Origin of the sequence: Myceligenerans salitolerans (genome assembly GCF_017349295.1) — a bacterium.
Taxonomy (GTDB): domain Bacteria; phylum Actinomycetota; class Actinomycetes; order Actinomycetales; family Cellulomonadaceae; genus Myceligenerans; species Myceligenerans salitolerans.
In genome coordinates this window covers 115,758-172,384 of the sequence record NZ_JAFMPK010000048.1, presented here as the reverse complement: position 1 = coordinate 172,384, position 56,627 = coordinate 115,758, and the positions used below count along the sequence as shown (strand labels likewise).

At 70.9% G+C, this 56,627-nt stretch carries 51 protein-coding genes, 2 tRNA genes, 1 other RNA gene and 2 pseudogenes (1 of these 56 only partly in view); 29 read left to right on the top strand and 27 right to left on the bottom strand.

Annotated elements, in window-relative coordinates; all coding sequences use genetic code 11:
* A pseudogene (locus tag J0911_RS20915) lies at positions 1-22 on the top strand (hypothetical protein) (its annotated part extends 86 nt beyond the left edge of the window); the annotation flags it as partial.
* A gap of 130 nt (positions 23-152) precedes the next feature.
* Here J0911_RS20915 and J0911_RS18765 read toward each other — a convergent pair.
* From J0911_RS18765 to J0911_RS18750, 4 genes are all read right to left on the bottom strand, one after another.
* Positions 153-1,163, bottom strand: coding sequence for a protein-L-isoaspartate O-methyltransferase family protein (locus J0911_RS18765; protein WP_207277013.1), 1,011 nt, complete (start codon positions 1,161-1,163; stop codon positions 153-155).
* Positions 1,160-1,645: a lasso peptide biosynthesis B2 protein gene (locus tag J0911_RS18760; RefSeq protein WP_207277012.1), complete on the bottom strand. Its 486-nt coding sequence runs from the start codon at positions 1,643-1,645 to the stop codon at positions 1,160-1,162. Before J0911_RS18760 ends, J0911_RS18765 begins: the two co-directional genes overlap by 4 nt.
* Positions 1,646-1,762: 117 nt before the next feature.
* Positions 1,763-2,485 carry an HAD family hydrolase gene (locus tag J0911_RS18755; RefSeq protein ID WP_207277011.1) on the bottom strand — a complete coding sequence of 241 codons (723 nt, stop codon included), beginning with the start codon at positions 2,483-2,485 and terminating at the stop codon, positions 1,763-1,765.
* 130 nt (positions 2,486-2,615) lie between these two features.
* Positions 2,616-2,700, bottom strand: a tRNA-Ser gene (locus J0911_RS18750).
* A 192-nt stretch (positions 2,701-2,892) separates the two neighbouring features.
* Here J0911_RS18750 and ffs point away from each other — a divergent pair.
* Positions 2,893-2,989, top strand: an RNA gene (gene ffs, locus J0911_RS18745) — signal recognition particle sRNA small type.
* A 96-nt stretch (positions 2,990-3,085) separates the two neighbouring features.
* Here ffs and J0911_RS18740 read toward each other — a convergent pair.
* From J0911_RS18740 to J0911_RS18715, 6 genes are all read right to left on the bottom strand, one after another.
* Positions 3,086-3,874, bottom strand: a complete 789-nt coding sequence (locus J0911_RS18740; protein ID WP_207277010.1) for an ABC transporter permease — start codon at positions 3,872-3,874, stop codon at positions 3,086-3,088.
* Complete coding sequence (locus J0911_RS18735) at positions 3,871-4,611, bottom strand: ABC transporter ATP-binding protein (protein ID WP_207277009.1); 741 nt, start codon at positions 4,609-4,611, stop codon at positions 3,871-3,873. The genes J0911_RS18740 and J0911_RS18735 overlap by 4 nt, the downstream gene beginning before the upstream one ends.
* Positions 4,611-4,862 carry a VOC family protein gene (locus tag J0911_RS18730; RefSeq protein WP_207277008.1) on the bottom strand — a complete coding sequence of 84 codons (252 nt, stop codon included), beginning with the start codon at positions 4,860-4,862 and terminating at the stop codon, positions 4,611-4,613. The genes J0911_RS18735 and J0911_RS18730 overlap by 1 nt, the downstream gene beginning before the upstream one ends.
* A 41-nt stretch (positions 4,863-4,903) precedes the next feature.
* The gene (locus J0911_RS18725) at positions 4,904-6,445 is read right to left on the bottom strand and encodes an HNH endonuclease signature motif containing protein (RefSeq protein ID WP_207277007.1); all 1,542 of its coding nucleotides are present in this window, start codon (positions 6,443-6,445) and stop codon (positions 4,904-4,906) included.
* A gap of 254 nt (positions 6,446-6,699) precedes the next feature.
* Positions 6,700-7,197 carry an NUDIX hydrolase gene (locus tag J0911_RS18720; RefSeq protein ID WP_207277006.1) on the bottom strand — a complete coding sequence of 166 codons (498 nt, stop codon included), beginning with the start codon at positions 7,195-7,197 and terminating at the stop codon, positions 6,700-6,702.
* Entirely contained in the window at positions 7,194-10,121 is a 2,928-nt protein-coding gene (locus tag J0911_RS18715) for a DNA polymerase III subunit gamma and tau (protein WP_207277005.1), read from the bottom strand. Before J0911_RS18715 ends, J0911_RS18720 begins: the two co-directional genes overlap by 4 nt.
* A 139-nt stretch (positions 10,122-10,260) precedes the next feature.
* Here J0911_RS18715 and J0911_RS18710 point away from each other — a divergent pair, with 139 nt between their 5' ends.
* From J0911_RS18710 to J0911_RS18700, 3 genes are all read left to right on the top strand, one after another.
* On the top strand, positions 10,261-11,850 hold the full coding sequence (locus tag J0911_RS18710; protein ID WP_307865175.1) for a serine hydrolase domain-containing protein: 1,590 nt from the start codon (positions 10,261-10,263) through the stop codon (positions 11,848-11,850).
* A 154-nt stretch (positions 11,851-12,004) separates the two neighbouring features.
* Positions 12,005-12,928, top strand: a complete 924-nt coding sequence (locus tag J0911_RS18705) for an ABC transporter ATP-binding protein (RefSeq protein WP_207277004.1) — start codon at positions 12,005-12,007, stop codon at positions 12,926-12,928.
* On the top strand, positions 12,925-14,079 hold the full coding sequence (locus J0911_RS18700; RefSeq protein WP_207277003.1) for an ABC transporter permease: 1,155 nt from the start codon (positions 12,925-12,927) through the stop codon (positions 14,077-14,079). Before J0911_RS18705 ends, J0911_RS18700 begins: the two co-directional genes overlap by 4 nt.
* Before the next feature lie 19 nt (positions 14,080-14,098).
* Here J0911_RS18700 and J0911_RS18695 read toward each other — a convergent pair whose 3' ends face one another.
* Together J0911_RS18695 and recR are read right to left on the bottom strand one after the other, a co-directional pair.
* Entirely contained in the window at positions 14,099-14,668 is a 570-nt protein-coding gene (locus J0911_RS18695; protein WP_207277002.1) for a DUF5063 domain-containing protein, read from the bottom strand.
* A 17-nt stretch (positions 14,669-14,685) separates the two neighbouring features.
* Positions 14,686-15,285 carry a recombination mediator RecR gene (gene recR, locus J0911_RS18690; protein WP_307865174.1) on the bottom strand — a complete coding sequence of 200 codons (600 nt, stop codon included), beginning with the start codon at positions 15,283-15,285 and terminating at the stop codon, positions 14,686-14,688.
* Between the two features lie 179 nt (positions 15,286-15,464).
* Between recR and J0911_RS18685 the strand changes: the two genes are divergently transcribed.
* The 12 genes from J0911_RS18685 (at position 15,465) to J0911_RS18630 (ending at position 27,113) form a co-directional block, all read left to right on the top strand.
* The gene (locus tag J0911_RS18685) at positions 15,465-16,247 is read left to right on the top strand and encodes a TSUP family transporter (protein ID WP_372434905.1); all 783 of its coding nucleotides are present in this window, start codon (positions 15,465-15,467) and stop codon (positions 16,245-16,247) included.
* Positions 16,248-16,360: 113 nt separating this feature from the next.
* Complete coding sequence (locus J0911_RS18680) at positions 16,361-17,671, top strand: aspartate kinase (RefSeq protein ID WP_207277000.1); 1,311 nt, start codon at positions 16,361-16,363, stop codon at positions 17,669-17,671.
* Between the two features lie 7 nt (positions 17,672-17,678).
* The gene (locus J0911_RS18675) at positions 17,679-18,785 is read left to right on the top strand and encodes an aspartate-semialdehyde dehydrogenase (protein WP_207276999.1); all 1,107 of its coding nucleotides are present in this window, start codon (positions 17,679-17,681) and stop codon (positions 18,783-18,785) included.
* A 237-nt stretch (positions 18,786-19,022) separates the two neighbouring features.
* Positions 19,023-19,415 carry a GntR family transcriptional regulator gene (locus tag J0911_RS18670; RefSeq protein WP_207276998.1) on the top strand — a complete coding sequence of 131 codons (393 nt, stop codon included), beginning with the start codon at positions 19,023-19,025 and terminating at the stop codon, positions 19,413-19,415.
* Positions 19,412-20,416 (top strand): ATP-binding cassette domain-containing protein, encoded by a 1,005-nt coding sequence (locus J0911_RS18665; RefSeq protein ID WP_207276997.1) that lies wholly within the window; start codon positions 19,412-19,414, stop codon positions 20,414-20,416. Before J0911_RS18670 ends, J0911_RS18665 begins: the two co-directional genes overlap by 4 nt.
* Positions 20,413-21,183 (top strand): hypothetical protein, encoded by a 771-nt coding sequence (locus tag J0911_RS18660; RefSeq protein ID WP_207276996.1) that lies wholly within the window; start codon positions 20,413-20,415, stop codon positions 21,181-21,183. Before J0911_RS18665 ends, J0911_RS18660 begins: the two co-directional genes overlap by 4 nt.
* Before the next feature lie 34 nt (positions 21,184-21,217).
* Positions 21,218-22,231 carry an ABC transporter ATP-binding protein gene (locus tag J0911_RS18655; RefSeq protein WP_207276995.1) on the top strand — a complete coding sequence of 338 codons (1,014 nt, stop codon included), beginning with the start codon at positions 21,218-21,220 and terminating at the stop codon, positions 22,229-22,231.
* Positions 22,228-22,980 carry an ABC transporter permease gene (locus J0911_RS18650; RefSeq protein ID WP_207276994.1) on the top strand — a complete coding sequence of 251 codons (753 nt, stop codon included), beginning with the start codon at positions 22,228-22,230 and terminating at the stop codon, positions 22,978-22,980. The genes J0911_RS18655 and J0911_RS18650 overlap by 4 nt, the downstream gene beginning before the upstream one ends.
* Positions 22,981-23,154: 174 nt before the next feature.
* Entirely contained in the window at positions 23,155-24,081 is a 927-nt protein-coding gene (locus tag J0911_RS18645) for a bile acid:sodium symporter family protein (protein ID WP_207276993.1), read from the top strand.
* A 113-nt stretch (positions 24,082-24,194) separates the two neighbouring features.
* The gene (locus J0911_RS18640; RefSeq protein ID WP_207276992.1) at positions 24,195-24,929 is read left to right on the top strand and encodes a glutamine amidotransferase; all 735 of its coding nucleotides are present in this window, start codon (positions 24,195-24,197) and stop codon (positions 24,927-24,929) included.
* 67 nt (positions 24,930-24,996) lie between these two features.
* The gene (locus J0911_RS18635) at positions 24,997-26,097 is read left to right on the top strand and encodes a heparan-alpha-glucosaminide N-acetyltransferase domain-containing protein (RefSeq protein ID WP_207276991.1); all 1,101 of its coding nucleotides are present in this window, start codon (positions 24,997-24,999) and stop codon (positions 26,095-26,097) included.
* Complete coding sequence (locus J0911_RS18630; RefSeq protein WP_207276990.1) at positions 26,094-27,113, top strand: hypothetical protein; 1,020 nt, start codon at positions 26,094-26,096, stop codon at positions 27,111-27,113. Before J0911_RS18635 ends, J0911_RS18630 begins: the two co-directional genes overlap by 4 nt.
* A gap of 42 nt (positions 27,114-27,155) precedes the next feature.
* On the opposite strand, the gene J0911_RS18625 is transcribed toward J0911_RS18630, so the two are convergent.
* From J0911_RS18625 to sp36, 5 genes are all read right to left on the bottom strand, one after another.
* Positions 27,156-28,304, bottom strand: coding sequence for a 3-deoxy-7-phosphoheptulonate synthase (locus J0911_RS18625; protein ID WP_207276989.1), 1,149 nt, complete (start codon positions 28,302-28,304; stop codon positions 27,156-27,158).
* A 526-nt stretch (positions 28,305-28,830) separates the two neighbouring features.
* A complete protein-coding gene (locus tag J0911_RS18620) occupies positions 28,831-30,066 on the bottom strand; it encodes an NAD(P)/FAD-dependent oxidoreductase (RefSeq protein WP_207276988.1) in 1,236 nt (411 codons plus the stop codon).
* Positions 30,067-30,221: 155 nt separating this feature from the next.
* Positions 30,222-30,295, bottom strand: a tRNA-Pro gene (locus tag J0911_RS18615).
* A 176-nt stretch (positions 30,296-30,471) separates the two neighbouring features.
* Positions 30,472-30,933 carry a RidA family protein gene (locus J0911_RS18610; RefSeq protein WP_207276987.1) on the bottom strand — a complete coding sequence of 154 codons (462 nt, stop codon included), beginning with the start codon at positions 30,931-30,933 and terminating at the stop codon, positions 30,472-30,474.
* Complete coding sequence (gene sp36 / locus J0911_RS18605; RefSeq protein ID WP_207276986.1) at positions 30,930-31,094, bottom strand: Sp36 family protein; 165 nt, start codon at positions 31,092-31,094, stop codon at positions 30,930-30,932. The genes J0911_RS18610 and sp36 overlap by 4 nt, the downstream gene beginning before the upstream one ends.
* Before the next feature lie 108 nt (positions 31,095-31,202).
* On the opposite strand from sp36, the gene J0911_RS18600 reads away from it, so the two are divergent.
* The 3 genes from J0911_RS18600 (at position 31,203) to J0911_RS18590 (ending at position 35,252) form a co-directional block, all read left to right on the top strand.
* Positions 31,203-33,596, top strand: a complete 2,394-nt coding sequence (locus J0911_RS18600) for a transglycosylase domain-containing protein (protein ID WP_207276985.1) — start codon at positions 31,203-31,205, stop codon at positions 33,594-33,596.
* 3 nt (positions 33,597-33,599) lie between these two features.
* Positions 33,600-34,616 carry a metallophosphoesterase gene (locus tag J0911_RS18595; RefSeq protein WP_207276984.1) on the top strand — a complete coding sequence of 339 codons (1,017 nt, stop codon included), beginning with the start codon at positions 33,600-33,602 and terminating at the stop codon, positions 34,614-34,616.
* A gap of 306 nt (positions 34,617-34,922) precedes the next feature.
* A complete protein-coding gene (locus J0911_RS18590) occupies positions 34,923-35,252 on the top strand; it encodes a hypothetical protein (protein ID WP_207276983.1) in 330 nt (109 codons plus the stop codon).
* A gap of 114 nt (positions 35,253-35,366) precedes the next feature.
* Here J0911_RS18590 and J0911_RS18585 read toward each other — a convergent pair whose 3' ends face one another.
* The 4 genes from J0911_RS18585 to J0911_RS18570 form a co-directional block, all read right to left on the bottom strand.
* Positions 35,367-36,044: a Crp/Fnr family transcriptional regulator gene (locus tag J0911_RS18585; RefSeq protein WP_307816059.1), complete on the bottom strand. Its 678-nt coding sequence runs from the start codon at positions 36,042-36,044 to the stop codon at positions 35,367-35,369.
* Between the two features lie 161 nt (positions 36,045-36,205).
* Complete coding sequence (locus J0911_RS18580) at positions 36,206-37,327, bottom strand: bifunctional 2-methylcitrate synthase/citrate synthase (RefSeq protein WP_207276982.1); 1,122 nt, start codon at positions 37,325-37,327, stop codon at positions 36,206-36,208.
* 83 nt (positions 37,328-37,410) lie between these two features.
* Positions 37,411-38,334 carry a methylisocitrate lyase gene (gene prpB / locus J0911_RS18575; protein ID WP_207276981.1) on the bottom strand — a complete coding sequence of 308 codons (924 nt, stop codon included), beginning with the start codon at positions 38,332-38,334 and terminating at the stop codon, positions 37,411-37,413.
* Positions 38,334-39,932 carry an MmgE/PrpD family protein gene (locus tag J0911_RS18570; RefSeq protein WP_207276980.1) on the bottom strand — a complete coding sequence of 533 codons (1,599 nt, stop codon included), beginning with the start codon at positions 39,930-39,932 and terminating at the stop codon, positions 38,334-38,336. Before J0911_RS18570 ends, prpB begins: the two co-directional genes overlap by 1 nt.
* 170 nt (positions 39,933-40,102) lie before the next feature.
* Between J0911_RS18570 and nth the strand changes: the two genes are divergently transcribed.
* Entirely contained in the window at positions 40,103-40,843 is a 741-nt protein-coding gene (gene nth / locus J0911_RS18565; protein ID WP_307865173.1) for an endonuclease III, read from the top strand.
* 48 nt (positions 40,844-40,891) lie between these two features.
* Here nth and J0911_RS18560 read toward each other — a convergent pair whose 3' ends face one another.
* A complete protein-coding gene (locus J0911_RS18560) occupies positions 40,892-41,854 on the bottom strand; it encodes an alpha/beta fold hydrolase (protein WP_307865172.1) in 963 nt (320 codons plus the stop codon).
* 134 nt (positions 41,855-41,988) lie between these two features.
* A complete protein-coding gene (locus J0911_RS18555) occupies positions 41,989-42,843 on the bottom strand; it encodes a winged helix-turn-helix transcriptional regulator (protein WP_242636999.1) in 855 nt (284 codons plus the stop codon).
* Positions 42,844-43,081: 238 nt separating this feature from the next.
* On the opposite strand from J0911_RS18555, the gene J0911_RS18550 reads away from it, so the two are divergent.
* Positions 43,082-43,822, top strand: a complete 741-nt coding sequence (locus tag J0911_RS18550) for a hypothetical protein (RefSeq protein WP_207276978.1) — start codon at positions 43,082-43,084, stop codon at positions 43,820-43,822.
* A 13-nt stretch (positions 43,823-43,835) separates the two neighbouring features.
* Here J0911_RS18550 and J0911_RS18545 read toward each other — a convergent pair whose 3' ends face one another.
* The 3 genes from J0911_RS18545 to J0911_RS18535 all read right to left on the bottom strand — a co-directional run bounded on the left by J0911_RS18545 (position 43,836) and on the right by J0911_RS18535 (position 46,905).
* The gene (locus tag J0911_RS18545) at positions 43,836-44,957 is read right to left on the bottom strand and encodes an FUSC family protein (protein WP_242636998.1); all 1,122 of its coding nucleotides are present in this window, start codon (positions 44,955-44,957) and stop codon (positions 43,836-43,838) included.
* Positions 44,958-45,045: 88 nt separating this feature from the next.
* Entirely contained in the window at positions 45,046-46,206 is a 1,161-nt protein-coding gene (gene ygfZ / locus J0911_RS18540) for a CAF17-like 4Fe-4S cluster assembly/insertion protein YgfZ (protein ID WP_207276977.1), read from the bottom strand.
* A 69-nt stretch (positions 46,207-46,275) separates the two neighbouring features.
* Positions 46,276-46,905 (bottom strand): heme-binding beta-barrel domain-containing protein, encoded by a 630-nt coding sequence (locus J0911_RS18535; protein WP_207276976.1) that lies wholly within the window; start codon positions 46,903-46,905, stop codon positions 46,276-46,278.
* 134 nt (positions 46,906-47,039) lie between these two features.
* Between J0911_RS18535 and J0911_RS18530 the strand changes: the two genes are divergently transcribed.
* From J0911_RS18530 to J0911_RS18500, 7 genes are all read left to right on the top strand, one after another.
* Complete coding sequence (locus tag J0911_RS18530; RefSeq protein ID WP_207276975.1) at positions 47,040-47,411, top strand: DsrE family protein; 372 nt, start codon at positions 47,040-47,042, stop codon at positions 47,409-47,411.
* 92 nt (positions 47,412-47,503) lie between these two features.
* Positions 47,504-47,830 carry a DUF2516 family protein gene (locus J0911_RS18525; protein WP_207276974.1) on the top strand — a complete coding sequence of 109 codons (327 nt, stop codon included), beginning with the start codon at positions 47,504-47,506 and terminating at the stop codon, positions 47,828-47,830.
* Positions 47,824-48,957 carry an asparaginase gene (locus tag J0911_RS18520; RefSeq protein ID WP_242636997.1) on the top strand — a complete coding sequence of 378 codons (1,134 nt, stop codon included), beginning with the start codon at positions 47,824-47,826 and terminating at the stop codon, positions 48,955-48,957. Before J0911_RS18525 ends, J0911_RS18520 begins: the two co-directional genes overlap by 7 nt.
* A 33-nt stretch (positions 48,958-48,990) precedes the next feature.
* On the top strand, positions 48,991-49,416 hold the full coding sequence (dtd, locus tag J0911_RS18515) for a D-aminoacyl-tRNA deacylase (protein ID WP_207276973.1): 426 nt from the start codon (positions 48,991-48,993) through the stop codon (positions 49,414-49,416).
* Between the two features lie 107 nt (positions 49,417-49,523).
* On the top strand, positions 49,524-51,584 hold the full coding sequence (locus J0911_RS18510; protein ID WP_207276972.1) for a helix-turn-helix domain-containing protein: 2,061 nt from the start codon (positions 49,524-49,526) through the stop codon (positions 51,582-51,584).
* A 159-nt stretch (positions 51,585-51,743) separates the two neighbouring features.
* A complete protein-coding gene (locus J0911_RS18505) occupies positions 51,744-54,098 on the top strand; it encodes a glycosyl hydrolase family 18 protein (protein WP_207276971.1) in 2,355 nt (784 codons plus the stop codon).
* Between the two features lie 85 nt (positions 54,099-54,183).
* A complete protein-coding gene (locus J0911_RS18500) occupies positions 54,184-56,040 on the top strand; it encodes a glycosyl hydrolase family 18 protein (RefSeq protein ID WP_278186868.1) in 1,857 nt (618 codons plus the stop codon).
* Between the two features lie 195 nt (positions 56,041-56,235).
* On the opposite strand, the pseudogene J0911_RS20630 reads toward J0911_RS18500, so the two are convergent.
* A pseudogene (locus J0911_RS20630) lies at positions 56,236-56,627 on the bottom strand (glycoside hydrolase family 11 protein); the annotation flags it as partial.

The following is a 56,627-nucleotide window of genomic DNA, read 5'->3' as shown; positions in this document are numbered from 1 at the left end:
CGCCCTCGACCGGCTCGGCTGATTCATCCCTGTCCGGGACGCACCCCGGACAGGGACCCTCGCGGCACGCGCAGCTTACGGTCCAGCGCGGCAAGTCTGCGGAGATCGATCCGACTGTCCCTGAGTTTGGGGAGCACGGGCCGTAGCCTCGTTCAGCCCGTGATGATGCGGACTGCCCATCCGTCGTCGCTGGCTTCGATGGTCCCCGTCACGCCGTTCCAGCCAGGACGTCCGGCGGCTCGCCATTCACCTACCCATGCTTTCAGGACTCCAGAGGCGTCGCCCTCCGTAGTGCTGGTGACGAGTTCCGTCGGTGTGAGGAAGGCGGCGCTGTCGGGAGTCGATGCGCCGATTGCCCTGTACCGGTCCGAGAGCCCTGCGGTGGCGAGGTTTGCCGGCCGGGTCGCGAAGAGCCACGCGGAAAGGTCCTGGAGGGACTCGTCGGCGTGCAGCATGGTGGGCTCGGCGGTGGTGGAGCGGCGGAGCTGGTCGATGCGCTTCTGGGCGTCGTCCGGTGAGCCGTGCAGGTCCACGCTGCTGATCCACCAGGGTTCGGCGTCGTCCGGGGTGTAGAACGCGTCGACGTATCGGATGGGGAGGCCGAAGTTCGTGACGGGTTCAGGGTGCATCTCGATGTAGCTGCCGGGCCGGACCGTGGTGACGGCAGGTGTCCCTCCCGTGACGGTGATGGCGCAGATGGCGTTGGCGGTGGCCAGTGGCGCGATCTTGACCGGGGCGACGATGACGGCGTCGTCGGCGATCTGCTCGGTCCATGGAGCGGGGACAAGGTGTGGTGTGGCCCAGGCGATGACCCGGTCGTACGGAGCACCTGGCGCGTGTCCAGCGTAGCCGTCCCCGCACGTCACGGTCGCGTTGGTGACGCCTGCTCTGGCGAGGCGTTCCTGTGCGCGGGGCACGAGGTCGGCGAAGACCTCGACGGAGTGCACCGATCCTGCAGCGCCGACCAGGCGTGACAGGAGCGCGGTGGTGTAGCCCGAGCCGGTCCCGATCTCCAGGACCCGCTGTCCCGGGGCGATGTCGAGGTCCGTGAGCATCCGCTCGATGGAGGTGACGGCGGAGGACTGCGGGAGTTTCGAACCGTCGGGCTCGGTGACGAAGTGGTCGTAGTCGACGGCGGCGACGGCAGCGGGGACAGAGGTCATCGGGACTCCATACGTGGGGTGGGAGAGATGGTCAGGGTCTTGGCGAGTACGCCGGTGGTGGAGGGTTCGGCGACCGGTCGGCCGTCGACCTCGATCCAGGCGTGGAACTCATAGGGCTGTGTACGGAATCCGTGGCACCAGGTCACGGCACGGCCGGTGAATGCCGCCACCCAGGTGGCGGTCAGGGAGGTTTCCAAGCAGGCGGCGCGCCCGGGCCAGCGGCTCGCAGCACGGCGTGCAGCATGGATGATGGCGTGGGCTTCGTCGCGGGTGGCGGCGCGCGGAGCGTGCTCGTTGAGGTAGCGCGTCGCGCTGAGGATGATCCGCAGCGGAGTGGCCCGCAGCGCGGCGATCGTCAGAAGCATGGTGACGCCGGCCTGCATGTTCAGCAGCCGAGATCCGCGCGTCGCTCGGGGCACGGCCATGGTGACGCTCACGTTGTACAACTCGATCTTCATCTTCGACGACCAGATGCTGATCAACCAGCACATCTACGGCGCGTATGGCTACATCGCGCCGATCCTCCACCTGCAGCGCAAGGCCGGGAACGACATGTTCGACACCTACGCCCAAAGCTTCGAACGTGTCTGGGACGCCGGTTACGCACCATCCGCGGAGACCGGGGGCCGCACGGCGTCCCTCACCGCTGCGAGCACGGCGTCCGCGTCCGAGAGATCCGGCAGCGCCCTGGTCGCGCCCGCATCCGTCAACGACGCTTCGTCGACGCCACCCGTCAGGACCGCGACGACCTGAGCGCCGCCCCGGACCCCGGCCATGACATCGTTCACGGTGTCACCGATCAGCACGGTGTTCGAGACGTCAAAGACGACGCCGTGCTTCTTGGTTGCCCGGGCCTGAGCCACCGAGACGAGGTCAGGACGGTGCGGTGCGTCGAACCCGAAGCCGCCGCAGTCCCAGTCCAGCCCGACGTCCAGGCCGAACGTGCCAAGCTTCACCAGCGCGTTCGCGCGAAGGTTTCCCGTCAGTGCGGACTGTACGAGCCCCGGCTCGGTGGCCAGCTTGTCGATCGCAGCATGCGCACCCGGCAAGGCATGGCCACGCTCCGCGAGCTGGTTTCGACGCTCGGCAAGCGCACGGGTGAGCGCTCCGCGCTGCGCGGCAGCGTCGAAGGCGGCCGGGTCCAGGCCGTGATCCGCGATGAGATCCCCCAGGATCTCGGGATCCGTGCGGCCGCCCGTCCTGGCGCGATGCACCGCGGGGCGTCCGGCGAGGATCTCGAACGCGCCCGCGTACGTCTCCTTGCTCACCCCACCGTTCTCGATCAGGGTGTGGTCCACGTCCCAGAGCACCAGCACGTTCATGCTCCAGACAGTACAGGTGAGCGGCTTCGTGCCGGAATGTGCCCTCGCGGCAAGGGGGTATCACCATTCTGAGAAAGCCGCGCCGTTGCAACGAAAACCCCGGGACCGTGAGGTCCCGGGGCTTCCAGGGCGGAGGATGGGGGATTCGAACCCCCGAGGGCGTGAACCCAACACGCTTTCCAAGCGTGCGCCATAGGCCGCTAGGCGAATCCTCCTCGCGCCCGACAGGCGCGGCCAACCCGGACACGTGAGCGCGTACCGGCAACGGCCTGATGAGGATACCGGACCGAGGGGGCTGCGGCCGAATCGAGACGACCGGATCACGGTGTGACGTACTCGTTCGACCGCGAGAGCGCGGATCCCGCGACACGATTCGGGATTCGGGGACGGCCTCGGTTAGGGTGGGGGCAGACCCCTCGTGCGGCATCACCTCGCCGAACTCCCCCAGGGCCGGAAGGCAGCAAGGGTAAGTGAGCTCTGATGGGTGTGCGGGGGGTCCTTGCTGTCTGCGGAGCCGGGCTCCGGGCCACGCGGGTCCTGGGCGTCGCCGTTCGCTTCTCGTGCGCCGGCGGGAGCGACGCGCCGGTCAGCGGGCAGTGGTCAGAGGTCGTCGAGCCGCCGCCACGCGTGGACGACGGCGATCGCGCCGGCCGGCATGACGGCCGCGGCCAGGAGCAGGTGCGGCAGGCCGACGGCAGCGGCGGCCTCCGGGCCACCCATCTCCGTCCACAGAGACGGTGCCGCATACGGGAACCACGCTCCGCCGCCCAGCGCGGTGACCAGCTGCGTGACCACGACGACGCCGATCAGCACGCCGATCGTGCCGAGCGGGCTCCGGGTGACGGTCGCGACCCAGCCGAACGGGATCGTGAGCCCCGCGGAGAGCAGCCCGGCGACGAGGGCCAGACCGGCACGGCTCCAGGCGCCGTCGTCGAACGGCACGCCCGTGACGGCGCACACGAGTGCCGAGGCGGTGACGGTCAGCCCGACGACGGCGATCACGCAGCCGGTGAGCCATGTGAGATGGACGAGGACCTTGGCGAGTGCCACGCCGGCGCGTGACGTCGCCATCCCCGTGCGCGCCCCGGCCAGGCCGGAGGCGACCTCCTGACCGAAGGTCCACGCCATCGCGAAGCCTCCGGCCATCAGCAGGGCGACGGACATGACCTGTGCGGCGACGAGGACATGGGTCTCGGCGAGCGGGCCGGACGCGTAGGGAGCGAACTTCGCCGTGGTGACCGTCGCCGTGGTCCCGGAGCGGGAGAGTGCCACCGCCCCGATCGCCCCCGCCGGGATCACGAACACCAGCAGGGCCGTGGCGATGCGGACGATCGTGGACCGGAGGCACAGGAGCCACTCGGTCTCCCACGCGGCCGTGAAGTTCGTCATGAGGCACGCTCCGGATCGGGCGTTCGGGTGTCGGCGTCGTGCACCAGCTCGAAGAAGCGCCGCTCCAGGTCCGTGGAGCCCGGTTCGAGCGCACCGACCACACGGCCGCCGTGCACGACGACGATCCGGTCCGCCACTCGCGAGACCTCGTCGAGATGATGGCTGGAGACGAGTATCGCCGCGCCGCTCGCGGCGCTCGCGCGGATGAGGTCACGGACGACGACGACACCGCGGGGGTCGAGGGCGCTGGTGGGTTCGTCGAGCACGATCGCCTCGGGCGAGTGGACGGTGGCGCAGGCGATACCCAGGCGCTGGCGGTTGCCTTGGGAAAGGGCGGCGGACCGGGCGTCTGCCCACGGCTCCAACGCCAGCTGTCCGATGACGGCGGTGGTGGCACCTGCCGCGGTGGCGCGGTCCAGACCGTGGAGCCGGGCCGCCGAGCGGACGTTCTCCGTCACGGTGAGATCCGGATGGGCCAGCGGGGCATCGATGAGGTGGCCGAACCGGCGCGCGTTCCGTCCGGACACGTCATGCGGATCACGGCCGAGGAGGCGTGCCGTGCCGTGGGACGGGCGAAGCCGGCCGGCCAGCACCCGCATCGCCGTTGTCTTGCCTGCGCCGTTGAAGCCGATCATGGCGACGACCTCGCCCGGGTGGACGACGATCGAGAAGTCGTCGAGAGCGCCGCGGGTGCGGAAGGAGTGCGAGACACGGTCCAGTTCGAGGGCGGCGGTCATCAGGCGGCTCCTCCCACGGCCTCTCCCACGGCTGAGCACGGCCGACCGGTCCCCGTGTCGGCGCGGGGGTCGGTGTCGCGGCCGGCGACGATCTTCATCTCGTAGCCGTCCTCGCTCTCGAGATAGGCGGCGTAGTGGTCCCGACCGACGGCGAGCGGATGCCGGTCGGGGAACATCAGCGTCCAACCGCGCTCGGCCGTGGCCAGGCTCGGTATCCAGAGCTCGACCTGATGGAGGCTCCCGCGACTCATGTCCCTCATCCTTGCAGGTACCGGGCAGGTCGGGCGTCACGTCAGAACGGTGGCTCGTCCGGCGCGTCGACGTGGTTGCCGTCGACACCTCGGGTTCGTCGGTCCTTCTCACCGTCGTGGTGACGGTGCTCCGCTTCGTGAGGACCGGCAGCCGGGCCCCGGTCGGTGAGCTCGGCTCCACGATCCGGGAGGGCTGTTCTGGCTCTCAGGAATTCTCGGAAGCTCGTGGGCTCCGGATCGATGCTCGTCGGGCTCTTCGTGTAACGGCGGCCGGTGGGCGCGGTCCAGTAGGTGATCCCGGATGCGGGATCACGATGTACGTGCCAGCCGTACTTCGTTTTGAGCCGGTGGTGGGTGCGACACAGGGCGTGCAGGTTGTCGGCACGCGTCTGCCCGGGCTCGCTCGGATCGGAGGCGCGCTCTCTGTCGTAGGGGTCGATATGGTCCAGGTCGCACCATCGTGCGTCGATCTGACAGCCCGGTCCGCGGCACGTCCCGTCACGCAGGCGTACGGCGTCTGCCAAGGGTTGAGGAGGTCGATAGGCGCGGGTGGAGTAGTCGGTCAGGACACCCGTGACCGGATCGGTCACCAGGCGGTACCAGGTGGAGTCGGGATCGAAGGCGACCCGGGTGGCGGTGCCGACGTCGAGAGGGCCGAACCCGTCCAGCCATGCAGCCCCGCCACGATCGCTGGCCGTATCGGGATGCGGGTCCGCATCATCGCCGCGCAAGGCGGTCAGTGGGACGGTGACGCGCACGACCGGGCGGCTCGGCGTCAACCGTACGACCGGTTCGCGATCGCGTTCGGTGTCATCGTGCGGATCCCGATTCTGAGGTACGAGACGTCCGGTCACGATGGAGGTCAGGACATCCGCCCGGAGCTGGCCCAGTGTGCGCGTGTCGTCCGTGCGGCGTATCTGTTGGGCGAGGTCATCGAGCACTCCCCATACCGCCGCCGAGTCGACCGCGGGCAGAAAGGCGGTCACCGTGCCCATCCCGTCTTCGCACGCATCGTGAAACACCGCTCGGGACTCCGCCGCAGCCTTGCTCTCTTTGCCAGGATCCAGGCTTCGGGCGAGTTTCCGCATCTCGTTCGCGAGCCAGGCGGCTGACCGCTCCGAGGCCGTGGGCAGGAGTTCCTCGATCGCTCCGGCCCGCTGCTGGTCGGTCAGAGAGCGCCCGGCCAGCAGCAAGGCATCGGCGCGCGGCGCGTCGATACGCCCGGCGCTGAGATGGTCGATCACCACTGGGTGCCGTAGACCAGCAGCGGCTCGTACGGTGATCACTCGCGCGGTACGCCGCGTTTCGCGCAACTCGCCAGACACCATTGTCGTCGTCTGCTCGAAACCGGTGAAGCCCCTCGAACGCAGCACCAGTTCTCCGGCAGCACGAGCCTGAACACCGGCAGCCCATCCAGCCAGGCTCGCCGCCGCTCGCACCATGTCTGCTAGGACGTCGTCGGGAAGATCGGCGAGGTGGACGGTAAGAGCATCCAGGACCTGGCCGGTGGCGCTCGGCTCGTCTCGCTGGAGGCCTGCGCGCGATGCCTCGATGAGCTGCGCAATCCGTGAACCGTCCTGCACTGCCGCCTCCCCTGTCCACCTCTTCGTTCTTGTGTTCGATCATACGGAGACCAGAGGGGTTTCGGGCTCCCGGAGACAGATCTGTGCACAACCAAGCTTTTCCACAGCCAAGCCCCCGAATGCCGAGAAGCCGGAGTGCTGGCAGGGCCTCAACCTGCTCGGCTTCGCCCTGATGGAGGCGCGGGCAAGGCTTCGGTCCGACGGCACACCGTCCGCTGTGGCGGTGACCGCTCGCCGTCCGGCCTGACCACTACCTAGACCGCCTCGACCCCGGTCCTGGTGTCGTCATCGAAACTCGCACCGGCCTCCGAGCCGGAACTCGCGTGAGCCTTTCCGGTCTCGCGCTCGTGCCACGCCGTCAGGAGGTCGAGGCTGAGCGGCGCGAGGGGGTGAGGCGTCCTCGGCGCGGCGGGATCGATCCACGCGAGCTCTTCCAGCTCCGCCCGGGCCTGCGGCCGTTCCTGACGTGTCAGGCCGACCACGAAGGCATGCGCATCGACACGGTGGCCCGGCTCGTTGACCGCCGGCGCCCCGAATCGTCCGAGCGGTAGCGCTCGCGTGGGATCGATCACGAGCCCGACCTCCTCCTCGAACTCGCGCAGCAGTGCCGCGAGTGGCTCCTCGCCGGGTTCGATCTTGCCGCCCACCTGCATGTACGACGTCGTGTCACGCTTGCGCACCACGAGGTGGCGGCCGTCGGCGCCGACCACGATCGCGGCGACGATCCGCAGTGTCTCCGCGGGTACGGTCATGCCTGGTCGAGCCTTTCGTCGATGACCGTTCCGCCCAGGATCTTCACGACCAGCGGAACGCCGACGAGCCCGCTGCCCGCGGCTTCGAGGTCCGGGTCGTCGGCCGACAGCTCGTCGTAGGAGGCGCCGATTCCGTTCGGCACGCCGGGCGCTTCACGTGAGCCCGGGACGGCCGCGGGTCCGCGTGCCGCCTGGGCGCGTCGCAACGCCTCCCGTGCGCGCTCCGCACCGGTGAGCCGTCCCGTCGCCGGCTGGGTCGCGTAGACCGTCTCGGGAGCGGGAGCGGGAGCGGGAGCGGCAGGTGGAGTGGGCGCACGGCTTCCGCTGGGCTCGAGATCGTCGTCGTAGTCGGGCGGAGGCTCGGGGATCGGGTCGTCGGCGTGTGCCGCCGGGTTCGCGTCCGTCGTCGCCGTGCGTTCGGCCACGGCGACGGCGGAGGTTCCGCGTGGTCCACCGTCCGTCGATCCGGCGCGCCCACCGTCGGGTGACCCACCGGACGCCATGCTGCCGTTCGCGCCCGGGCCTCCCGACACCGCCATGCCGCCACTCCTGGCTCGCGCCTGGATCTCGGTGGTGTCCCAGACGTCCACCGCGCCGTCGCTTCCGGAACTGCCTTCGTCTCCGGCGTGCTGACTGCCGGCCGGACCTCGGCCGTTGTTCCCGGCGGTGTCCCGTGGTCCGGCCGTCGGGGGTACGGGTCCTGCCCCGGCGTCGGCGGTTCCCGGCCTGCCGCCGGGTACCGGCACGTCCGGCCAGCCGTCGGTCTCGGCGGGCTCGCTCATGGCGGTCGACCCCACTCCGGTGGAAGCCGACCGCGGTGAGCCTTCGGGACCGACATTCGCGCGGCCCGATGGCTGGGAGCGGGCCGCACCGCTTTCTCGGGAACCGTCCGGGGAATCGCTGCCCGGTGCGGGCGTGCCGCCCGGTCCGCCGGAGCCGCTACCCGGTCCCGGCCTGCCGCCTGGCCCTCCCTGGCCCGAGGGCCCGGCGCTTCCGGAGGGCCCGGCACCGTCGGCAGGTCCTGGACCGTCACCGACGATGCCCTCCACCTTCACCTGGATCCCCAGCGTCTGGTAGACGGCGTCCTCCACGGCACTCGTGTGCCGCGGGTTCGCGAACGCCCGGGCGAGACCGTCCGCGCGGAACGCGAGCTTCAGCACGCCACCGTCGAGCGATGCCACCTGCGCGTTCTGGCCGACGAGCGACCAGGTGACCCGGGCTGCCGACAGCGTCTCCAGCACCTCGGGCCAGCGGCGACGCACCTCCTCCGTGGCCATCGGGCCGGCGCCGGTCGTTGCCGTCCCACGTTCGGTCGTCGTGGCCGTAGCCTCCGCCGCCTCCGTCGACCCCGGCTCCGGAACCGGCGCGGGCTCGATCGCGTGGTCCTCCTCGACGGCCTGCTGGGACCGGGCCGCGATGGGCTCGACGCGCCCGGGAACGGCCCCACCCGGCCCGGCAGCAGGCTGCTCGCCCATGCTCTGCTCGTCCGCGTCCTGCCCGGAGGCGCGCCCGTCGGGCCTGGCCTCCACCCGCTTTCCCGTGTCGGACGCGGCAGCGGATGCCGACGGCTCGGTGGATGCCTGGGAAGCGTCGGAGGAGGTGGACGAGCCCGCCGGAGCTCCCTTCTTCGCGCGGTTCGCCTCGATCACCGCTCGAGCGGCCGCGGCGCCCGTCAGGCCCCCACCCACGTCTCCGGCTGGTGCCGGCTCGGTCGGCGCGGCCTCGGTCCCTGGGCCGCCAGTGGTCCGTACCGTGATTCCGCCCCGTTCCAGCCGGTCGATACGTGCGGCGAGGCCGGCCGCGCCGTCGTCGGCTCCGGGGAGCAGCAGGCGCGCGCACAGCAGTTCCAGGTGGAGGCGAGGCGACGTGGCTCCCGTCATCTCGGTCAGTGCCGCGTTGACCAGGTCGGCCGCGCGCGACAACTCTGCCACGCCGAGCCGGCCGGCCTGCGTCCTCATCCGTTCGAGCTGGTCGGCGGGAAGGTCGCGCAGCACCGCGTCCGCCGCGTCACCGGAGACGCCGATGACGATGAGATCGCGCAGCCGTTCGAGTACGTCCTCGACGAACCGCCGCGGCTCGTGGCCCGTGGCGATGATCTGGTCCACGACCCGGAAGATCGACGCGCCGTCCCGGACGGCGAGCGCGTCCACGACATCGTCCAGCAGGGAGGCATGGGTGTATCCGAGCAGGCCGACCGCCAGGTCGTAGCCGACCTCTCCGCCTGAGGCGCCGGCGATGAGCTGGTCCATCACGGACAACGAGTCCCGGACGGACCCGCCGCCCGCTCGTGTCACCAGTGGCAGGACACCGGACCCGATCGTGATGCCCTCGGCGTCGGACAGCTTCTCCAGGTACGGCGACAGGACGTCCGGCGGCACGAGACGGAACGGATAGTGGTGCGTGCGGGACCGGATGGTGCCGATCACCTTGTCCGGCTCGGTGGTCGCGAAGACGAACTTGATGTGCGGCGGAGGCTCCTCGACGATCTTCAGGAGCGCGTTGAAGCCCTGCGGCGTCACCATGTGCGCCTCGTCCAGGATGAAGATCTTGTACCGGTCGCGTGCCGGGGCGAAGGTCGCCCGCTCGCGCAGATCGCGCGCGTCGTCGACACCGTTGTGACTGGCCGCGTCGATCTCGACGACATCGAGCGAGCCCGAGCCGCCACGCGCCAGTTCCGTGCACGACTCGCACTCACCGCAGGGGGTGTCCAACGGCGTCTCGGGAGTGTTGCGGTGGCAGTTGAGGGTGCGCGCGAGGATCCGGGCCGACGTCGTCTTACCGCAGCCGCGCGGCCCGCTGAACAGATAGGCATGGTTGACCCGGCCGCTGCGCAACGCCTGCATGAGGGGTCCCGTCACGTGCTCCTGACCGATCATGTCGGCGAAGGTGTCGGGCCGGTAGCGGCGATACAAGGCGGTGGTCACGCGAGCAACGATAGACGGGGAGGCTGACACTGACGAAGGGGCCGCGAGGCGGTCGGCGCCCCCGCACCATCCGGTGTGCCGTGACCTGCACGGCGGAGGGCGATCCGGCCGCGGATCACCGATCCTCTACCATCGTCGCGTGACGACGACGCGCGATCTGCCCCGCTCCACCCCGGAGGCCGAAGGCCTGGACGCGGCGGCAGTCCGTCGTCTCGTGCAGAACCTCGACGACCTGGACGCCGTCCACAGCTTCATGCTGCTGCGTCACGGCAAGGTGGTGGCGGAGGGCTGGTGGTCCCCGTACGATCCCGAGACGCCGCAGCTCATGTTCTCCGTGAGCAAGAGTTTCACCAGCATCGCCGCCGGCCTGGGATTCGTGGACGGGCTGTTCGACCTCGACGACAAGGTTCTGGACCACTTCCCCGCGGAGGCGCCCGACGCGCCGTCGGACAACCTGCGGGCCATGACGATCCGGCACCTGCTGACCATGAGCACGGGGCATGCCGCCTCGACGATGGAAGCGATCGTGCCCACCAATCTCGGGATGCGGGGCGGCGACTGGGTTCGTCAGATCCTCGCCCTGCCGGTGCCTGAGATGCCCGGCTCGAAGTTCGTCTACAACACGGGTGCCACCTACCTGGCCGGCGTGCTCGTGCAACGCCTCACCGGTCGCCGGCTGCTCGACTACCTGGGTGAGCGTGTGCTCGAACCGCTCGGCTTCCGGGGTGCTACGTGGGAGCAGGATCCGGACGGGCTCGACGTCGGCGGTTACGGGATGCGCGTGCGCACCGAGGACCTCGCCAAGCTTGGACAGTTCTGCCTGCAACGCGGGAACTGGAAGGGTGCGCAACTCGTCCCCGGCGAGTGGATCGAGGCGGCCACGTCCCGCCAGATCCACAGCACCCACGACGACTGGCCGGAGTGGCGGCAGGGCTACGGTTTCCAGTTCTGGCGTTCGCGGTTCGGCGCCTACCGGGCCGACGGCGCCTTCGGCCAGTACGCCATCGTCTGGCCGGAGCACGACGTCGTCCTCGCGATCACCTCCGGCGTCCAGAACCTCCAGTCCGTGCAGGACGCGGTCTGGGGCGCCCTGCTCCCCACGCTCGACCCGGCCGCCGCGGGGAAGGCGGGGAGGCCGCCCGTCACACGGGACACCGCGCCGCCGGATGCGTCCGGGCTCTCGGACGTGGCGGGAAACACCGGCCCGCCCGCGGGTGGTGCGCGGGCGACGGGCGTGCCGGACGGCAGCCGGCGGCCGTCGTCGCGCGTCCTGCCTCCCGACGACGGCGTCACCTGGGACCTGCACCTTCCGCTTCCCGCGGGCGACCACACCGGGCCCACGACGCCGGTGACCGGCCGGACCTACCGCATGAGCCCGAACAGCGGCGGCCTCGAGGCCCTGGAACTGACCCGGGACGACGACGGTCGCCTCGTCCTGTGGGAGGAGATCGGTGGCACGGAGCGGACGCTCACCCTGGGGGACGGCGAGTGGGTGCGGCAACGGGCCGACCTCGCCGACGGGTCGGAGGAACTCGCCTGCGCCGCCGCCTGGACCGCGACCGACACGCTGGTGGTGCGCATGATCGCGGTCGGTACGCCGTTCGCCTGGACGCTCACGCTCCGGTACGACGGCGACGGCGTGGCCGCGTCTCTCGACCAGAACGTGTCGTTCGGCGAGACCCGTCTGCTCGACGCGACCGGCACGGCGGAGCCGGACGCGGCCGCCTGACGGACGAGCGGGAGGGGCCCGGCCGAAGCGGCGGCTCGACGGACGGGCATGCCCGCCCACGGCCCGGCCGGTGCCGGCCACGACTCGGCCACAGTTCTCCCTCTGACGGGAGATTTCGTCGCCGGTGTCTGCCACCACCGCTACGGTCTGCTCCATGTCCCGAGAAAGCGGAGTGACCGCGCACGGCGTACGACGATCCTTCGGGAGTGTCGAAGCGGTGGCCGACGTCGACCTCGTGGCCGCGCCCGGACGCGTGACGGCGTTGATCGGTCCCAACGGATCCGGCAAGACGACCCTTCTGCTGATGCTCGCGGGACTGCTGACCCCCGACGCAGGCACCGTCTCCGTGGCCGGGTTCGATCCGGTCACGCAGACCTACCAGGCCCGTTCGCGCACCGGCTGGATGCCGGACGTGTTCGGTACCTGGGACTCCCTGACGGCCCGCGAGGTGCTGACCACCGTCGCCGCCGCCTACCGGATTCCCGCGGCGGACGGCGAACGACGCGCGGCCGAGCTCCTCGACCTGGTCCACCTGTCCGAACTCGCCGACCAGCCGGCCCATGTGCTCTCACGGGGACAGAAGCAACGCCTGGGCCTTGCGCGTGCCCTCGTGCACGATCCCGAGGTGCTCCTGCTCGACGAGCCGGCATCCGGCCTGGATCCCCGTTCCCGCGTCGACCTGCGGGTACTGGTGCGGCGGCTCGCCGCTGCGGGCAAGACCGTCCTCGTCTCCTCGCACGTGCTCACCGAGCTCGACGAGATGGCCGACGACGCCGTTTTCATCTCGCGCGGCCGCACCGTCGCCTCCGAGACCGTCGAGTCCGCGGGCGAAACCCGTCGATGGCGCATCAGTGCCCTCGACCAGGACGTGCTCGTGGCGCATCTCGACCAGGCCGGCGTCGGCTACGTCGTCGAGCCGGACGGTGGCGCGGGCGTCCTCGTCCCCCTGTCCGACGACACCGAGGCGGCCGCCCTGCTCGGCGATGCCGTGCGTGCCGGGGTCGACGTGGTGAGCCTCGCCCCGGCAGGCGGCGTGCTGGAACAGAAGTACCTGGCGCTCGAGGAGGAACGGCGATGACGGGGACGACGACGGACGCGGGCACGCCCGCGCCGACGGAAACGGCAGCGTCCGCCGGAGCCGAGCGGGCGACCTGGTCCCTCTCCTGGCACGGACTGCGCACGGTCACGCGACTGGAACTGCGACAGCGCGTGCGGTCGACACGGTGGAAGCTGGCGCTCGTGCTGTGGGTGGTGGTGGTCGGCCTGATCACCGGCCTCACCACGTGGGCGCTCACCGTCGAGGCGCGGGACTCTTACCACACCGGAACGGGCGAGCCGCTCGGCGGCATGATCTACAGCATCGTCGTGTTCTTCGTCCTGTTCCTCGGGCTGCTTGTCGCCCCCACGCTGTCCTCCGGAGCGATCAACGGTGACCGGAACGCGGGAACACTCGCGACGCTGCAGGTCACATTGCTGAGCCCGGCGGAGATCGTGCTCGGCAAACTCGCCGCGTCCTGGCTCGCGGCGCTCGCGTTCCTCGTGGCGAGCGTGCCGTTCATCCTGTGGGCACTGCTCGCCGGTGGGGTCACCGCACTCGCTCTCGTGGGCACGCTGTTCATGCTCGCCGTCGTCCTGGGTGTCGTGTGCGCGATCGGCCTCGGGTTCTCGGCCGTGGTCACCAAGCCGTCCGCGGCCGCGGTGCTCACCTATCTGACGATCGGGACGATCACCGTCGTCCTGCCGATCCTGTTCGGTCTGCTCGCTCCGCTGACCACCACGAGCGACACGGTCCGCGTCTGGACGCAGACCTCGTTCGACCAGGAGACGGGCTTCGCCGAGGAGTGCGAGTGGCAGACCCAGGTGCGCGAGGTCTGGCATCACGAGCGCACCTGGTGGATGCTCGCGCCGAACCCGTTCGTCCTCGTGGCGGACGCGCAGCCGCTGACCGCGGACATCGACGAGATGGACGACGTGAATCTGCTCGCCATGCTGCAGTACGGCGTCCGGTACGCGATGACGGACGAGAGCGCGGAACGGAACGAGTGCTGGACCGGGTACGACGGGCCCGATCCGGACGCGCCCGTCGAGGAGACCGTGGTCACCGACCGGATGGCGTGGCCGTGGGGTCTCGGACTTGATCTGCTGCTGGGGGGCGCGGGTGTCGTCGTCGCCGTCCGCCGGCTGCGGATTCCGACGGGCGTCCTCCCGAAGGGCACCCGCGTGGCGTGAGCGGCCGGCCTCCGCGGGTTCAGGCGTGCAGCGCGTCGTACTCGGCCTCGGCGGCGACGTCGTCGTCGACGTCGAGGCGCAGGTGCGCGAGCACCGACTGGAGGACGCGCAGGGCTGAGGCCGCACGCTCGCCCCACACGGAGAAGTAGCTGAACTGCCACCACCACAGGGCCTCGAGCTCGTGCCCGGTGTCGTAGTGCTGGAGCCCCTTCGCCACCGCCTCCGCGACGCACGCGAGGTCACCGGAGAGCGTGGCCGGCCCGACCTCCTCGCCCAGCATCGGGTCGGAGACCTCGAGGTAGTCGTCGAACCCGTCGAGGAGCCGCGACAGCGCATCGCGCAGAGGGTCCATGTCGGTCTCCGGGCCGGCATCGGGTTCGTACCGCTCGGCGGGGACGACGTCGACGATCGCGGCGAGACGCGCCCCGACGGCCAGGAGATCGCTCGTGGCCAGGACGAGAAGCGAGAGCTCGGCGCCCGGGATCGACCCTGACGCGACCCTCGTCATCGTCGACAGGAACGTTCTGGCCTGTGCGGAGGCCTGGTCGGCAACCTCGCGGAGGTCGGAGTCCGCGGCGATCTCGCTCATCGTTGTCACCCCTGTGGTCACGTGCCGACGACCCGCCGGCCCTCGAATGCCCGCCCGAGCGTCACCTCGTCGGCGTACTCCAAGTCTCCACCGACGGGCAGTCCGGACGCCAGCCTCGAGACGGTGATTTCCAGCGAACCGATCAATCGGGAAAGATAGGTCGCCGTCGCCTCGCCCTCGACGTTGGGATCGGTCGCGATGATCACCTCCTGCACCGTGCCGTCCGCGAGCCGTGCCATCAGCTCCTTGATGCGCAGGTCGTCCGGCCCGACGTTGTCGATCGGGTTGATCGCCCCGCCGAGCACGTGGTAGCGCCCGCGGAACTCGCGCGTGCGCTCGATCGCGACGACGTCCTTGGGCTCCTCCACGACGCAGATGACCTCGTCGCCGCGCCGCGGGTCCGCACAGATGCGGCAGCGCTCGCCCTCGGCGACGTTGCCGCACAGCTCGCAGAACTGGACGCGCCGCTTGACCTCGACGAGAGCGTCGACCAGGCGCTCCACCTCGTGATCGTCCGCCGCGAGCAGATGGAACGCGATGCGCTGCGCGCTCTTGGGGCCGACGCCGGGCAGCCGCCCGAGCTCGTCGATCAGGTCCTGAACCACGCCTTCGTACACGCGGGACAGCCTACGCGGGCACTCCGACATCGACGACGGCGGAGACGGCAGGTGCGGCAGCCCGGCGCCGTCGCGCCCACGCACGCCGCGGGATGCCATCGCGGCACGAACGCCGGTGCTTCGCGGTCGTCGCCGGACACCGGCGCTCTCCCGCCCGTGGGCGGGAGAGAATGCGCCTCGTGCCCGAGCTCGATCTCCTCACCATCGTTCTTCTCCTGTGTGCCGCGCTCGCCGCGGGCTGGGTGGACGCCGTCGTCGGCGGGGGAGGTCTCATCCAGCTCCCGGCCCTGCTGCTCGTCCCGGGCATCACCCCGGTCCAGGCGCTCGCGACCAACAAGCTGGGCAGCATCCTGGGCACGGCGACGTCGTCGATCACCTACTACCGGCGGGTGGGGCCCGACCTGCGCACCGCCGGCCCGATGGCGGTCGCGGCCCTGGGCGGTGCGGTCGGCGGGGCGGCCCTCGCCGCGCTGATCCCGGCGGACCTCTTCAAACCGGTGATCCTGCTGGTGCTGGCGGGCGTCCTGGTGTTCACGCTCGCGCGCCCGAAACTGGGTGAGTACGACGACCTGCGCTGGGTGGGTAACGGGCATCGCCGGATCGCGGCAGGGATCGGCCTGCTCATCGGCGGCTACGACGGTCTGCTGGGACCCGGCACTGGGACGTTCCTCGTGATCGCGCTGGTGAGCGTGCTCGGGTACTCGTTCCTGCCGGCGTCGGCCATCGCGAAGATCGTGAACTTCGCGACCAACCTGGGCGCGCTGGTCTTCTTCGTGCCCGCGGGGCACGTGATCTGGACGCTCGGGCTCGGGCTCGGCGTGGCGAACCTCGTGGGGGCCTACATCGGCGCGCGCATGGCGGTGGCGCGCGGGTCGCGGTTCGTCCGCGTGGTCTTCGTCCTCGTCGTTGCTGTTCTGATACTCAGGCTTGGCTGGGACGTGGCCGAGGAGCTGCTGTCCTGAGGAATGGACATCCTGGAGTAGTGTCCGCCTCTCGTCGTACCCTGGCGTGCGCAAGCAGACCGATCCCGGCGGGCCGTTGAAAGAGACGGAGGCCGGCAACAGGAAGCAGGCACATGGCACTTGTCGTGCAGAAATACGGCGGTAGCTCGGTCGCTGACGCGAAGAGCGTCAAGCGGGTCGCGAAGCGTATCGCCGAGGCGAAGCGGGCCGGGAACGACGTCGTGGTCGTCGTCTCCGCGATGGGGGACACCACCGACGACCTCCTGGACCTGGCCGCGCAGATCAGTCCTCTCCCACCCAAGCGCGAGATGGACATCCTCCTCACCGCGGGCGAGCGCATCTCCATGGCGCTGCTCGCGATGGCCACCAACAACCTGGGCATCAAGGCGAAGTCGTTCACCGGCCCCCAGGCCGGTGTGCTGACGGACGCGGCGTACGGGAAGGCGCGGATCGTCGACGTCGTCCCGCACCGTATCCGCAGGACGATCGAGAAGGGCCAGGTCGCGATCGTGGCCGGGTTCCAGGGCGTCAACCAGAAGGAGGACGACGTCACGACGCTGGGACGGGGCGGCTCCGACACCACCGCGGTGGCGCTGGCAGCCGGTCTCGGTGCCGACGTCTGCGAGATCTTCACCGACGTCGACGGCGTGTTCACCGCGGATCCGCGCATCGTGCCGTCGGCCCGGAAGATCCACCGCGTCACCTACGAGGAGATGCTGGAGCTCGCGGCGTCCGGCGCCAAGGTGCTCGCGCTCCGCGCCGTCGAGTACGCACGGCGCTACGGCGTGCCGCTGCACGTGCGCTCGTCGTTCAGCGGCGCTCCCGGCACCCTCGTGTCCGGCACCTACGGAGACCTGATCGACCCGAACGCCCCCGATGGCGATGAGCAGGAGGAAGACGTCATGGAAGACCCGCTGATCTCCGGCGTGGCACACGACCGGTCGGAAGCCAAGATCACGGTCACGGGCGTCCCGGACAAGCCCGGTATGGCCGCGCGCATCTTCGAGGTCGTGGCGGCCTCGGGCTCGAACATCGACATGATCGTGCAGAACGTGTCCGCCGCCTCGACCGGCCGGACGGACATCTCGTTCACCCTTCCCGAGGGCAGTGGTCCGAGCGCGCTCGCCGCGTTGCGTGACGTCAAGGCGGAGGTCGGCTACGAGAGCCTCGAGTTCGACGACCAGATCGGGAAGCTGTCGCTGGTCGGTGCCGGCATGAAGTCGCACCCCGGTGTCTCGGCGCGGCTGTTCGGCGCCGTGCGCGACGCCGGGATCAACATCGAGATGATCTCCACCTCCGAGATCCGCATCTCGATCGTGACGCGGGCGGACAGCCTGGACGACGCCGTGCGCGCGGTGCACACCGCGTTCGGTCTCGACAGCGCCGACGGCGAGGCCGTCGTCTACGCCGGAACGGGACGGTGATCGCGAGATGGCCGTGATTTCCCCGCAGGGTGTGAACATCGCCGTCGTCGGCGCGACCGGGCAGGTGGGCGCCGTGATGCGGCGCCTGCTGGCCGAGCGCGGATTTCCCGTCCGGGAGCTGCGCCTCTTCGCGTCGTCGCGGTCGGCCGGGCAGGAGATCGAGTTCGCCGGTGTGCCGGTGACGGTCGAGGACACGGCGGCGACCGCCACCGGAGACCTCGCCGACATCGACATCGCGCTGTTCTCCGCCGGCGGCGGTACCTCACGCGAGCACGCACCGCGGTTCGCCGAGGCGGGCGCCGTGGTGGTCGACAACTCGTCCGCCTGGCGCCTCGACCCGGAGGTGCCGCTCGTGGTGTCGGAGGTCAACCCGGGAGACGTCAGCCAGGCGGCCAAGGGCATCATCGCCAACCCGAACTGCACCACCATGGCCGCGATGCCGGTGCTCAAGCCGCTGGCCGACGCAGCCGGGCTCGAACGTCTCAAGGTGGCGACATACCAGGCGGTCTCCGGGTCCGGGCTGGCCGGTGTCGCGGAGCTGGCCGGGCAGGCCAGAGCCGCCGTGACGTCCGGTGAACCGGGCATCGAATGCCTGGTGCACGACGGCGGCGCGGTGGAGTTCCCGGACCCGAAGGCGTACGTGGCGCCGATCGCGTTCAACGTGGTCGCGCTGGCCGGCAACCTCGTGGACGACGGCTCCGGCGAGACCGACGAGGAGCAGAAGCTGCGCAACGAGTCCCGCAAGATCCTCGGGCTGCCGGACCTGGCCGTCGCCGGAACGTGCGTGCGCGTTCCCGTCTTCACGGGCCACTCGCTCGCGATCCACGCGGAGTTCAGGGAGCCGATCACGCCGGAGCGGGCGCGGGAGCTGCTCGACGGCGCGCCCGGCGTGGCGCTCGCCGACGTGCCGACGCCGCTCGCCGCAGCGGGTGCGGATCCGTCGTTCGTGGGCCGGATCCGCGTCGACCAGTCCGTGCCGGGCGGACGTGGCCTGGTGCTCTTCGTGTCGAACGACAACCTCCGCAAGGGCGCCGCCCTGAACACCGTGCAGATCGCGGAGCTCGTCGCGCAGGACCTCGCGGAACTGAGCACCCTGGACGCCGCCGAGGCGTAGACCGGCCCGGTCCCCGGGCTCGCACCCGACCCGACGCCGGGGCGGCAGGTTCCACACCGGACCTGCCGCCCCGGCGTTTCGCATGGGCGGGAGCAGCGGCTGGTGCGGCGTCCAGCGGGGGGAGCTTGCGGCAGAACTCAGAAAAGTCCGCCAAAGGGCTTGCGCGCACCCCTCGGTCCATGGTTCATTACTCAGGTAATGAACCCCTGAACCAATGAACCGAAGGGAGGGCAGCCCGTGTTCGACGGCCCGGAACCGATCTATCTCCAGATCGCGCAGATGATCCGCGCGCAGGTGCTCTCCGGTGAGCTCGACGAGGAGGACCAGGTCATGTCCACCACACAGTTCGCCACCACGTTCCGCATCAACCCGGCCACCGCGCAGAAGGCGTTCGGGCAGCTCGTGGAGGAACAGGTGCTGTACAAGCGTCGCGGACTCGGGATGTTCGTCGCGCCCGGCGCCCGGGAGCGCCTGCGGGCCGACCTTCGCGAGCGCTACTTCGACGAGGTGCTGGGGCCCGCACTGGCCCAGGCATCCCTGCTCGGCATCTCGGCCGACGACATCGTCGCCTACGTGGGCGGCCACCGGCCCTCGAACGGCTCGGCCGCGAGGCATGAGGAGGAGTCATGACCGCATTACCACCGTTCGCCGCCCGGTTCCAGGACGTCGAGGTGACCTTCCCTCGCTCCTGGACCGCGGGCGCCAACGGGACGGCGTACCGGGTGCCCGGCAGCACCGCGCTGGACGGCGTCACCTGTGACGTACCGGCCGGCCAGATCACGGGGCTCCTGGGCCGGAACGGCGCGGGCAAGTCCACGATGCTCGGTCTGCTCGCGGCCTTCCGGCGCCCGACCGGCGGCACGGTTCTGACCGGGCCGGACGGGGACCTGCGTGACCCGTGGGAGGACGCCGCGCTCACGTCCGCGATCCTCCTCGTCCAGGAGAGCGGGGACGTGTTCCACGACCAGAAGGTCGCGGCCACTCTCGCCTACTACGCGGACCTCCGGCCCGAATGGGACGCGGGGTACGCCGAGGAGCTGCTCGACCTGTTCGAGGTGCCGCTGCGGACCAAGCCATCGGCGCTGTCCCGCGGCAAGAAGTCGGCGCTCGCGGCCACGCTGGGCCTTGCCGCCCGGGCACCGCTGACCATCTTCGACGAGGTGTATCTCGGCATGGACACGCCCACGCGGTTCGCGTTCTACGACGCGCTGCTGGCCGACTACGCGGAGCATCCGCGCACGATCGTCCTGTCCAGCCACCTCGTGGAGGAGACGGAGCGGCTGTTCGAGCACGTGGTGCTCGTCGACCGCGGACGGGTCGTGTTCGCCGAGCCGGCCGAGGAGCTCCGCAGCCGTGCGAGCTCCCTGACGGGGCCCACGGCCGTGGTCGAGGACCTCGCCGCGGGGCACGAGGTGCTGCACCGCCAACACCTGGGGCCCACCACGCGGATCACCGTGAACGGTGCGCTGTCCGACGACGACGCGCGTGCCGCCGCTGCCGCGGGGGCCACGATCGGTCACGAGGGTCTCGAGAGCCTGTTCGTTCATCTGACACGTACCTCACGGGAGGCCCCGGCCACGAGGGTGCCGGACACGGATCGGGCCCCGGCCCGGAAGGAGGAGCTCCGATGAGCGCTGTCGCAACGGCTCTCGACGAGCGGCGCACCGCCGTGCAACGGCGGGCGGTACGCGCCGTGGACGGGCAGATCGCCGCGGTGCTGCGCACGGTCGGCTTCTGGTACTGGCCGGTCATCGCGCTGGCCGCGGTGGTGATCGCTCTGGTCCAGCAGCGGCTGGGAGCGTTGGACGGCAGTACGGTCCAGTACGTCGTGGGTAGTGCCCGCTGGTTCGCGTTCTCGCTCGGTGTGATCGTCCCGATGGCCGTGATGCGTCCGCACCTGGCCGCCGGCGGCACCCGGCGCGCCCTGGTCCGCGGGGTGGCGCGGGGTGCGGTCCGTGCCGGCGTGGTGTTCGGCCTCGCCGTCGCCGTGCTCTACGCGGCGGAACAGGTCGCGTGGCGCCTGCTCGACCTCGACTGGTACCGCACCCTCGGTCCCGACCGGACCACCGGCGTCGGCGGGTTCCTCGTCAACACGGTGGGGGAGGGCCTGGTGGCTCTGACCTACTTCCTGCTCGGTGCCGCGGTCGCGGGTGGGTTCGCGCGGTTCGGCCCGTGGCTCGGCCTGGTCCTGTGCCTCGGGTTCGGCTTCCCCGCCGTCGTCGCCGACGTCGCGCTCTACACCGGGCCGGCGACCGCGCTGGCCGCGCAGATCCTGGGCATGAGCGGTCCCCTGCCGATGCTGGCGGGCCTGTTCACAGTTCTCGCGGCGGCAGCGGTGACATACATCGCGCTCGGCCTCATCCTGCGTGACCTTCCCGTCAAGCGTCCCAGTTCCTGATGGCACCCCCAGCTCTTCCGAGAGGAGAAACGCCATGACAGCCACCCGTTCCGGCGCCGGGCCCGATGACGGCCCGCCCGTCGTCGACGTACGGAACCTCCGCAAGACCTACCGCGTGAAGGGAGGGCCCGAGAAGGTCGCCGTCGCGGACGTGTCGTTCGAGGTGCGACGCGGTGAGATCTTCGGAATCCTCGGCCCCAACGGGGCCGGCAAGACGACCACCGTGGAGTGTCTCGCCGGCCTGCGACGGGCCGACGGCGGCACGGTCCGCCTGCTCGGCCGTGATCCGCAGGCCGCCCCGGCCTCGGTCCGTGAGGACGTCGGCATCCAGCTCCAGGAAGCGGCACTGCACGACCGCATCACCGTGGGCGAGGCGCTCGACGTGTTCGCGTCGTTCTACGAACGGCGCGCGGACCCGGCCGAGCTCATGGACCTGCTCGACCTCACCGAGCACCGGAACGTGCAGTTCGGGAAGCTTTCCGGTGGCCAGAAGCAGCGACTCTCGATCGCGCTCGCTCTCGTGGGCAAGCCGCAGGTGGCGATCCTCGACGAGCTGACCACCGGCCTCGACCCGGCCGCCCGCCGTGCGACCTGGGAACTCGTGGAACGAGTCCGCGACTCCGGGGTCACGATCCTGCTGGTCACGCATTTCATGGACGAGGCCGAGCGGCTCTGTGACCGGCTCGTCGTGATCGACCGCGGCACCGTCGTCGCGCAGGGCACGCCCACGGAGCTCACCGACGGGCTCCGCCGCGACCGCGGTGTACGACTCCGCTTCGCCGAGGACACCGGCCGGGGGCGCGCGCTCGACCTGCTCACCGCGCTGGCCACGCGGGACGACGACGTGACGGCCGTCGTCTCCGCGGACGGCGAGATCGAGGTGACGGGGACACGCAAGGTGCTGTTCGCCGTCGTGCGCGAACTCGCCGCCGCCGACGTCGTGCCCGACGACGTCCGCACCGTGACCCACAGCCTGGAGGACGTGTTCGTCGACGTCACCGGGCGGCAGTACCGCGCCGACGAGAACGACGAGGAGAACGTGGCATGAACGCCGGACCCCTGCTGACCACCGAGACGAAGGTGTGGCTGCGCGATCCGGCCGCCGTGTTCTTCGCGCTCGTGTTCCCCGTGCTGCTGCTCGTCGGCCTCGGGCTCGTGATCCCGGACTTCCGCAGCCCCATGGAAGAGCCCGGACTGCCGTGGGACTCCGCACCCAACGTGACCATCTGGCTGCCGACCATCCTCGCCCTCGCCGTCGCGACCATCTCGCTGACGACGATGCCCGTACAGTTCGCCACCTTCCGGGAGAAGGGCGTGCTGCGCCGGCTGGCGACCACCCCGATGCCGCCGCGCAACCTCATCGGCGCGCACCTGGTGATCAACGTCGTGGCGCTGCTGGTGGCGGCGGCCGCCGCCGTCGTCGGCGGTATGACGGTGCTCGACATCCCCTTCGCGGTGGACCCCCTCGTGGTGCTGCTCTGCTTCGTGCTCGCCACCACGGCGATGTTCTCGCTCGGGCTGCTCGTCGCCGCGCGTGCCGATCGCGGAAGCGCGGCGTCGGGGATCGGGATGCTGATCTACTTCCCCTCGCTGCTGTTCTCGGGAGTATGGGTGCCGATTCCCGTCATGCCGGACTGGATGGCGCAGATGGCGAAGTACACACCGATCGGCGCGGCCTCGCAGGGCATGCTGGCCGGCTGGTTCGGGGACGACTTCCCGCTGACCCAGGTCCTCGTCATGGTCGCCTGGACCGCCGTGCTGTTCCCGCTCGGGATCAAGCTGTTCCGCTGGACGTGACCTCGAGGTCCGTCGCCCGTCCCGCGCCGCCCGCCCGTCCCGCGCCGCCCGCCCGTGCCGGGCCGCTACGCTGACGGCCGGACGGCTGCCGGCCGGGACGTGGCAGGGCCGGCGACGAGAACGGGTCTCGTCGCCGGCCCGGGCGCAGCCCGACCCCGGGAAAGGGAGAGTGGGATGCGTAGGGTGGCGGAGTTCGCCGGGCGATGGTTCGCCGTGCTCGTGGTCCTCGGAGGAGCCATCGGGCTGCTCGCGCCGACGGCGGTGGCACCCGTGGCACAGCACATCCCGCTCTTCCTCGGGATCATCATGTTCGGCATGGGGCTCACCCTGCGCGGGCGAGACTTCGCCCTCGTCGCGCGACGCCCCTGGGCGGTGCTGATCGGCGTCGTCGCGCAGTTCCTCGTCATGCCGCTCGCCGCCTGGGCCGTCGGCGGGCTGTTCGGGCTCACCGGCATGGCGCTGCTCGGCATGATCCTCGTCGGCGCCGCGCCCGGCGGGACGGCGTCGAACGTGATCGTCCACCTCGGCAAGGGCGACACCGCGCTGTCCGTGACCATGACCGCCGTCTCCACCCTGTTGGCCCCGCTGGTCACGCCGGCCCTCATCCTCTGGCTCGCCGACGAGGCGCTCGACGTCGCGTTCCGGGACCTGTTCGTCTCGATCGTCCAGGTGGTGCTCGTTCCCGTGCTCGCAGGACTGGTGCTGCGAGCCGTCGCGAGCCGCGTCGTGGAGCGACTGCTGCCCTACCTGCCGCTCGTGTCGGTGACCGGCATCGTGGTGGTCGTCGCGGGGATCGTCGCCGCGAACGCCGAGACGGTTCTGGGCACCGGGCTCCTCGTCGCGCTCGCCGTCGTCGTCCACAACCTGTTCGGCCTGGCGCTCGGGTACGGCGCCGCGAAGGTGGCGCGCCTCGACCGGGCCGCGCGGCGGGCCGTGAGCATCGAGGTCGGCATGCAGAACTCCGGCCTCGCGGCCTCGCTCGCCGCCACGCACTTCACGCCCGCGGCCGCGCTACCGGCGGCGTTGTTCTCCGTCTGGCACAACGTGTCGGGATCGGCGCTGGCCTCCTGGTGGGCCAGGCGCAGCGGCGTACGCGGGTAGCCGGCGCCGGAACCGGGCGGGGGGCGTTGGCGGGATCACGCGCCGACGCGAACGCGTGGTCCCGCTTCGCAGTCATGGCGGCGCGGGCCTCCACGACCTTCTAGGCTTCCGACATGAAGCCGTTCCTGCTCCTGGCGACGCGCGCCGAGGACGAGGCCGCCGACGCCGAGTACCAGGCATTCCTGGACCACGGCGGCCTTGCCCCGGAACAACTGCGCCGCGTCAGGATGGAGTCCGGACCACTGGGCGACGTGGATCTCGACGACTACTCCGGCATCATCACCGGGGGAGGCCCGTTCAACTTCTCGGACGCTCCCGTTCTGAAGACCCCCGTCCAGCGGCGCGTCGAGTCCGAGATCTTCGCCCTGCTCGACGAGGCCGTCGAGCGGGACTTCCCGTTCTTCGGGGCCTGCTACGGCATCGGGACCCTCGGCGCGCACCGCGGCGCCGAGATCGACCGGACCTACGGCGAGCCACCCGGCCCGGTCACCGTCGAGCTGCAACCCGCCGCGGCCGACGACCCGCTGCTCGCCGGGATGCCGGAGTCGTTCGCGGCATACGTGGGACACAAGGAGGCAGTGCGCAAGCTGCCCGATGACGCAGTCCTCCTGGCATCCTCCGCCGGCTGCCCCGTCCAGATGTTCCGGGTGAAGCAGAACCTGTACGCGACACAGTTCCACCCGGAACTGGACTTCCCCGGCATCGAGCTGCGCATCCGCGTGTACAAGAGCTACGGCTACTTCCCGGCCGACGAGGCCGAGGCCGTCACCGAACGGTCCCGTGCGGTCGAGGTGACACACCCGATGCGGATCCTGCGCAACTTCGTGGAGTCGTACAGGGCGGGATAGGCCGCTCCCGGGGCGTCGCATCCGGCGTGTAGGATCTCGTCGCGTGTCAAGTTCCCGACGGCGTCTCGTGAGCCTTGACGCCCTGCGGGGAACGATGCTCGTGGCGAGCGTTGTCTCGAACAGCATGGTTCACGTTCCGGAATGGTACGACCACGCGCGCTGGGCCGGTGTCCGCGGCATGGATCTGATCTTCCCCGTGTTCGTGACGATCACTGGCATGGGGCTCGGCTTCGCCTTGCATCGGCGAGTTGCTCCGGGTGCGCTCGCTCGGCGTGCTGCTGTCCTTTTCGCCGTGGGGCTGCTGTACAACGCCGTGACGCAGTGGATGTTCGACCCCGCCTCGTGGCGTATTCCCGGGGTCCTCCAGCTCTATGCGGCGGTCGTCGTAGTGCTGGGCCTGCTGCATCTCTTGACCAGGTCGTGGATGGGATGGGCGGCCGTCACCCTCATTCTGGCCACGGCGCATACCGTTGTACTAGCCGCGACAGCGGTGACCTGCCCCGGCGGCCTGCTCACACCCGCGTGCAATCCCTCCGGCGCGATCGACCAGGCGTTGTTCGGTACGGCACACATGTACCGACAAGGGCTCTGGGGACATGACCCTGAAGGAGCGGTTGCCGTGCTGGGCGCCCTCGTATCGGCGTCGGCCGGCGCGACGGCTGCACATCTGCTTCTCGCGGTGCGGGCGCGAGCCGATGGGACACGGCAATCAGTCGCCGCCTCCGTGGTTCCGTTGCTCTGCGTCGCGGCGGCCTGGGCGGTCACGGCCTGGCTCGCGATCCAGGTTCCGGCATGGGCCACAGGGACGCCCACCTTGGTGATGAAGCGTCTATGGACCGCGCCGTTCGCTCTGATGGTAGCGGCGGGCACGATCATCGTGCTGCTGGGTTGGTACCTTCTCCTGGACCGCATGAACACCGGTCGACTACTACAAGGGAGTACATACCCGCTGCTCGCACTCGGACGCAACAGCTTGCTGGTCTACTTCGGCTCGCACATTCTGATGAGCTTGCTGGTGCGGGAATTCGGCGGAGCACCTTCTCTGATCGACCGGATATGGCCGGTGCTCGGCCGTGAGCCGCAAGCGACGCTGTCTCTTCTCCTCGTGGCCGGGTGGACGGCCTTGGCGGTTGTTCTTCACCGAAAGAGGGTGTATCTGCGCCCATGACCGTTCCGGCAGTTCCTGGCAGGACGCCCAGTCGTCGCAGCGCCCGCCTCCTCGGCTGGATTGTTTTCCTCAGCGTGGTCGCACTCGCCTGCGTCGGTGCGGTCAGGGTCTCCGCCGCTACGGATGTGGCTGCCCAGCGGGTCCTGTACTCCTTGGTGCCGCACCCCGACGACGAGTTCGAGTTCTGGTCGCTCGTCGAGGATGATCCGAAAACTTTCCCGGTCTTCCTCGTGTTGACGCGCGGCGAACAGACCAGCTTCTGTGGCCGCGCGTTCGAGAAGGGCTGGCAGCCGGATCTCGAGCCGAAGCCCTCGGTCAGACCGACGGGAAGATGGACGCAGGAGTGCCGAACGGCTCGCGTCGATGCTCTGCTCCGCTATATGCAGCACATGTCTTCCCAGGATCCCACGATCCCGGGGGATTTTGAGGCGCCCCGGACGGTCGGACCTTTTCCTGACAAGGACGGCGTCACGTGCCGGGTGAGTTCACCGGACCGCTCCGGACAATGCGAGGGCGCCCGGTCCGCCAAGGTATGGGAAGATCGGCAGGATCGTGGCAATGTGGTGTTCTTCGACCTGGGTGATGGGGACCTCACGGCGGACGAGGTGGGCTGGGCTCTTCGAACCGTCCGACGCCATCCCGAAGCATTTGGGATCGACCCGGCGATGCCCGAAGCCGGTGCCGTCGGAGCTTTCGCGAATGAGCACGGCGGCTGCTTCTCGTATCCGCATCCGGACCATGTCGCGGTGCACCGGGCCCTGGCGACGGAATCGTTCGGGTTGCCGTTCCAAGCAGCGGCCACCTGTGCGGATTCAGCAGCCGACACGGTGGTTCGCCGCGCGGTCTCGCGGGAGGCTGCGACGAACGCGTTTGGCGTGGGCCCTGACGATACTCGTACCGGAGCCCACACCGGCTCATACGGCTGGCTGCACGATTCGTACTACCCGCTTGACCCAGAAGGGCAGGACGAACTCTTCACCCGAGTCCAGTGGTTCTGGGTGCGATACACCCCGTAGGCGAGCAGCCGACCGCGCAGCGGCCGGCTGCTGCCTCAAGGGTCACTCGCGGCGCTCGCGGACCGCTTCGGCGAGGGTGTGGAGCAGGCTCTGAGTGGTGCTCCAGTCCATGCACTTGTCGGTGACGGACTTCCCGTAGTCCAGGGTCTCCAGTGGCCCGGGCTTCTGGGCGCCGGCCTCGAGGAACGACTCCAGCATCAGACCGGTGATGCCCGGTTCGCCCGCCGCGAGGCGCGCGGCGATCTCGCGCACGACCTCGGCCTGGCGGACGTGGTCCTTGCCGGAGTTGCCGTGGCTGGCGTCCACGACCAGCCCCGTCTCGACCGCACCGCCGAGACCCGAGGCGCGTGCCACAGCCAGTGCGGCGGCCACGTCCTTCGGCCGGTAGTTCGGCCCGCCGCGCCCGCCGCGCAGGATCACGTGACAGTCCGGGTTGCCGGCCGTCTCGACCGCCGCCGCCCGGCCCTCGGAGTCCGCGCCGAAGAAGGTGTGCTCGTTCGCGGCGGTGACACACCCGTCCACGGCGATCTGCACGTCCCCGTCGGTCGCGTTCTTGAACCCCACGGGCATGGACAACCCCGACGCCAGCTGCCGGTGCACCTGCGACTCCGCGTTCCGCGCCCCGATCGCACCCCACGTGACCGCATCAGCGATGTACTGCGGACTGGTCGGCTCCAGGAACTCGCACGCCGCCGGCACACCCGCGTCCAGCACCCCGAGCAACACCTGCCGCGCCAGCCGCAACCCGTGCTGCACGTCGTGACTGCCGTCCAGGTGCGGATCGTTGATCAGCCCCTTCCACCCCACCGTGGTGCGCGGCTTCTCGAAGTACACCCGCATCACCACCACCAGATCATCCGCCAGTTCTCGCGCCGTCGCGGACAACCGATCCGCGTACTCCAACGCCGCGACCGGGTCATGCACGCTGCACGGCCCCACGATCGCAAGGAGGCGGTCGTCCTCTCCGGTCAGGACGTCGCGCACCTCCCGCCGTGACGTGGCCACCAGATCACCGCGCCGGGTACCCAACGGCATCTGCGCCAGCACCTCACGCGGAGCCGGCAACGGATCAAGGGCACGGACACGCAGGTCGGAGGTGCGGGCCTGCAACTCGGCGGGTGGGGCCGACGCCTTGTCGGGCGACGGGTCGGACGACGGGTCGAGTTCCGGGCGAGTGGTCGGCGTGTTCATCGGATCGATGCTCCTGGAGATCGGTGGGGCTCGGCTGTGCGTGGACAGATGCTGTGTCCAGGCGGGTGCCGCCACCGCCTCGTGATCCGGAGCGGCCCGTCTGGAATGACGAAGGGCCCGGACACGGTCGGTGTCCTAGGCCCTGGTGGCTCCGGGTGGATGTGGTCAGGCGCGAACGCGCCGGGCTCCACCAGGAGCCGACGTAAAGCGCCAATACCAACGGATGTTCACACCGAAGAACGTAGCCCGGGGACGCTCTCGCGTCCAGCGCTGCTCGGTATGTGGTCGGTCACGTCGGTCTCCGTTCCGGGGTGGTGCCCGGCGGTGGCGTGCCCGGCGGTGGCGTGCCCGGCGGTGGCGTGCCCGCGGCCCGTCGCCGGACAGGTCATGCGAAGCCCGCCATCGCGGCGGCGAGCACGTAGAGCGCGGCCAGCGCACAGACGAGGGTCACGGTTCGCCTGCCACTCGGATTCATGGATCCGAATAGTGCCAGACATTACGCCGTGGGCGAAAGGTCGCCTGTGCGTCATGATCCGACGAAGTCCTCCAGTTCGCCGCGCGGGACATCGTGCCCGCCGACGATCAGGTCCTTGATCCGATCCACCTGGTCCCACACGTTCACGGCCATACCGGCCACGACCCGGTCGTCGCGGACCCAGAACGCGACGAGCTCGCGCTTGCGGACCGATCCGGCCACGACGACGGCGTACCCCCTGTCGGCGTCCACCCAGCCGGTGTACTCCATGCCCAGGTCGTACTGGTCGGAGAAGAAGAACGGGAGCTTGTCGTACGGTGCGTCCGCGCCGAGCATCGCTCGGGCGGCGTGGACCCCGCCGTCGTTGGCGGCTGCCCAGTGTTCGACGCGAAGGGGGCGGCCGAAATGCGGCGACGGAACGCTGGCGACGTCGCCGGCGGCAAAGACGTCCTGGTGGGAGGTGCGGAGCGTCCCGTCGACGGCGATCCCACCGCCCTGGGTGCCGGGCCGCAGATCGAGGCCGGCGACCTCGGCGAGCCCGACGTTCGGCGTCGCACCGATGCCGATGACCACGATGTCGGCGTCGACCTCGGTCTCGTCGTCCAGCTCCACCCCGACGACCCGGGACTCGGAGCCGACCAGGCGTGCCACGGAGGTGTCCCGGACCAGGCGAGTGCCGTGCTCCGCATGCACGTCCGCGAAGAGTTGGGCCATCTCGGCGCCGAGCACCGGGGCGAGCGGTGCGCTGTTCCGGCCGAGCACGGTCACGTCGAGGCCCAGTGTGCGGGCCGACGCCGCCACCTCGAGCCCGATCCACCCGTCACCGACGACGGCGACCCGCCCCGCGCCCTCGAGCGAGCAGTCGAGGATCACCCGGGAGAGGCGGTCCGCGTCGTCGAGCGTCCGCAGGTAGTGGACGCCCGACAGGTCCGTGCCGGGCACGTTCAGGGGGCGGGGTGAGGAACCCGTGGCGAGCAGGCACTGCGAGTAGCGGAGGGTGCGGCCGTCGGCGAACGTGAGGACGTGGTCGGCGGCGTCGAGTCCCACGGCGAGCGTGGCCGCGCGGACCTCGACGCCGTGGTTGTCGTACCAGTCGTCCGCCAGCGGGAACACGACGTCGCGGTCGGATTCCGCCCGAAGGAAGTCCTTGCTCAGCGGCGGACGCTCGTACGGGTGGTGCGCCTCGGCGGTGACGACGACGACATCGCCGTCGTATCCCTCGGCGCGGAGTGTCTCGGCCGCACGGGCGCTGGCCAGTCCGCCTCCGACCAGGACGATCGGTTCCATCACGGGCCTCCGGGGTCGCGGGGCAGGAATGCGTCCAGGCTCTCACGGTGTGCGTGGGAACGCGGGGCGGGCGGTTTCCCCGCGTTGCCCGTGCAGGCAACGCGAAAAGGCTCCCTGGCCATGCGTTGCCGCTGGCCAAGGAGCCTTTCGGTGGGTCGGGGTGACAGGATTTGAACCTGCGACCTCCTCGTCCCGAACGAGGCGCGCTACCAAGCTGCGCCACACCCCGGATCGCCTGCCACAACCCTTGGGCTGCGGAAGCCTGCTCAGCATAGCCGACACGAGGCCCGGGCACGAAACCGAAATAGCGGTGAGCCGAGTCACGTACCCTGCACGCCGGCGAGGACCACGCAGGAGCGCTCTGCCGGTGCGTCGCAGCTCGTCGTGGGCGCACCGGACGCCTCGTCAGGCGAGTTCGACGACGATCTCGACCTCGACCGGTGCGTCCAGAGGCAGAACGGCGACGCCGACGGCGGAGCGTGCGTGCGGTTCCCCGAAGACCTCTCCCAGGACGTCGCTGGCGCCGTTGATCACGCCGGGCTGCCCGGTGAACGACGGATCGCTCGCGACGAAGCCGACCACCTTCACGACGCGCGTGACCGTGTCGAGACTGCCCGTGAGCGACCGGACGGCGGCCAGCGCGTTCAGTGCACAGGTCCGCGCCAGGTCCTTGGCCCGTGCGGGGTCGACGAGGTCGTCACCGTCGCCGACCTTGCCGGTCGCCCGGAGGGCGCCCTCGGCCATGGGCAGCTGACCCGAGGTGTACACGTACTGTCCCGAGCGCACGGCCGGGACGTACGACGCGACCGGCGGGACGACGTCGGGCAGTTCGATCCCGAGATCGGCGAGCCGTTGCTCCGCGCTCACTGCTCGCCCGCCGGGCGCTTGAGGTAGGCGACGAGCCCGGTGCCGTCCGGGCCGGGCACGACCTGGACGAGTTCCCAGCCGTCGGAGCCCCACTGGTCGAGGACCGCCTTGGTGTTGTGGATCAGGAGGGGGATCGTCGAGTACTCCCACGTGGTAGCCATGGGGCCGATCGTAGCCCGGCGTCGGCAGGGGCACCGTACACACGACCCGCACACCGCGCGGCCCCCGTACCGCGTGTCATCACAGGCTTTCCTACTACCCTGGACCGCATGTCGTCGGCCCACCCCCTGAGCTCAGAGCAGCGGCGGATCACCCGCAAGATTCCCGCCACGCAGCTGATCGCACTCCTCCTCGCCTTCGTCCTGACCGCCGGCGCGGGCGGCCTCATCGGCGCCGGGATGCTCATCCCCCTGGCCGCGGGGACGGACACCACCGTCGACGCCGGTGTCCGCCTGTTCGACGAGGTGCCGGACGAGCTCGAGCTGACGCCACTGTCCGAGCAGTCGCGAATCTTCGCGAGCGACGGCAAGACCCTGCTGGCCTCCGTCTACGAGCAGAACCGCATCGTGGTGCCGCTGAAGAAGATCTCGAAGCACATGCAGCACGCCGCGATCGCCATCGAGGACGAGCGCTTCTACGAGCACAACGGCGTCGACCCGCAGGGCATCGCCCGTGCGGCGGTCAGCAACGCCTCGGGCGCCGCACAGCAGGGCGCGTCCACGCTCACGCAGCAGTACGTGAAGAACTCCTTGATCGAGGAGGCGCTCAAGGACGACGACCCGTTCGGCATCCTCGACGCCCGGGAGGACTCGATCCAGCGGAAGATCCGCGAGGCCAAGCTCTCGATCGCGATCGAGAAGAAGATGACGAAGAACGAGATCCTCGCCGGCTACCTGAACGTCGCCCAGTTCGGGGTGAGCATCTACGGGGTCCAGGTCGCCGCACAGCGCTACTTCAGCAAGAACGCGGCAGACCTGAACGTCGTGGAGGCGGCGACGATCGCCGGCATCACCAAGGAGCCGAGCCGGTTCGACCCGCTGGAGAACCCCGAGACCAACGAGGAACGCCGGAACCTCGTGCTGAACAAGATGTGGGGGCTCGGGTACATCTCCGACGACGAGTACCGGGAGGCGAAGGACACTCCGATCGAGGACACGCTCAAACCGCGCAAGCTCCAGCTCGGTTGCGAGGAGGCGCCCGCGGGGTCGGCGTTCTTCTGCGACTACGTGATCAAGGAGTTCCTGCTGAGCGAGGAGTTCGGGGAGACCCGCGAGGATCGGTACAACCTGCTCTACCAGGGTGGGCTCGACATCGTGACGACGCTCGACATGAAGAAGCAGAAGGCGGCGCAGGAGACGGTCAACGAGGTCGTGCCGACCAGTGATCCGAGCGGCCTGGACGCGGCGATCACGTCAGTGGAGCCCGGCACGGGCAAGATCCTCAGCATGGCGCAGAACAAGCCGTACGACGCGTCCGACGAACCGGAACCGTTGCACACGGCCCTGAACTTCTCGGCCGACTACCTGCATGGTGGATCGACAGGCTTCCAGCCCGGATCCAACTTCAAGCCCTTCGTGCTCACGGAGTGGCTTCGCTCCGGCCACCGCCTGAACGATGTGCTCCCGGCGACGACTGTCACGTTGCCGCAGGGATCCTTCTCGGCGGGCTGTGAAGGTGCGTCACTGGCCGGTGCCGACTGGCGGGTGCGTAACGCCGAGGATGCGTCGAGCAGCTCGATGACCGTGTCACAGGGCACCTACCAGTCGGTCAACACGGTCTACGCACGGATGTCCCAGCAGATGAACCTCTGCGGCATTCGCAAGTCCGCCTACGACGCCGGCTTCCGCCCGTCGCTGCACGCCAGCATCGACGGTGGGGGCCCGATCAAGGGCGAGGCGAAGGCAAAGGACATCGAGGTCCTGCCGTCCATGACCCTCGGGACGCAGCCCACCACGCCGCTCTACATGGCTTCCGCCTACTCGACGTTCGCCACGGGCGGGACGTACTGCAAGCCGATCGCGATCCTCTCGGCCGAGACCCGCGGTGGTGAGGAGCTCGACGTGCCGTCGGCGGGCTGCAAGCAGACCCTCGAATCGAACGTCGCGAACACCGTGGCCTACGCGATGACCAAGGTGTTCACCGGGAGCCCCTGGGGCACGGGCTGGACCGTCAAGGACAGGTTCGCCGCGACTCGTCCGGTTGCCGGTAAGACGGGAACCACGCAGTCGGGCTACCAGAGCTGGTTCACGGGCTACACGCCGAACCTGTCCACGTCCGTGTGGGTCGGCCAGGCCAAGGGGAACGACGTGCACCAGAACATCCTCGTGAACGGCGGCAAGTACAACCTCGAGAAGCCCGGCCAGCCCTACCCGTGGCTGTACGGAAGCTCCGTCGCACTCCCCGCATGGGACATCTACACCACCGAGGCGATGAAGGACATGCCGATCGAGCAGTTCCCCAGCGCGGATCCGAACCTGATCGGCAAGGCGCCCACCCAGTCTCAGCCGCCGGGCGACGATGACGACGATTCCGGCGACGGTGACTCGGAGGGCGGTGGCGGTGACTCCGGCGGTGACAACGGCGGTGGGAACAACGGCGGCGGGAACGGAAACGGTGGCGGCAACGGCAACGGCAACGGTGGCGGAGCCGAGGGGAACGACTGACCCATGGCCGTACGCACAGCGCTGACGGCGCTCGCGACCGTCGGCGGGGCCGCAGCCGCCGGCCTCGCCTACGCTCACCTGGAGTCGAAGCTGTTCACGGTGCGCCGGTTCACGGTTCCCGTCCTGGCGCCCGGACAGCGGCCGGTCCGGGTACTGCATATCAGCGATCTGCATCTGACGCCCTCACAGCACACCAAGCAGGACTGGGTCCGGTCGCTCGCGGGCCTCGCGCCCGACGTCGTCATCAACACGGGCGACAACTTCGGGCACCTGCGTGCGCTCAGCCCGCTGCTGGACGTGCTCGGGCCGCTCATGGAAGTACCCGGCGCTTTCGTGATGGGCTCGAACGACTACTTCGCGCCCACGTTCAAGAATCCCGCCCGATACCTTCTGCCGGACGCGCGCGACCATCGTGACGACCTCGTACCGCTTCCCACCGAGTCCCTGGCGAAGGCATTCCGCGAGGCCGGCTGGGCGGACCTGACGAACCGCCGCGACGCGATCACGCTCCGTGACGGCCGGGTGCTCGACCTGGTCGGCATGGACGACCCGCACCTGGACCGCGACGTCATGCCGGAGCCGCGCACGGCGACCGGCACCGGGACTGCGGCCGCGCGCTCCCTCCCCGGTGCGAAGCCGGCCGAGGACGTGGCCAGTCGCGTGGACTTCGCTGGTGACGCGCAGGACCCGCTCCTGCGCTTCGGCGTCGTCCACGCCCCGTACCAGCGTGTGCTGAACCAGCTCCGGGCCGACGGTGTCGACATGGTGTTCGCCGGCCACACCCACGGCGGCCAGCTCTGCCTCCCCGGCGTCGGCGCCCTGGTCACGAACTGCGACCTGGACCGCGGCCGGGCCTCCGGCCTGCACGGCTGGCCAGGCCCGCGCCCGGACGAGCCGGATGGCGACGACTCCACGTGGCTCCACGTCTCTGCCGGCGCAGGCACGTCGCCGTACTGGCAGATCCGCTTCGCGTGCCGCCCGGAGGCCACCCTCCTGACCCTCACGGCCAAGGTGAGTTAGCCCGCCGTTCCAGCGCCTACTGTCCCTGGCAACTTCCGGTCGATAGGAAGACTTGGACTCATCAGTTATTCGCGATTATGATTTAGTCCGATTTATCCTGATGGGCAATCCTGCCCCAAGTGCATGGATGCCACCATAGGGAGGTGCATCGATGCCATCTACTACTCGATCGAGAACGATAGTGCGGACGCTCAGCCGTGCATCCGAATGACGCTGGAGCAGACGCATACGCAAGAGCGATCTCATGCGCGCTTGCACTCAGCGACGAGCAGCCGAGCACGGAATGCATACCGGGAGACGGCTGACATGACCACGACCGCACCTTCCGGCCGTCGTCACATCGGGCTCTACGTCTCGGCCTGTGCCATCGGCATCGTTGCCTACCTGGTCGGTCCGTGGATCTGGTACTTCGGCCACCTGCGGCCACTCACACACGACGGACTCGGCGCGCCACTGACCGGACGAGACGTCGCCGTGATCGGTGTGCCCTTTCTCCTCGCCTGGATCGTGCTCCTGTGGGCGTACCGGGCACGCCGATCGGTGGGCGCAAAGGAAGACGGTGCGGCCGGCCTCCTGTTCCTGGGAGGCATCGAGATCGCCGCTCTCCTGTTGTTCGCGATCGCGACCCTTCGGTAGCTGTCGAACGGCATTCGTGTGATCGATTCGCATCATCGGCGCACCGACCCCACGGACGCCGATGGCCCGGACCGTTCAGGTCCGGGCCATCGCGATGTGATCAGGTGGAGAGCCTCAGCGCGCCCGCCGTTCCAGCCGGTCCATGTCCAGCAGCACCACGGCGCGCCCCTCGCGCCGGACCCACCCGCGGGTCGCGAAGTCGGCCAGGGCCTTGTTGACCGTCTCGCGTGAGGCGCCGACCAGCTGGGCGAGCTCCTCCTGCGTGAGGTCGTGGGCCACCCGTACGCCGTCGTCGTTCGGCTCGCCGAAGCGGGTCGAGAGGTCGAGCAGCGCCTTGGCGACGCGGCCGGGCACGTCGGAGAAGACGAGGTCCGCAAGTGTCTCGTTGGTGCGGCGCAGGCGGCGCGCGAGCGCGCCGAGCAGCTGCATGGAGACGGTCGGGTGCTCGCCGATCCACTTCACGAGCGCATCGTGGCGAAGCTCGTAGACCAGCGCGTCGGAGACCGACGACGCCGATGCCGTGCGCGGACCCGGGTCGAAGAGCGACAGCTCACCGAACATCTCGCCCGGGCCCAGGATCGACAGCAGGTTCTCGCGCCCGTCGGCGGAGCGACGGCCGAGCTTGATCTTGCCCGAGGCGATGACGTAGAGCCGGTCTCCGGGCTCGCCTTCCCGGAAGAGAACGTCGCCACGGACCAGGTCCACCGGGACCATCGACTCGAAGAGCGCGCGCGACTCACCGCTCTCCATGTCCGCGAACAGGGGTGCTGAGAGTACGACCTCGTCGTCCACCAGTGATGTCCTCACTTGTCGGGGACCAGGTGCCCGCGCCCGGTGTCACCGGCGCGACGTCCTGAAGTCCGTGTGTTGTTCCAGTACCCAGTGTGCCGCACGATCCGCGAAAACCGTCGATGGAGGCGGGTTCACGGCGGCGTGGCGCGGCACACGGGGGATCAGGGGACCTGGCGCTCGTCCGGTCCGTTGTACTCGCAGACCGGACGGATCAGGGCGTTCGAGGCCCGCTGTTCCATGATGTGCGCGGTCCAGCCGGTGATGCGCGACGCCACGAACAGGGGCGTGAAGATGTTCGTGTCGAAACCCATCAGGTGGTAGGCGGGCCCGGCAGGGTAGTCGAGGTTGGGCTTGATGCCCTTGCGCTCGCCCATCGCCTGCTCGAGCGCGTCGTACAGGTCGAGCACCTCGTGCTTCCCGTAGTGCTCCACCATGTCGCCGAGCACAGCGCGCATGGTGGGCACCCGCGAGTCGCCCTTCTTGTAAACGCGGTGGCCGAAGCCCATGATCTTGCGCTTGGACGCGAGGGCGTCGTCGAGCCATGCGACGGCCCTGTCGGCCGTGCCGATCTCCTCGAACGTCTCCTGCACGGCCTCGTTCGCGCCACCGTGCAGCGGTCCCTTGAGCGCGCCGATCGCACCCGTGACGGCGGAGTGCAGGTCCGCCAGCGTGGAGGTGATGACGCGAGCCGTGAACGTCGAGGCGTTGAACGAGTGCTCCGCGTAGAGCACCATCGACGCCTCGAACGCCTTGACGACGGCGGGGTCGGCCTCCTCGCCGAACGTCATCCACAGGAAGTTCGCCGAGTAGCCCAGGTCCTCACGTGGCGGCACGATCTCCTGTCCCCGCCGCCGGCGCTGGTCCAGCGCCACGACCGACGGCATGACCGCCCACAGCCGCAGCGCCTTGCCGAGCTCCGCGTCGACCGAGGAGTCCTCGGCCTGCGGGTCGTGCGCCCCGAGCAGCGACACCGCGGTGCGGCAGACGTCCATCGGGTGGCACTCGGTGGGCAGCTCCAGGATCGCCGCCTTGACGTTCTCCGGAAGGGCACGCGCAGCACGCTCGGCCTTCGTCTGCTCGTCGAGCTGGGCCGACGTGGGCAGCTCGCCGTGCCAGAGCAGGTACGCGACCTCCTCGAAGCTCACGCGGGCGGCGAGATCCTGGACGGGATACCCGCGGTAGAGCAGCGAGTTGGTCTCGGGGTTGACCTTGGAGATCCCGCTCTGGTCGGCGATGACGCCGGCCAGGCCCTTGCGGATCTCGCCGGTGGGGGTTGCGGTCATGCTGTCACTCCTTCGTGAGGTGCTTCATCGGCCGGGCCTGCCGGGGCCTGGTCGTGGTCCCGGCAAGCCCGCCCGGCGTCTGGTCAGTGCTGGTTGTTCTGCCCCGGCTCGTAGGTGAAGACGGTCGAGTCGAAGTGGTTGTAGCCCGCGTAGTCGACGAGTTCGTAGAGCCGCGCCCGGGTCTGCATGTCGCCGACGACGGCGTCCTGCGTGCCCTCCGCGTTCAGCGTGTCCAGCGTGCGCTCGGCCGCGCCCATCGCCATCCGCAGGAGGGTCACCGGATAGATCACGATCCGGGCGCCGGCGTCGCCGAGCTGCTTCACCGTGAACAGTTCTGACTTGCCGAACTCGGTCATGTTCGCCAGCACCGGCACGTCGAGGGCCGAGGCCACGGCTTCGAACTCCGACAGATCACGCATGGCCTCCGGGAAGATCGCGTCCGCCCCGGCGTCGGCCAGTGCCTTGGCCCGGTCGACAGCGAGCCGGAGCCCGCGGTCGCCGGGCTCGGTACCCCGCACGTCGGTACGTGCCATGACGAGGAAGTCCGGGTCACGACGGCCGTCCACCGCGGCGCGCACGCGACGCACCGCCTCGCCGAGCCCGACGACCTCCTTGCCGTCCAGGTGCCCGCAGCGCTTCGGGTTCACCTGGTCCTCGAGGTGCATTCCGGCGACGCCCGCGTCCTCCATCGTCTGCACGGTGCGGGCGACGTTCATCGGCTCCCCGAACCCGGTGTCCGCGTCGACCAGTGTGGGCAGGTCCGTGACACGGGCGATCTGCCCGGCGCGCCCGGACACCTCGGACAGCGTCGTGAGCCCGATGTCGGGCAGCCCGAGGTCCGCCGACAGGACGGCGCCCGAGACGTACACGCCGTCGAACCCCTTGTCCTCGATCAGGCGTGCGGACAGCGGGTTGAAGGCGCCGGGGAGGCGCAGGACGTCGCCCGAGGCCAGCGCCTCGCGGAAGGCGCGGCGCTTGGCCGCCGGCGTCTCGCGGCTGAAGAGCATCACCGGCCTCCGGCGTTCGTCGCGGTCGCCCGGCCTCCGGCGGCGCCCGCCGCGGCGGGCGTGCCGTCTCGGGGAACCATGTCGAACAGCCCGCGCGGTGCGGGAACCTCGTCCAGCAGGCCGGGGCGCGCGACGATCGTCAGCTCGCGGACCTCGGCCGGGGTGAGCTCCGGCAGACGCTCGGCGAGGTCGAGGAACCGCGCGATCTCCGCCTCCTCCAGGACCCCCTCGGTCAAGGTGCGGAACTTCGCCACGTAGTTCTCCCGGGCGAACGGCCGCGCGCCGAGCGGGTGCGCGTCGGCCACGGCGATCTCGCGGGTCACCGTTTCTCCCGACGCCGTCGTGATCTCCACGCGTCCACCGAACGCCTTCTCGGCCGGGTCGGTGGAGTGGTAGCGGCGCGTCCACTCGGGGTCCTCCGTGGTGGTGACCTTGCGCCACAACTCGACCGTGTCGGGGCGCTGCGCCCGCTGCGGCGCGTACGAGTCGACGTGGTGCCACCCGCCGTCCTGCAGGGCGACCGCGAAGATGTACGGCACGGAGTGGTCGAGCGTCTCACGGGACGCCGTGGGGTCGTACTTCTGCGGGTCGTTCGCGCCCGAGCCGATCACGTAATGGGTGTGGTGGCTCGTGTGCAGGACGATGCTCTCGACGTTCGCCGGGTCGCGCAGGTCGGGCCGCTCGCCGCCGAGCGCGCGGGCCAGGTCGATGACGGCCTGCGCCTGGTACTCGGCCGAGTGTTCCTTGGTGTACGTGTCGAGGATGCCGGTCCGGGGTTCACCCGCACCCGGCAGCACGACGTCGTACGCGGCGTCCGGTCCGTCCAGCAGCCACGCGACCACGCCGTCCTCGCCCTCGTAGATCGGCTCGGGAGAGGTCTGGCCGCGCATGGCGCGGTCGACCGCCTCGACCGCGAGCTTGCCGGCGAACGCGGGCGCGTGTGCCTTCCATGTGGAGATCTGGCCCTTGCGGGACTGCCTGGTGGCCGTCGTGGTGTGCAGCGCCTGCCCGATCGCCTGGAACACCGTCTCGGTGTCCAGGCCGAGCATCGTGCCGATACCGGCGGCAGCGCTCGGGCCCAGGTGCGCGACGTGGTCGATCTTGTGCTTGTGCAGGCTGATCGCCTTGACCAGGTCCACCTGGATCTCGTAGCCGGTGATGATGCCGCGGAGCAGTGCGGCGCCGTCCACGCCCGCATGCTGGGCGACGGCGAGGACCGGCGGGATGTTGTCACCGGGATGGGAGTACTCGGCCGCCAGGAACGTGTCGTGGAAGTCGAGCTCCCGCACGGCCACCCCGTTCGCCCAGGCTGCCCACTCCGGGCTGCAGGTCCGGTCGGCGGGCAGGCCGAACACGGTCGATCCCGGGGTGTACGGGTGTGCCACGGCCTGCGCGCGGGACGCGACACCAGGTCCGCGGACCAGGCTGGCCGCCGCGACCGACGCGTTGTCGATCACGCGGTTCACGACCATGTCGGTGACCTCGGACGCCGGCGCGACAGGGTCGGTCGCGAGCTCGGCGAGCTTCCATGCCAGCTGGTCCTTGCGTTCGAGGCTCTCCGCGCTCTTGTAGACGCGGAGACGATGGGTGTACGGCATTCTGTGCTCTCCCGATCCATTCCCGATACGACGTCGTAGCGAGAACCAGCCTATGCGGTGAGCACGACGCGAAGGTTCCCGGTACCTCGCGAAACTTCCCGCGAAATTCACCGGTGCGGATGGAACCTCCTCGGGCGGCCGTGTCGGTCTCGCTCGATACCCTGGCAGGCGTGACCACGTCGGAGACGGACAGCGGCCCGGAGACCACCCCGACCGGCGAGAGCCGGCTCGCGCTCGTGCGGCGTGCCCGGCGGATCGACCGGGTGCTCGCCGAGACCTACCCGGACGCGCGGGCGGAGCTGGACTTCACCACGCCGCTGGAGCTGCTGGTCGCCACCGTGCTGAGCGCCCAGACCACCGACGTGCGCGTGAACGCCACGACGCCCGCGCTGTTCGCGAGCTACCCGGACGCGGCCGCCTACGCGGCGGCCGACCCGGAGGAGCTGGAGGAGATCCTCCGGCCGCTCGGTTTCTTCCGCGCCAAGACCCGAGCCGTCATCGGGCTCGGCAAGGCCCTCGTGGAGCGGTTCGACGGTGAGGTGCCGGGTCGCCTGCAGGACCTCGTGACCCTCCCGGGAGTGGGCCGTAAGACCGCGAACGTCGTGCTGGGCCATGCGTTCGGCGTTCCGGGAATCACGGTCGACACGCATTTCGGGCGGCTCGCGCGGCGCTTCGGCTTGACCACCGAGCAGGACCCGGTGAAGGTCGAGCACGAGGTCGGGAAGCTCTTCCCCCGAAAGGACTGGACCATGGTCAGCCAGCACCTGGTCTGGCACGGCCGCAGGGTGTGTCATGCGAAGCGACCCGCGTGCGCGGCGTGCCCGGTGGCGCGCTGGTGCCCGTCGTCGGGCATCGGGGAACAGGACCCGGTGACCGCCGCGGCACTGGTCCGCACCTCCGGCCCCAACTGAGTCCGTCGCGCCCGCCGCGCCCGACTCCGCGCCCCCGGACGCGCGACGTCATGCGCCCCAGAGTGTGTGGCGGTCGGCCACGGGCAGGAGCCAGCTCAGCAGGATCTCCGTCACCTCCTGCGGCGCCTCCTCCGAGAGGAAGTGGCCCGTGCCCGGGATGACGTCGTACCTGAGGTCCCGCACCAGGCGCGCCGCGTCGAGGTCCGCGATCTCCGGCCGCACCAGCCCGTCCGAGGCGCCGTGGATCTGGAGCGCGGGAACGGTCAGCGGACGGCGCACCGCCGTACGGAGCCGGCGTCCTGAGGCGCGCGACGCCGAGCGCACCGCCCAGCGCAGCGCTTCCATCGCCGAGTGCGCGGCGAACGGGATCCGCATGACGTCGCGATACCGGGCGACGTCGCCGGGCGCGAACGGCACCGCCGCACCGTGCGCGAGGACGCGCGCGACCAGTTCTCCGCCGGTCAGCGCTCGCTCCGGGAAGGTGGGCAGCTGGTAGAAGGCGAGGTGTCGCAGAGCGGTGGGGGTCAGCGCGGCTCGTCCGGGAACGACCACGCGAGCCGGATGCGGTGCTCCCAGTGCGGCCACCCCGGCGACGACCCTCGGGTGCAGCGCGGCGACGGCCCAGGCCAGCACGCCGCCCGTCCCCTGTCCGACGACGACGGCCCGCTCCCTGCCGAGTGACCGCACCACGCCGGCCACGTCACTCGCCCGCGCGAGGACGTCGTAGCCGCCCGGAGGCTTGTCGGAGGCGCCGGAACCGCGCACGTCCATGGCGGCCACCCGGTAGCCGGCCTCTGCCAGGGCAGGGATCTGATGCCGCCATGCCCACCAGAACTGGGGAAAGCCGTGCAGGAGGAGGACGAGCGGTGCCAGGCGGTCGGCGGGCCCGGCGACCGCCACGTGGAAACGTGACCCGCCCGACGCCACCATCTCGTGCCGCCACGGCCCGTCGGGGAGCGCGACGGCGATGTCGCTCGGGGGTGCGTTCGAGGTCCGGGTCGCCACGGTCACGGTTCGAACCTACGTGGTCGGCGGCTGGTGTGCGGGGTGAACTTCGGGCGGGCCGCCTCGATGTCGAGTGCCAGGTCTCCTGGCAGAACGCACGGACGACGAACCGGCGACCCCGGCCCGCACGCCCTCGTCGTTCAACGAGGGGACCGCGGTGCGGTACGTGACGAGCGCCGTGCACCGGCCGCCCGCTTCGTGTCCGCGGCCACGGAGTCGCCGCCGTGGGACGTGCCGGCCGACCCGGCCGCGTCACCGGCCGGCTTGTCGGTGTCGGCCGCCCCCGGTGCCCCGGCGGGCTCCTCCGGTTCCGCGGCGCGCTCCTTGGGCGGGTCGAAGCGGTAGCCCACGTTGCGGACGGTCCCGATGAGCTGTTCGTGCTCGGGGCCGAGTTTGGCCCGCAGGCGCCGGACGTGGACGTCGACGGTGCGCGTGCCGCCGTAGTAGTCGTAGCCCCAGACCTCCTGCAGCAGCTGGGCACGCGTGAAGACGCGGCCCGGGTGCTGCACCAGGTACTTGAGCAGCTCGAACTCCTTGTAGGTCAGGTCGATCGGGCGTCCGCGCAGTCGAGCGGTGTAGCCGCCCGCGTCGATCGCGAGGTCGCCCGCGGCGATCTCCTGCTGGGACTCCTCGGCGGGGCCACGCGCCGACCGTTCGACGACGAGCCGCAGCCGGGCCTCGACCTCGGCGGGCGAGGCCGATTCCAGCAGGAGGTCGTCGGCCCCCCACTCGTGCGTGACGACGGTGAGGCCACCCTCCGTGAGCACCAGGACGAGCGGCACCGTGAGGCCCGTGGCGTGCAGCAGGCGACAGGTGGTGCGAGCGGCGACGAGGTCTCGGCGCGCGTCGAGCAGGACGACGTCGGCGTCCGGAGCGTCCACGAGAGCGGACGGTTCCATGGGCAGGACTCGGACTCGGTGCGACAGAAGCCCCAGGGCGGGGAGCACGTCAGCCGATCCGCCGTTGGCGGGTGTGAGGATCAACAACTCTGCCATCGACGCACCTCCTCTCGCCGGTCAGGCTCTGCGGAAGTCTGCCTTGTTGCTTGTTGCGTGCATGTTACACGGCGTTTTCCTGGAGGCGATGGGCGAGGTCAGCGCATGTGACCTGGATGTGAATCGAGCCTCGTGCAGCGCTTTCCGGCAACCGCGCGCGCCATGCGGAACCCGCTGCGTCGGCAGCGCGCCCGGGTGTGCATGCGCCACGAGTCGGCAATCTGGAACACTCTGGGACGTGTCTGTGTCATCCCGTGCCGTGACGACCGCCGTGCTCGCCGCGGCCGTCGCTGCCGGCGCCTACGTCGAACCCCGCCCGCTGCCCCTCGCGGGTGCGGCCGCACTCCTGGTGGTCCTCGTCGCCCTCGGCTGGCCGAGGATGCTGCGCCTGCCGGCACCCGGCGGTTCCCGGCTCGTGGTGCTGCTCAGCGGTCTCGGTGCGGCCGCCGCGACCTGGTACACCCCGAGCGAGCCCGTGCTGCGGCACCTGCCGATGATCATCGCGATCTCGTTCGTCCTGGCGTTCCTCGCGGAGATGATGCGCCGCGACGGCCGCCGGCGATTGACCGAGTCCGTGACGGGCACCGTGGCCGGCATCGTCGTCGCCGTCTGCGCGGCGGGCTGGGTGGCGGCCGCGCGGACCGACGCCGGAGCGATGCTCGTGGCGACTGCGGCCTTCGCGCTGGCCGTCGCCGCGGCGTCGGCCGCACTGCCGCTGAAGGGGTGGCGAGCGCTCACGGTCGCGGTCGTCGCGGCGGTCGTCACGGGCGGGGGCGTGGCGACGGTGCTGCCGGCCATGGACACCGTCAGCGGGGCGTGGACGGGTGCCGTGGCCGGGATCGTCGTGGGCGGCCTGCACCTGCTCCTGGAGCGGCTGCCCGCCCTGAACGGGAAGCTCGCCGGGCTCTCGGCGGCGACGGTCCCCGTCACGGTGACCGGTATGTTCGTCTTCGTGGTCGGCCGCCTGGTCATCCTGTAGGGCGGGCGCCCGGCTACAGCTCGGGCAGTGCGCCGCGCGCGTTCTCCGGCCCGGTCCCGGTCGCCTCCAGCATGTCCACGAGGGGCGACCGCAGCAGCATGACCAGTGACTGGACCTGCCAGTCACCGGAGCCGACGGCGTGCGGGTCCGCCAGGCCGGCGGTCTGTTCCAGCACTTCCCGTGCGCGCAGTCCGCCGCCGCCCCGGCCGACGTCGGACGCGAGGAGCCGCACGCCTGCCGCGAACCGCTCGACGCGGTCGGCGACCGGGCCGACGTCGTGCGGTTCCTCGGCGGCCACCACGGCGGCCGAGCGCCGCGCCAGCACCCGTACGGAGCGCATCGCCCGGTCGGTGAGCACGGCCTGCTCCTCGAGCCGCCCCAGTTCCTCCCGGTGGCGTCGCCCCACGCTGACCCGTGCCAGGTCGCGGGCGCTGCGTGCGGCGGTCTGCCACTCCTCGAGCACCGGCTCGGACGCCCGCCCGCGCACCAGGGCGGCCCGCGCCTCGGACGCGTCGCGCTCGCGCATGCCTCGCGCGAGGACCTCGAGAGTCTCGGCCAGCTCGGTCAGACCGCGTTCGCCGAGGGCCCGTGGCCGGCGCCGCGTGTCACCCGGCACCAGCACCGCGAACAGCAGGGCGATCGCACCGCCGACCAGCGCGTCCGTCCAGCGTCCGAGCGGTCCGCCCGATGCCGCCGGGAGGCCCACGACGATGATCGCCTGCGCTCCCGCCTGCATCACCAGCAGCGGCCCGGAGTCGATGAAACGGGCGAGCACCGCGGAGACGAACAGCACGACGGTCAGCTGCCACCAGCCGGACCCGATGAGGTGCACGATCAGGTCGCCCATGCCGACGCCGACCGCGACCCCCACCGCGAGTTCCGCGACCCGGCGCACGTCGCGCTGGGCGGAGAACCCCAGGCAGAGCCACGCCGCGACGGGCGCGAAGAACGGGTCGGTGTGCCCGAGCACGCGGGTCGCGATCAGGTAGGCGAGCCCGGCCGCGAGGGCCGCCTGGCCGACCGGGATGAGTCCCGCGCGTGCTCGCGTCCATCCCTGCCGCGCGCGCGTGCGCAGGACCAGGACGCGCAGCGCGCGCCGGAACATCGCGTCCGCGGGGCCGGGAAGTGCGCTCAAGCCGGTACCCGAGGACCCATGGGGCCGGCCCCGACGCGTGGTGCGTCCCCTCTCGCGTACGCGTGCCCCCCGAGGCCCGTGCGTCGGCTCACAGGAGGCCGTCGCCTCCGCGCAGGCCGGGAGTGAGCTGACCGCGTGTCCCCGGCCGGTCCGCGGAGAACCCCTCTCCCGGCACCACGGTCTCCTGGGCCGCTGCCACCTCGACGGCGTCGTCGCCTGCCTCCGACACGACGAGCAGGCCCGCGTCCTCCGGAACGTTGCGCTTCAGCACGGCCAGTCCGACCGGGCCCAGCTCGTGATGGCGGGCCACGGAGGTCAGTCTCCCGACGGCCTTGCCCGACGACGCCCCCGGCGCGCCCTCGGGCCGCAGGCGGACCTCGGCCCCCGGCTCGGGGATCACATGTCCCGACCCATCGAGGTGAAGGAACACGAGGCGGCGGGGCGGGCGGCCGAGGTTGTGCACGCGCGCGATCGTCTCCTGACCCCGGTAGCAGCCCTTGGCCAGGTGCACGGCGGTGCGCAACCAGTCGAGCTCGTGGGGGATGGCCCGCTCGTCGACCTCGCGTCCGAGGCGGGGGCGCCACGCCTCGATGCGCAGGGCCTCCGTCGCCCAGGTCCCGGCGAGCCGCCAGCCCGCCGCCTCGCGAGCCGCGACCTCGTCCTCCAGCGACTCGGCGGGCACCAGGACGAGCCGCCACTGCCGTCCCGCTCCGGGATGCTCGTCCTCGGGCGGTCCGTATCGGGTGCCGCCGCCGACCACGTGCGGCCACGTGTCGTGCCACGTGATCGGCTCGTCCTCGGTGCCCTCGGCGTCGACGGCCTCGCCGATCGCCGCGTAACGGCCCGTGAGGTCCTCGATCTCGACGCGCATCATGAACTTCATGCGTTCCAGCCACGCGGCGAGGCCGGGAGCGGAGGCGCGCTCGGTGATCAGCCAGGTGGCCTCGCCGTCGTCGACGACTCCGGCCGCGTGCTCGACATGCCCCTGCGGTGAGAGGACGAACAACTCGGTGGACTCGCGTGGCCGGAGGCGCTCCAGGTCCTGGGAGGTGATCGAGTGCAGCCAGTTCAGCCTGTCGGGCCCGGCCACACGTACGACACCCAGGTGGGACTGGTCGACGACGGCGCCGCCGTGCTCCAGCGCGCGCTGCTCGGCCACCGGGTCGCCGTAGTGCCACGCCACGCCGTCGTCGGGCCCGGTCGCCGAGACGGCTCCCGGTCGGGCGAGCAAAGGGCTTGCGTACGTCATGTCACTCACCTCATCCACAGCGTCCGGTCGTCGGTTCTCATTCCCGCGCGGGTCGTCCGCCGGCGGGGCTCATCGTCGGTCCAGCTCGCCGGAGGCGTAGGAGCGCAGGGGCTCACCGAAGGCTGCCAGCTCCTCGACCCACAGCAGCCGGCCCTCGACGAGGCCGTACAGGCGCTTCGAGGCCCGGACCTCGGACGACGTCGAGGTGCGGGCGATCGCGTCGCTCGCGAGGTCGATGCGGCCGTTGCCCGCCGCGCCGACGTACAGGGTCATCCGGCCGGCCGCGTCCGCGACGATCACCTCGAGCGGGTGCCGGTCCTCCTCGAGTCCTTCCGGGCGGTCCGTGGAGATCCGCCAGTACCCGGTCTCCGTCGACCACACGGTGCCGGCCGGCGGCGTGGCGGCGTCGGGGTGCGCGCTCGTGCCGTGGGACCCGCCCGGCGCGCCGTCGCCGGGCGCCTCACCACCGGTGGCCGCCGCTCCGGCCTGGTCCTCGGGGGCGACCGGGTCGTCGGCGACGCGCAGCGTCGACTCGAAGCGGAGGTACGGGCCGCCGTCGTGGTCGAACACGAGCTCCTGCGTGAACGGCTTCTTGCCGACCGCTGGGTGGTCGATGACGCCGCTGCCGCTCCACGTGCCCACCAGCCAGGCCAGCGGGTACACCTCGGGCGCGAGGCCCTCGGGGAACGCGAAGGGCATCAGCGCTGGCCGGAGAAGAGCTTGTAGACCGCGTACCCGGCGAACCAGGTGATGGTCAGGACCGCGGCCAGGAGGAGACCGATGAACACGCCTTCGAGCGCCTGGTAGTCGTGCATGGTGCGATCCTAACGGCCATGACCGACACGCACCGGCCCCTCGTGATCAAGACCACCTCGGGCCTCGACCGGCCCGAGACCGCCAACCAGGCCTTCACGGTCGCCGCGGCCGCGGTGGCCGCCGGGGCGGAGGTGAGTCTGTGGCTCGCGGGCGAGGCGTCGTGGTTCGCGGTGCCCGGGCGCGCGGCCGAGCTCGAACTCGAGCATGCCGCCCCTCTGCCGGACCTCCTGGACGCCGTGCTCGCGGCCGGCACGGTCACTCTCTGCACCCAGTGCGCGGCGCGGCGCGAGATCGGGCCGGACGACGTCCTCCCAGGTGTTCGCGTCGCCGGAGCCCCGGTCTTCGTCGAGGAGATCCTCCGGCCAGGTGCGCAGGCGCTGATGTACTGACCGGCACCGTCGACCCGCGCCGCCGGGACGGCGCTCTGCCGTCCGGCGGGCGCTCTGCCGTCCGGCGGGCGCTCTGCCGTAGGCTCGGGGACGTGATCCTCTCCCTCCAAGGACTCGTGACGCTGATCATCGGCTGGGGTGTGCTCATCGCGCTCGTGATCGCGCTGGTCGACGCTGCCCGGCGGCCCGACCGCGGCTACCGGTCAGAGGGCAAGCTCGACAAGACGAAGTGGCTGCTCATCCTGGGCTTCGCCGGCGTGGTCGCCCTGCTCGGCGCGCTGGGCATGATCGGCGTCTTCCTCAACCTGGTCGCCGTCGTGCCCGCTGCCGTCTACTGGGTCGACGTGCGCCCCCGCCTGCTGGCGTACGGCACGGGCGGCGGCCCCCAGCGACCGGGCGGGAACAACGGCGGATGGTGACGCACGCCCACGTGCCGCCACGGGACACGGTCCCGGCCGCCGAGACCCCACGGGGCACCGCCGGCGAGGGCATGCCCGGGACGGCCGCGGTCCCGTCGGTGGCGACCTCCGCGCCGGGAACACCGGAGCCGGGTCGCACCGTGGCCGACGGCGCCGCTCCGCTGGCGCACGTCCTGCGGGGCGGGCTGGTGGAGTCCGTGCACCTCGGGCACCTGGTGGTACTCGGACCCGACGGGACGGTGCGGTTGGCCGTCGGCGATCCGGACGTGGCCATCTGGCCCCGGTCGTCGGCCAAGCCGGTGCAGGCGCTCGCGATGCTGGACAACGGTCTCGACCTGCCCGACCCCCTGCTCGCGCTGGTCGCGGCGAGCCACAACGGCGAGCCGGTTCACCGCGCGGGCGTGCGGGAGATCCTGAGCCGCGCCGGGCTCACCCCCGACGACCTCCGGAACACGCCCGACATGCCGTTGCACCCGCCGTCGGCGTTCGCGTGGCAGCTGGCGGACCACGTCGAGGAGGGCGACGGACCGGGGCCCGCGCGGATCGCCCAGAACTGCTCCGGGAAACATGCCGGGATGCTCGCGACCTGTGTCGTCAACGGCTGGTCGCGGGAGAGCTACCTCGAGATCGACCATCCGGTGCAGGTGGAGATCCGGGAGTGGCTCGTCCGCCTCACCGGCGTCGAACCGGCACACGTCACCGTCGACGGCTGCGGCGCGCCGCTGTTCAGCACCACGTTGTCGGGCCTTGCCAGGGCTTTCGGGCGGATCGCCGGTGCGCCGGACGACGTCGAGGCGCGGGTCGCCCGCGCGATGAACGCCCACCCCGGGATGGTCGGCGGCGAGGGCCGTGAGGCGACGCTCGCGATGCGGGCGGTCCCGGGGCTCGTCGCGAAGGACGGGGCCGACGGCGTCTACGGCGCGGGGCTGCCGGACGGTTCGGCCGTCGCGTTCAAGGTGCTCGACGGTGGCCCGCGTCCCCGGCCCGCGATCCTGGCCGCTGCGCTCCGGCGGGCCGGTGCCGCCGACGTGCCGGGCGTGGACCTGTCCGCCCTGGAGGCGATGGGCGACGTCCCGGTGCTGGGTGGCGGGCACCCGGTGGGTGGCGTCGAGGTGGCGTTCTCGTAGGCCCTTCTTGCGCGACCTCCTAGGATCGCCCGCATGAGAGCCGTGATCCAGCGCGTGACGCGCGCGAGCGTGACCGTCGCCGGGGACGTCGTCGGACAGATCGACCGGCCCGGGCTGCTGGCGCTCGTCGGCGCGACGCACGACGACGGCCCCGAGCAGGTCGCGACGATCGCGCGCAAGATCGCCGAACTGCGCATCCTGCGCGACGAACGCTCCGCCGTCGACGTCGGCGCGCCCGTCCTCGTGGTCAGTCAGTTCACGCTGTACGGAGACGCGCGCAAGGGACGGCGTCCCACGTGGAGTGCCGCCGCTCCGGGGCCGGTCGCGGAACCGCTGGTGGACGCCGTCGTCGAGGATCTTCGCTCCCGCGGGCTCGAGGTGGCGACCGGCCTGTTCGGCGCGGACATGGCGGTGGAGCTGGTGAACGACGGGCCGGTGACCATTCTGTTGGACGCCTGATCGGGCCGCGGGACACGGCGCGGGTGGACAACCGACCAAGTGATTCACCCGGGTGAAATATCTGGGGTGCATACTTGTTCTCGTCGTGAACAAAATCGGGAGGCGCTATGGCTTCCGCCACATCAGCTCGTACGGAAGAGTCCACGACCGGGACGCAGTGCCGCACCGTCGCGCCACACGTCTCGGCCGCCCTGTCCGACATGGTCGAAGGCGACCTCAAGGCTCGAGCCGAACTCGAGAACATTCTTCATACGGAGCACCTGACCGGTGCTTCCCTGCTTCCGGACCCCCTGCCGGCGGTGCCGGCGGCCCGGGCGGCCCACCCGGGCCTGGAACGTCTCGACGACGACACCCGACGGATCCTGCTGACCGCCGCCGTCGCCGTCATCGATCGCGCCGAGGTGCTGCTCGCGGCCGCAGGGGCCGACATCGAGGACCTGGTCTCGGGACCGGCCGGCGACTACCTGCACCTCGTGGGCGGCCGTTTCTCCTTCCGCGACCAGCGGGTCCGGCAGATCGTGCACGACGACGCCGACCTCGCCGCGCGGACGGCCGCGCACGTCGGGCTCGCCAACACGCTCCGAGGATCCGGGCGGGCCGAGGTCGCTCTCTGGCACACCGCGCTCAGCACGATGGAGGGCGATCCGCTGCTCGCCGACGGTCTCGTCGAACTCGCCGAACGCCACCTCGCGCGCGGCGACACGGCGCGCGCCCACGAGGTGGCGCGGGAGGCCGTGAGCCAGGGGACGGGTGCGACGCGGCGGCGTGCCGGGGCCGTGGCGAGCCGCGCGGCGCTGCTGGGCGGTCACGTGCACGACGCCATCTCCTTCGCGCGCCAGGCCGGCGACGCCGTGCCGACGCTCACCGCGGCGCTCGCCCTGCGGGACGGGGACCCGGACCCGGGCCTGGCCGACGTCCTCGGGTCGGAGCACGACCGCGGCGCGCTGCGCGCCGCGGTCGGTGCGCTCGCCGTCCTGCACGCCGACGTGGAGAAGGCCGCGGCGGCTCTGGCCGAGGTGCTGCCCGACGTCGCGCCGGCGCGCCGGGAAGGGTGCTGGTTCGAGGCGCCGGGCTGCGTCAGCCCGCTGGTGGAGGCCCATCTCCGAGTGGTGCAGGCGCTGGTCGCCACGCGTTCCGGAGAGCTCGACCGTGCCGCCGGCGTCCTGGCCGACGCGGCGCGGCGGCTGCCCGTCGCGCTCGCCTTCGGCGGACTGGGCGTGGCGCTGGCGCGCCGGCTCGACCTGGTCCGGACGGGTTCGGTGAGCACGGCGACGCGTGCGCTGGAGGCATCCTCCGCCGGAGCGGCGGCCGCGGTCGTGCGGGCGGCGCAGCTCGGTGACAAGGCGGTCGAGGCGACCCGGGCCGGCCGGCACGTCCAGGCGGCCACCTTCCTCTGCCTGGCTGCCGAGCGCGGAGGAGCGGAACTGCGGGCGTGGTGGCTCCCGACGCCGGACCCGGCGGAGCTCTTCCTCCGTGCCGGTCAGCAACGTGCGGCCCGGCGCCATCTGGCACAGCTGCGAGCCGCGGTCCTGGGCCCGGCGCCACGCGTCGCCGGGCTGCGGATGAAGCTCGACCTGGCGCGGGCCGAGGTCGCACTCGCCGAGCCCGGTGTCCTGCGGCGCGCGGCCGAGCGCGCGGTCGAGGTGTCGCAGACGGTGGGTTCCACGTTCGAGCGCGGCCTGACCGAGGTGGTCATCGCTCGGGCGCTCGAACGGCACGGGCACGACTCCGAGGCCGCCGCCCACCTGCTGGCGGCGCGAGCGCTGTTCGTGGAGTCCGGTGCGCTGGCGTTCCTCCCGGACCGGCGGTCCCCGCACGGCGCGGGCCGGAGGAGTGAGAGGCAGGCGAACGCCGACGCCGACGGGGCGGCGAACACGCCCGAGGTCGCCACGGCCGAGAACGTCACGCGTCTCGACGTCGAGCGCCAGGAGCGTGGTGCGCGTGCGGCCGAAGCCGTGCGCGACCGGTTCGCGCACTGGGGAGAGCTGCTGACGGAGCGAGAGCTCGACGTGGCCCGGCTCGTCGCGCAGGGGCGGACCAACCGGCAGGTCGCGGAGCGGCTCTACGTCTCGGTCCGGACGGTCGAGGTGCATCTGGGCCGGGTGTTCCGCAAGCTGGGCGTCCGTTCCCGGACGGAGCTGGCGGTGCTGGCCTATCGGACGGCCTGACCACGGCTGGTGCGCGGGCCGGTCGATCGCGTCTCGGTGAGCTCGGGTACGGGGTTTCCCGTATGGCAGTCCCGATTCCTCCGCCGCCATTGTGGAGATCACGGATTCCGAGAATGGAACCTCTCCTTACTTTTAGGGGGACGAGGAGAGGTAGGGGCAATGAAGACCGAACACACACCACCCCGGCATCGCGTCTGGCGAGCCGTCGCACTCGCGGTCGCGCTCGCCGTGGCCGGCGGCGGGGTCGCCGCGACGGCTGCCGCACCCCGGGCCGCGGCCGTGGAGTGCGCCGCCCCGTGGTCGTCCTCGGCGGTGTACGTCGCGGACGACGTCGCCTCGTACGACGGCCACAACTGGCGCGCCAAGTGGTGGACCCAGAACGAGACGCCCGGTGCCGCGCAATGGGGACCCTGGGAGGACCAGGGCGCGTGCGGCACGCCCGAGCCGACACCGACGCCCACCGACGAGCCGACGGACGACCCGACCGACGAGCCCACCGACGAGCCCACCGACCCTCCGGTCGGGAATCCCGACGAGGTCTGCCGTCCCGACGGCATGGCTCCCACCGCAGGCGTGGACACCCCGTACTGCGACGTCTACGACACGGACGGCCGCGAGATCCTGCCGGGCGGCCTCGACCGCCGCGTGATCGGCTACTTCACGAGCTGGCGCACCGGCGCGGGTGGCCAGCCCGCCTACCTGGCCGGCGACATCCCGTGGGATTCGGTGAGCCACATCAACTACGCGTTCGCCCACGTCGGCGAGGACTACCGGGTGTCCGTCAACGCCGATGTGCCCGGCAACCCCGCCACCGACATGACCTGGCCGGGCGTCGCGGGTGCCGAGATGGACCCCACCCTGCCCTACACCGGCCACTTCAACCTGCTGCACCGGTACAAGGAGCAGCACCCCGGAGTGAAGGTCATCCCGGCCGTCGGCGGCTGGGCCGAGACGGGCGGCTACTTCGACGGCGACGGCAACCGCGTCGCGTCGGGCGGCTTCTACACGATGACCGACTCCCAGGCACGCATCGACACCTTCGCCGCCTCGGTCGTGGACTTCATCCGCGAGTACGGGTTCGACGGCATCGACATCGACTACGAGTACCCCACGTCGAACAACGACGCGGGCAACCCGCTCGACTTCGAGTTCTCCAACGCGCGGCGCGGCGAGCTGGTCGAGGGCTACGTCGCGCTCATGAAGACCCTGCGGGAGCACCTCGACGCCGCCGGGGCCGAGGACGGCGAGTACTACATGCTGACCACGGCCACGCCGTCGTCCGGCTGGCTGCTGCGGGGCATGGAGGTCCACCAGATCACCGAGTACGTCGACTACGTCAACCTGATGACGTACGACCTGCACGGAGCCTGGAACAAGTACGTGGGCGGCAACGCCGCACTGTTCGACGACGGGAAGGACCCGGAGCTCGCCGCGGGCGGCGTGTACACCGCCTACGACGGCATCGGCTACCTCAACGGCGACTGGGCCGCGCACTACTTCCGGGGAGCCATGCAGGCCGGCCGGATCAACCTCGGGGTGCCGTACTACACGCGCGGGTTCCAGGGCGTGAGCGGCGGCACGAACGGCATGGGCGGCACCGCGGTACCCCCGTCCGGCCACACCTGCCCGCCGGGCACCAACAACGCCTGCGGGCACGGCGCGGACGGCATCGACAACCTCTGGTACGACACCGACCCCGCCGGCAGCCCGGTCCCCGCGGGCGTGAACCCGATCTGGCACGTGAAGAACCTGGCCGACGGCGTCGTCGGGGACTACACGGACGAGTACGGCGTGCCGGGCACCATCGAGGGCAGCTACACGCACCACACCGACGACGTCACCAAGAACGAGTGGTGGTGGAACGCTCGGACCAGCACGTTCTTGTCCGGCGACGCGGAGTGGGCCATCGCCGAGAAGGCCGACTACGTGGCCGACACGGGGCTCGGCGGCGTGATGATCTGGGAGCTCGCCGGCGACTACGGCTACGACCAGGCCAAGGGGCAGTACGAGATGGGCTCCACGCTCACCGACCTGCTCCACGCGAAACTGTCGGACGTCCCTGCCTACGGCAGCACCAAGGCGAACGGGCCGACACCGGACGAGGCGCTCGACCTCGACCTGGAGTACACCGACTTCGCGCTCGGCGACAACAACTACCCGATCGCGCCGAAGGTGCTCTTCCACAACCGCTCGGACACCGCCATCCCCGCCGGGGCCACCGTGACCTTCCAGTACGCGACCACCGACACCGGTGCGATGAGCGACTGGTCCGGACTCGGCACCACCACCACGCCGGGGCGGTCCGGCCCCAACATCGGCGGTCTCGGTGCCGACTTCCACACCGCGACGTTCACGGTGCCGGCGGGCGGCATCCCCGCGGGCGGGTCGATCACCAACAACCTCAAGTGGGCACTGCCCGTGGCGCAGTTCTCCAACGTGGTCGTGACGATCGACGGCACCGACTACGCGACCACCTACGACCACCCGCGGGGAGTCACCGTCGTCGACCCGTGAGCACCGCGCGAACGGACCGCGCAGCAGACCGACACCCGAGAACCATCCGGCCGAAGGTCGGGAACGAGGACGAAGGAGATCCCTCATGGAGCTGGAGCACAGCCCGGCGTCGTCGAGCGCCAGGCGCAGGAAGCGACGCAGCGTCGTCGCGAGCCTCGCGGCGCTCGCCGTCGCGGGAGCCGGGGCGCTCACCGCGCTGGCGACCACCGCGAACGCCGAGGAGCCGGCGGCCGGCACGACAGCCGTCAACGGCTACCGCAACGTCGCCTACTTCACGCAATGGGGCGTGTACGGCCGCGACTACCAGGTCAAGGACATCGTCGAGGCGGGGATGGCCGACGACCTGACCCACGTCAACTACGCGTTCGGCAACATCCACCACGAGACCCTCGAGTGCTTCGAGGCGAACAAGGCGCAGGGCGAGGGGCCGAACGGGTCCGACGGCGCCGGTGACGCCTGGGCCGACTACGGCATGGGATACACCGCGGCCGACTCGGTGTCCGGCGTCGCCGACACCTGGGACCAGCCGCTGGCCGGCTCCTTCAACCAGCTCAAGCAGCTGAAGGAGGAGTACCCGAACATCAAGGTCATGATCTCGCTCGGCGGCTGGACCTGGTCGAAGAACTTCTCGCGGGCCGCCGCGACGCCCGAGTCCCGCGCGAACTTCGTGTCCTCCTGCATCGACCAGTACATCAAGGGCAACCTGCCCGTGATCGACGGTCGTGGTGGTCCGGGCGCGGCCGCCGGCGTGTTCGACGGGATCGACATCGACTGGGAGTGGCCCGGTTCCCCCAACGGCAACGAGGGCAACCACGTCGACCCCGAGAACGACGCGGCGAACTTCAAGGCGCTGCTCGCGGAGTTCCGCCGCCAGCTCGACGCCTACGGCGCCGAGACGGGCGAGCACTACGAGCTGACGGCGTTCCTCCCGGCGAACCCGGAGGACATCTCCGCCGGTGGCTGGAACGACCCGGAGATCTTCGAATCGCTCGACTTCGGAAACCTCCAGGGCTACGACCTGCACGGGGCATGGAACCCCAGCCTGACCGGGCACCAGGGCAACCTGAACCAGGACCCGGACGACCCGCGTGAGCCCGCGAGGCAGTTCAGCATCTCCGAGTCTCTCGCGGAGTACACCGGCAACGGGATCGACCCCGCCCAGCTCACGCTCGGCCTGGCGATGTACGGCCGCGGCTGGACCGGAGTGACCCAGTCCGACGCCTGGGGTACGGCGACCGGCGCGGCACCCGGCACCTACGAGGCCGGCAACGAGGACTACGACATCCTGAAGAACCTCGGTACCGAGTACTTCGACGAGCAGGTGGGCGCGGCCTGGCGGTACGACGGTACGCAGTGGTGGAGCCTCGACACCCCGCAGTCCGTCACGCAGAAGGCGCAGTGGATCAAGGCGCAGGGTCTCAGCGGCGCCATGTGGTGGGAACTGTCGGGCGACGAGACGGGTGACCTCAACGAGGCCCTCGTGGCGGAGCTCGGGTCCGGAGGCCCCGGCCCGCAGCCGACGGAGGACCCGACCGACGAACCCACCGATGAACCCACCGATGAGCCCACGGACGACCCGACCGACCCGCCGGCGGACGACTGCACGGCGGCGCCGTGGGACGCGTCGACCGTCTACACGGGCGGTGACACCGCCTCGCACGACGGCCACGAGTGGCAGGCCCGGTGGTGGACCCAGGGCGAGACGCCGGGCACTGCCGACGTCTGGACGGACCTGGGAGCGTGCTCCGGTGACCCCGGCCCCGACCCGACAGACGACCCCGGCACGGGTGACTGCCCGGCGGCCTGGGTGAGCACCGCGGCCTACACGGGTGGTGACGAGGTCGAGTACGGCGGTCACACCTGGCGCGCCAAGTGGTGGACCCAGGGCGACACCCCGGGCGCCGGCGAGTGGGGACCCTGGGAGGACCTGGGCGCCTGCTGACCGGCCGGCACCCGCGGGTTCCGTTCACGGGACACGAACCGCCGAGGTGGTACGTCAGGATCTGACGGACCACCTCGGCGGTCCCGTGTGCGCCGGGGCAGGGGGTCGATGGGGCGGTTGCCCCGGCGGTCGGGGTGCCGGGGCAGCATCCGGGAACGAGGGGGATGCTGCCCCGGCGGTCATGGGCCCGGCGGGTCAGGCAGCGGTGCAGCGGGCCGTCGGGGCGGTGGTGTTGCCGTTGGAGTAGAGGGTGATGCCGAAGCCGTTGCCGTTGCCGTTGGGGGTGGCGGTCAGGGTGCCGGTGGTGCCGGAGATGTCGGCGTTCCAGGAGTTCTGGAGGCTCTGGCCGGATCCGGTGTTGATGGTGACGACCCAGTCGTCGGTGCCGGTGACCTCGAAGGTGGTGTTGAACCGGTCGCCCCAGGAGTCGGCGGGGGTGACGGTCACCGAACAGGTTCCCGCCCCGCCGTCACCACCGGTGGGCGATGAGCACGTGGCGGTCGGGGTGGTGGTGTTGCCGTTGGAGTAGAGGGTGATGCCGAAGCCGTTGCCGTTGCCGTTGGGGGTGGCGGTCAGGGTGCCGGTGG

Excerpts from the sequence above, each read along its gene's own strand:
- J0911_RS18765 (WP_207277013.1), bottom strand. The coding sequence starts at position 1,163 with ATGACCTCTGTCCCCGCTGCCGTCGCCGCCGTCGACTACGACCACTTC.
- J0911_RS18755 (WP_207277011.1), bottom strand. The coding sequence starts at position 2,485 with ATGAACGTGCTGGTGCTCTGGGACGTGGACCACACCCTGATCGAGAAC.
- J0911_RS18740 (WP_207277010.1), bottom strand. The coding sequence starts at position 3,874 with ATGACGAACTTCACGGCCGCGTGGGAGACCGAGTGGCTCCTGTGCCTC.
- J0911_RS18735 (WP_207277009.1), bottom strand. The coding sequence starts at position 4,611 with ATGACCGCCGCCCTCGAACTGGACCGTGTCTCGCACTCCTTCCGCACC.
- J0911_RS18730 (WP_207277008.1), bottom strand. The coding sequence starts at position 4,862 with ATGAGTCGCGGGAGCCTCCATCAGGTCGAGCTCTGGATACCGAGCCTG.
- J0911_RS18720 (WP_207277006.1), bottom strand. The coding sequence starts at position 7,197 with ATGACCGTACCCGCGGAGACACTGCGGATCGTCGCCGCGATCGTGGTC.
- J0911_RS18705 (WP_207277004.1), top strand. The coding sequence starts at position 12,005 with ATGTCCCGAGAAAGCGGAGTGACCGCGCACGGCGTACGACGATCCTTC.
- J0911_RS18700 (WP_207277003.1), top strand. The coding sequence starts at position 12,925 with ATGACGGGGACGACGACGGACGCGGGCACGCCCGCGCCGACGGAAACG.
- J0911_RS18695 (WP_207277002.1), bottom strand. The coding sequence starts at position 14,668 with ATGAGCGAGATCGCCGCGGACTCCGACCTCCGCGAGGTTGCCGACCAG.
- J0911_RS18680 (WP_207277000.1), top strand. The coding sequence starts at position 16,361 with ATGGCACTTGTCGTGCAGAAATACGGCGGTAGCTCGGTCGCTGACGCG.
- J0911_RS18675 (WP_207276999.1), top strand. The coding sequence starts at position 17,679 with ATGGCCGTGATTTCCCCGCAGGGTGTGAACATCGCCGTCGTCGGCGCG.
- J0911_RS18665 (WP_207276997.1), top strand. The coding sequence starts at position 19,412 with ATGACCGCATTACCACCGTTCGCCGCCCGGTTCCAGGACGTCGAGGTG.
- J0911_RS18660 (WP_207276996.1), top strand. The coding sequence starts at position 20,413 with ATGAGCGCTGTCGCAACGGCTCTCGACGAGCGGCGCACCGCCGTGCAA.
- J0911_RS18655 (WP_207276995.1), top strand. The coding sequence starts at position 21,218 with ATGACAGCCACCCGTTCCGGCGCCGGGCCCGATGACGGCCCGCCCGTC.
- J0911_RS18650 (WP_207276994.1), top strand. The coding sequence starts at position 22,228 with ATGAACGCCGGACCCCTGCTGACCACCGAGACGAAGGTGTGGCTGCGC.
- J0911_RS18645 (WP_207276993.1), top strand. The coding sequence starts at position 23,155 with ATGCGTAGGGTGGCGGAGTTCGCCGGGCGATGGTTCGCCGTGCTCGTG.
- J0911_RS18640 (WP_207276992.1), top strand. The coding sequence starts at position 24,195 with ATGAAGCCGTTCCTGCTCCTGGCGACGCGCGCCGAGGACGAGGCCGCC.
- J0911_RS18630 (WP_207276990.1), top strand. The coding sequence starts at position 26,094 with ATGACCGTTCCGGCAGTTCCTGGCAGGACGCCCAGTCGTCGCAGCGCC.
- J0911_RS18625 (WP_207276989.1), bottom strand. The coding sequence starts at position 28,304 with ATGAACACGCCGACCACTCGCCCGGAACTCGACCCGTCGTCCGACCCG.
- J0911_RS18620 (WP_207276988.1), bottom strand. The coding sequence starts at position 30,066 with ATGGAACCGATCGTCCTGGTCGGAGGCGGACTGGCCAGCGCCCGTGCG.
- sp36 (WP_207276986.1), bottom strand. The coding sequence starts at position 31,094 with ATGGCTACCACGTGGGAGTACTCGACGATCCCCCTCCTGATCCACAAC.
- J0911_RS18600 (WP_207276985.1), top strand. The coding sequence starts at position 31,203 with ATGTCGTCGGCCCACCCCCTGAGCTCAGAGCAGCGGCGGATCACCCGC.
- J0911_RS18595 (WP_207276984.1), top strand. The coding sequence starts at position 33,600 with ATGGCCGTACGCACAGCGCTGACGGCGCTCGCGACCGTCGGCGGGGCC.
- J0911_RS18590 (WP_207276983.1), top strand. The coding sequence starts at position 34,923 with ATGACCACGACCGCACCTTCCGGCCGTCGTCACATCGGGCTCTACGTC.
- J0911_RS18580 (WP_207276982.1), bottom strand. The coding sequence starts at position 37,327 with ATGACCGCAACCCCCACCGGCGAGATCCGCAAGGGCCTGGCCGGCGTC.
- prpB (WP_207276981.1), bottom strand. The coding sequence starts at position 38,334 with ATGCTCTTCAGCCGCGAGACGCCGGCGGCCAAGCGCCGCGCCTTCCGC.
- J0911_RS18570 (WP_207276980.1), bottom strand. The coding sequence starts at position 39,932 with ATGCCGTACACCCATCGTCTCCGCGTCTACAAGAGCGCGGAGAGCCTC.
- J0911_RS18555 (WP_242636999.1), bottom strand. The coding sequence starts at position 42,843 with ATGGCAGAGTTGTTGATCCTCACACCCGCCAACGGCGGATCGGCTGAC.
- ygfZ (WP_207276977.1), bottom strand. The coding sequence starts at position 46,206 with ATGACGTACGCAAGCCCTTTGCTCGCCCGACCGGGAGCCGTCTCGGCG.
- J0911_RS18535 (WP_207276976.1), bottom strand. The coding sequence starts at position 46,905 with ATGCCCTTCGCGTTCCCCGAGGGCCTCGCGCCCGAGGTGTACCCGCTG.
- J0911_RS18530 (WP_207276975.1), top strand. The coding sequence starts at position 47,040 with ATGACCGACACGCACCGGCCCCTCGTGATCAAGACCACCTCGGGCCTC.
- J0911_RS18520 (WP_242636997.1), top strand. The coding sequence starts at position 47,824 with ATGGTGACGCACGCCCACGTGCCGCCACGGGACACGGTCCCGGCCGCC.
- dtd (WP_207276973.1), top strand. The coding sequence starts at position 48,991 with ATGAGAGCCGTGATCCAGCGCGTGACGCGCGCGAGCGTGACCGTCGCC.
- J0911_RS18510 (WP_207276972.1), top strand. The coding sequence starts at position 49,524 with ATGGCTTCCGCCACATCAGCTCGTACGGAAGAGTCCACGACCGGGACG.
- J0911_RS18505 (WP_207276971.1), top strand. The coding sequence starts at position 51,744 with ATGAAGACCGAACACACACCACCCCGGCATCGCGTCTGGCGAGCCGTC.
- J0911_RS18500 (WP_278186868.1), top strand. The coding sequence starts at position 54,184 with ATGGAGCTGGAGCACAGCCCGGCGTCGTCGAGCGCCAGGCGCAGGAAG.